The organism is Streptomyces sp. NBC_00122, assembly GCF_045160845.1.
GTDB lineage: Bacteria > Actinomycetota > Actinomycetes > Streptomycetales > Streptomycetaceae > Streptomyces.
The window spans coordinates 5970610-6028280 of the sequence record NZ_CP108191.1; the positions used below are offsets into that span (position 1 = coordinate 5970610).

Here is a 57671-nt window from a genome sequence, read left to right on the forward strand (position 1 = left end):
GACCTCGAAGGCTCCCCGCGGGTCGAGATCGAGCGGCCGGACGCCTTCTTCGAGAAGGCCCACGCCGAGTACCCGGACGCGCCCGTCTGGGCGGGCGAGCTCTACCTGGAGCTGCACCGCGGCACCTACACCTCCCAGGCCAAGACCAAGCAGGGCAACCGGCACAGCGAATCGCTGCTGCGGGAGGCCGAGCTGTGGGCCGCCACCGCCGCGGTGAAGGTGCCGGGGTACGGGTACCCGTACGAGGACCTGGAGCGGATCTGGAAGACAGTGCTGCTGCACCAGTTCCACGACATCCTGCCCGGCTCCTCCATCGCCTGGGTGCACCGCGAGGCGCGCGAGACGTACCGGGCACTGCGCGAGGAGCTCCAGGGCATCACCCTGGCCGCGCAGCAGGCACTCGCGGGGGAGGGCACGCAGGAACTGGTCTTCAACTGCGCCCCGCACACCCGGCGCGGCATCCCGGCCGGCGGCGCGGGCCACCCCGCCGAGGCGGGAGCGCCCGTCACCGTGGAGGAGCGGCACGGCGGCGGGCACGTCCTGGCCAACGGGCGGCTGCTGGTGGAGATCGACGGCCGCGGGCTGGTCGTCTCCGCCTACGACCTGGAGGCGCGCCGCGAGTCGGTCGCGCCCGGGGCCGCCGCGAACCTGCTCCAGATCCATCCCGACTTCCCGAACATGTGGGATGCCTGGGACGTCGACGCGTTCTACCGCAACAAGGTCACGGACCTCGTGGAGCTGGACGCGCTGGAGGTCGCCGGGAGCGGCCCCTCGTCCGTCACCGTCCGGGTCACCCGCTCCTTCGGCCGCTCGAAGGCGGTCCAGTCCCTCACGCTGCGGGCCGGAGCCAAGACGCTCGACATCGTCACGGACGTGGACTGGCACGAGACCGAGAAGTTCCTCAAGGCCGCCTTCCCGCTGGACGTGAAGGCCGAACGGACCGCCTCCGAAACCCAGTTCGGGCACGTCTACCGGCCCACCCACACCAACACCTCGTGGGAGGCGGCCAAGTTCGAGATCTGCGCCCACCGCTGGATCCACGCCGAGGAGCCCGGCTGGGGCGTCGCGCTGCTCAACGAATCCACGTACGGGCACGACGTGACCCGCGACGTGCGGGCCGACGGCGGGCAGACCACCACCATCCGGCTCTCGCTCCTGCGCGCTCCGCGCTACCCCGACCCGGAGACCGACCAGGGCTCCCACACGCTGCGGTTCGCGCTCGCGCCCGGCGCGGAGATCGGGGACGCGGTCCGCGAGGGCCACGCGCTGAACCTGCCCGAGCGCGTGGTGCCGGGCGCGGGCCCGGTCGCCCCGCTGGTGGCGGTGGACGACGACGCGGTGGTCGTCGAGGCGGTCAAGCTCGCCGAGGACCGCGGCGGCGACGTGATCGTCCGCCTCTACGAATCCCGGGGCGGCCGCGCCACGGCCACGCTCGCTGCGGACTTCCCGATCACGGCGGCCGTCGAGAGCGACCTCCTCGAACGCCCCCTGGAGGGCACGGCGGTGGGCTCTCCCGCACCGGACGGCACGGTCGCCCTGACCCTGCGTCCCTTCCAGATCCTCACGATCCGCCTGCGCCGCTGATGTCGCGGTAGGCGTGCCGCCGCCCGGCCCGCAGCGCGTCGCGCAGTGCGGCCAGGTGCTCGGTGTCCGCAGGGATCCGCAGCCGTTCCAACAGGGCCAGCGCGGGGGCCGGTTCGAGATCCCCGTACAGATCGTGGTGGCTCGCCAGCAGGGCCCGGAAGAGGGCCGGGTGCAGTACGGGGACCAGGGCCGCCGTCTCGTAGGCGGCGGCCTTGACCGGCCAGGGCACCGGGCCGGAGACCTCCAGCACCCGCCGGGCGCGGCGCACCAGCGGATCCCGGACGGGATCCGCCGGCAGCTGCCGTCCGGGCAGTCGGCCGATGTCGTCGCCGAGTACCTCGGCGAAGGCCGTCCCCGCGGTCCGGCGGTCCTCGAACCAGTCGAGCCACAGGCAGTCGCCGACGGCCGCGGACTCCGCTTGCGCCTCCAGCCGCCGCCGGAAGCCGTTCCACAGGACCGCGGCGGGGAGCGGTCCGTCCTCCCCGAGGTGGGACAGGTGGAGCTGGCCGGTCACCCGTGTGTCGCTGCCGAGCAGGTCCATCAGGCCGAAGGCGACCCGCAGCCGGTCGGCCAGGGGGAGCCGTTCGTCCCGGAACACCTGCCATCCCCAGTCATCGGCCATGTCGGCCGCCGTCCGCGGCGCGCCCGGGGAGTCGTGGTCGCTCCACAGGCCGGGACCGGTCTGCGTGATGCCGTCCTCGGCCAGCCAGCGGCGGGCGAGCTCGCCGTCGGCCCGGTCTTCGAGGAAGGCCGACACGGTTTCGGTGAACTCCCGCGGCGCCGCGGCGTGGACCAGGTGGCCGACCGGGATCGTCGCCATCCGGGCGTCGGGGAGCCGGCGGACCAGTTCGGCGATGCCTTCCTGCGGGACATGGCTGGTGGGGCCGCCCGCCACGACCAGGGTCGGGGCCGTGATCCGGCCGAGAAGCGCCGGCCAGGCGGGATCCGGCCGGTCCAGCTGGGCCCGTACCGCGAGGACCATGGCCCAGTCGAAGTCGAGTTCGCCGTCCGGCCGCACGGGCCGGACCGCCTCGCGCGGGAAGGGGGCCGGGACGTCCTCCAGGACGAGCCGGACCACCCGGTGCGGCTGCTCCTGCGCGGCCAGGTACGCCACGACGCCGCCCATCGAGTGCCCGGCCAGGTCCACCCGGTCGAGTCCGAGCGCGTCCAGGAAGGCCAGTACGTCGTCCCGCATCAGCTCCAGCGAGTACCGCGCCGTCCATTCGCTGCGCCCGTGCCCGCGCAGGTCCAGGGCGTACACCCGGCGCTCCCGCGCGAGTTCGTCGCGTACGGGAGCCCAGTGCCCGGCGTTCTCGCCGAGTGCGGGCAGCAGGACCAGGGGTTCGCCGTCCTCGGGCCCGGCCGCCTCGTACGCCAGCCGGACGCCGTTCGCCGTCAGGGTGTGGTGCTCCGTCATCCGGCAGACAGTACGGGCACGGTACGGGTCGCGGGGGCGCTGCGCCGGCACCGGCATGGACCGTACTCGCGCCGTTGCCGTATGTTCCTGCCTGCCCGCCCCCGTCGGCGGGTTTCTTCATGTCACCGTGCACCCATGGGGGGTCCCTCGTCATGTCCTTCGCCACCGGTTCGCTGCCTCCGCTCGGCGCGCCCCCGCTGCGCCCGCTCGTCCGCTCGCCGAAGGGCCTGGCCACGGCGCTGACCGTGCTGCTCGGCCTGTGCGCCGCGACCCGGCTGCTCGCCGTGGCCGCCGGGCTCAACCGGTACCTGGAGCTGGACGCGCTCGGGGCGGGCCCGTTGCTGGGCGCCGGGCCGGGCTGGGGGCCGTACTCGGGGTCGGTGAGCCTGGTCCTGCTGGCCATGGCCCCCACGGCCGTGGTGTTCATCGTCTGGTTCCACCGGGTCCGGGTGAACGCGGCGGTGTGGGCTCCCGGGACGTTCCGGCGGGGCGCCGGTTGGGCGATCGGGGTCTGGTTCATCCCCGCCGTCGGGTGGACCGTCCTGCCGTTCCTGATCGCCATGAAGGTGTGGGTGGCCAGTGCGTCGAGGCTGCCCGGCAGCGCCGCGTCGCCCGTGTCGGCCCTCCCCGTCACCGCCTGGGCCGGCGGGATCGGCGCGGCGATGGTGGTGTCGCTGTCCGGGAACCGGCTGGCGGCCGCCGCCACGACCGCGGACGGGATGGCCGGCGCCACGCTGGTGGCCATGGCCGCGGACCTGCTCTTCGCCGTCGCGGCGGGACTGGCCGTCGTCTTCGTGCGCCGTCTCTCGGCGATGCAGTCGGGGGCGTGAACTCCGCCACAGGTGGCGGCGGGCCGGGCCGCCGGGCCCGGTAATCCCGGGCCGGCAGGGCCTCACCCGGTTTTGCACCTAGTTGCAAAACCGGGCTCCCCTCGCTAGAACAGGGACATCACCCCCGCGCGAGGAGGCGCCCCCCATGTCCCAGAGCCGGTACCCGCACCTGCTGAGCCCCCTGGACCTCGGTTTCACCACCCTGCCGAACCGCGTGATCATGGGCTCGATGCACACCGGCCTCGAAGAGCACGAGGGCGGCTTCGAGCGCCTCGCCGCCTTCTACGCCGAGCGCGCCCGCGGCGGCGCCGGCCTGATCGTCACCGGCGGCATCGCGCCCAACGACGCCGGCCGGCCCTTCGAGGGCGGCTCCCGCCTCACCACCGAGGACGAGGCCGCCGAGCACCGGGTGATCACCGAGGCGGTGCACGCCGAGGGCGGGAAGATCGCGATGCAGATCCTCCACTTCGGCCGCTACGCCTACCACAAGGACCTGGTCGCCCCCAGCCCCCTCCAGGCCCCGATCAGCCCGTTCGTCCCGAACGAGCTCACCGACATCGAGGTCGAGCGGACGGTGGAGGACTTCGTCCGCGCCGCCCGCCTCGCCAAGCTCGCGGGCTACGACGGCGTCGAGATCATGGGCTCCGAGGGCTACCTGATCAACGAGTTCATCGCCGCCGCCACCAACAAGCGCACCGACCGCTGGGGCGGCGCGTACGAGAACCGCGTCCGCTTCCCGCTGGAGATCGTCCGCCGCACCCGCGCGGCCGTCGGCGAGGACTTCATCCTCATCTACCGCCTCTCCATGCTCGACCTGATCCCCGGCGGTTCCACCCTCGACGAGGTCGTCCACCTCGCCAAGGAGATCGAGGCGGCCGGCGCCACCATCATCAACACCGGCATCGGCTGGCACGAGGCCCGCATCCCCACCATCGCCACCTCCGTCCCGCGCGGCGCCTACACCTGGGTCACCAAGCGGCTGATGGGCGCGGTGAGCGTCCCCCTCGTCACCAGCAACCGCATCAACACCCCCGAGATCGCCGAGGAACTGCTCGCCGACGGGCGCGCCGACCTGGTCTCCCTGGCCCGCCCCTTCCTCGCCGACGCCGACTTCGTCGCCAAGGCCGCGGCCGGCCGCTCCGAGACCATCAACACCTGCATCGGCTGCAACCAGGCCTGCCTCGACCACACCTTCAGCGGCAAGATCACCAGCTGCCTGGTCAACCCGCGCGCCTGCCACGAGACCGAACTCGTCCTGTCGCCGACGCAGTTGAAGAAGCGCATCGCCGTCGTCGGCGCCGGCCCGGCCGGCCTCGCCTGCGCCGTCTCCGCGGCCGGGCGCGGCCACGCCGTCACCCTCTTCGAGGCCTCCGGCCACATCGGCGGCCAGCTCGACATCGCCCGCCGCATCCCGGGCAAGGAGGAGTTCGAGGAGACCATCCGCTACTACGGCACCCAGCTCGCCGCCCACGACATCGACGTCCGGCTGAACACCCGCGCCGACGTGGAGACGCTCCAGGGCTATGACGAGGTCGTCGTCGCCACCGGTGTCACCCCCCGCACCCCCGACATCGAGGGCGTCCACGGGGAGAACGTCGTCACCTACCTCGACGTGCTGCGCGACGGCGCCCCCGTCGGCGAGCGCGTCGCCGTCGTCGGCGCCGGCGGCATCGGCTTCGACGTCGCCGAGTTCCTCACCGACAGCGGCGAGGGCGCCTCCCAGGACCCCGAGGTGTACTTCCGCCACTGGGGCGTGGACACCACGTACACCGGGCCCGGCGGGCTCGCCAAGCCCGAGCGCCCCGCTCCGCCGCGCCAGGTCCACCTGCTCCAGCGCAAGACCACCAAGGTCGGCGCCGGTCTCGGCACCACCACCGGTTGGATCCACCGCGCGGAGCTCAAGCACCGCGGGGTCGTCTCCGTCGCGGGGGCGACGTACGACCGGATCGACGACGAGGGCCTGCACATCACCGTCGGCGGCGAGCAGCGCCTCGTGCCCGCCGACACGGTGGTCCTGTGCACCGGCCAGGAGCCGCGCCGCGACCTGTACGAGGCGCTGCTCGCGGCCGGCACCCGGGCGCACCTGATCGGCGGCGCCGACGTCGCCGCCGAACTCGACGCCAAGCGGGCCATCCGCCAGGGCACCGAGCTGGCCGCCACTCTCTGACATCCGCCCGCCGAAGGGGATTGTGGCGGTCCGGCCGGGCCGCCACAATCTCCCGGGTGACGTTCTCCCCCGCAGACGCGGACAAGGTCCTCGCCGACAACTTCGCCCCCTGGGTGCTCGCCCTCGGCCTCACCGTCCAGGAGACCGGCGACCGGCACGCCGTCCTGCGGCTGCCGTGGTCCGACACCCTGGCCCGGGACGGCGGCGGCCTCTCCGGGCAGGCCCTGATGGCGGCCGCCGACACCGCCACCGTCATCGCGATCTCCGCCGCGCGCGGGGCGTACGGGCCGATGACCACCGTTCAGCAGTCGACGAGCTTCCAGCGGCCGGTCACCGGTGCCGACGTGCTGATCCACGTACGGGTCACCAAGCTCGGCCGGAGGATGGCCTTCGCCGACGTCACCATGACCCCCGAGGGCGCCGCCGAGCCGTCCGCCACGGCCTCCACCGTGTACGCCCTGCTCGGCTGAGCCCCTCAGCCGCGGGCAGCGACCGGCAGCCGGACCACCAGCCGGGCCCCTCGCGCCGACTCCTCGGCGGTGAGGGTGCCGCCGTGGTGGGCGGTCAGGTCCCGGGCGATGGCGAGACCGAGGCCCGCTCCGCCGTGGTCGCGGCTGCGGGCGTCGTCGAGCCGGGTGAAACGCTCGAAGACGCGCTCCCGGTCACCGGGCGGGATGCCGGGCCCGTCGTCGACGACCTCCAGCACGGCGGTCCGTCCGTGCGGTCCGCCGGTGGTGCGCAGCACCACCTCCACCCGCCCGGCGGCGTAGCGCTGGGCGTTGTCGAGCAGATTGGTGACGACCCGGGCCAGCCACAGCTCGGTGCCCGTCACCTCGACGCCGGACGCCAGGTCGGCGAGCACGGGAACGCGGTCCCCCAGGCGTGACTCCACCGCGCCGCGGACCACGTCGCCCAGGTCCAGCCGGACCGCCAGGGCGGGCTGGGCGGCGTCGATGCGGGCGAGCAGCAGGAGGTCGGAGGCGAGCTGCTGAAGCCGCTCGATGTCCTCCAGCGCTCCGCTGATCAGCTCCGGCCACAGCTCGGGGTCCCGGACCGCGAGGGCCACCTCCAGCTGCGTGCGCAGCACCGTGATCGGGCTGCGCAGTTCGTGGGAGGCGTCGGCGATGAACTCGCGCTGGCGGTTCCCGGCGGACTCCAGCCGGTCCAGGGTGGTGTTCATGGTCTGTGCGAGCCGGGCGACCTCGTCACGGGTGGGCGGTACGGGGACCCGGCGGTGCAGGTCCCGGTCGGTGATCTCGGCGACCTCGGCGCGGATCGCCTCGACCGGACCGAGCGCCCGGCCGGTGACCCGCCAGGTGACGAGGGCGACGGTGGCGAGCAGCAACGGGCCACCGACCGCCAGGGCGGCGGTGGTGGTGTCGTCGGCGGCGTCCACGTCGCGCAGGGAGGTCCCCACGAAGACGGTGACCATGCCCTGCGGGGTGTCGGTGGTGACCTGGACGACGCGCTGGCGGTGCTCGCCGCCGAGCGTGCCGATCCGCCAGGTGTGGAATGCCGTGCCGGGCCGCATCGGTTTGACGGGGGCGATGGAGGGGGCCGCGGCCAGGTTCGGGGTCGCGCGCAGCACCCGGCCGCGGGCGTTCACCACCTGGACGAAGTCGGCGCCGTGCAGCGGCGGCCGCATCCGTTCGAGATCTCCGGCGGCCGCGAGCTGGGCGACCGTCTCGGCCTGCCGCTCCGCGTCGCGCTCGGCATTGCGGAGCAGTTCGGCCTCCAGCAGCCCGAGCAGGGCGAAGGAGGCCAGGGCCAGGGCAGCGGCGACGACCACCACGGCGCCCACGGTGGCGCGGGCGCGGACGGTCGTGGGCCACAGCCGCCGCAGCGGCGGCCACCGCAGGCCGTCGTGCGGAAGTCGCCGACGGGCCGGGCGGGGGAGCGCGGTATCAGCCACCGTCGGCCGCCAGTCGGTAGCCGGCACCGCGTACGGTCTCCAGGGCGGTGCGGCCGAACGGCGTGTCGATCTTGCGGCGTACGGCGCTGACGTGGACCTCGACCACGTTCGGATCCCCGGCGAAGGCGCTGTCCCACACCTGCTCCAGGATCTCCCGCTTGGGTATCACCTCGCCCGGGCGCCGGGCCAGGTACTCCAGGACCGCGAACTCCCGCGCGGTCAGCCGTATCTCGGTGTCGCCGCGGGCACAGGAGTGCCGGGCGGGGTCGAGCGTCAGGTCGCCGAACCGCATGGTCTGGGGGCCCCGTCGGCCCGTACGCCGCCCCAGGGCGCGCAGCCGGGCGACCAGGACGAGGTAGGAGAAGGGCTTGGACAGGAAGTCGTCGGCGCCGGTGTCCAGCGCCTCGGCCTCGTCGTACTCGCCGTCCTTGGCCGTGAGCATCAGGATCCCCGACTCGTTGCCGGCGGCGCGCAGCCGCGCGCACACCCGGTAGCCGTTCAGGCCCGGCAGCATGATGTCGAGCACGATCAGGTCGTAGTCGTGCTCGGTGGCCATCCACAGCCCTTGCAGCCCGTCGTGGGCCACGTCCACCGAGAACCCCTCGGATTGAAGTCCCCGCTGCAGGGCCACGGCCAGTCGCCGTTCGTCCTCCACCACCAGTACGCGCATGCGGACAGGGTCTCAGGCCCGGTCGGCGGCCGGCTGAAGAGGTCTTCAGCTGGCTTCAGGTGGGCTTCAGCATCCGCTCGGCATGCTCGGGAACGATCCGGGTGTGGTGCCCGGTTGTGCATGAGGAGTGCCGGTATGTCTGAGTCCGTCCCGCCGTCCGAGCAGCCCGAGAACGCCCCGGAACCCGGAGTTCGCAAGCGCGTGCCCCTGGGTCGCCTGGTGCCCAGGAGCAACGGCGCCCGCTGGGTGGCCCTGGGCGCGGCCGTGGTCATCGTCGGCGGCGGAGCGGCGGCCGTGGCCGTGGCCGGGCACCACGACGGCCGGGCGAGGGCGTACGAGGGCCCGCACACGGCCTGGGCCGGGCCCGGTCACGAGGGCGAGGGCAAGCGTGGACCCGGGGACGCCCGCGAGAAGCGTGAGCGGATGCGCCTCGAACTGAAGGGGATGGGCCCGCAGGGGCCCGGCGCTCTCAAGGGGCACGGTCCGGGGGGCGGCCCCGGCGGCCCCGGTGCCCACGCGAAGGCGGCGCCGCTGCCGCTGCCGTCGCTGGCCATCGGCCAGGCCGCCGAGAAGGCGGCCGCCGCGGTGGAGGGCGGCAAGGTCGAGAGCCTGCGGGCGGTCGCCCAGGAGGGCGGCGGCAGCGCGTGGCGAGCGGTGGTCATCGGACCGGACGGAGTCCGGCACGCGGTGACCGTTTCCGGCACCGACGGCACCGTCACGGGCAACACCGTCCTCACCGGCCACGGCCGGTAGGGGAGCGCCGCCGGAGAGCCGGCGGAAAAACCGCGAGACACACCGGGGCGGCGTCGCATAGCGTCCCGGTGTCGACGTCCTTGCCGTCGCACAGCACACACGCGAAGTGCGGAACGGGAGTTCGTCCGGATTGACTGATCAAACCCTCGCACGCGAACAGCCCGCGCTGGGACGGAACAGGGACTTCAACGTCTTCTGGCTCGGCCAGGCCCTGTCCGTCCTCGGCGGCTCCATCTCGCTGCTCGCGCTCCCGCTGCTCGTCCTCGAAGCCACCGGGTCCGTCGTGCAGCTGGGCCTGATCACCGTCGTCGCCGGGGCCACCGCCATCGGCACGGGGCTGTTCGCCGGATACGTGGTCGACCGGGTGGACCGCCGTCGGCTGATGATCGTCTGCGATCTGACGCGGGCAGTGCTGCTCGGCGCGGTGCCGGTCGTGTGGTGGGCCGGCGGGCCGCGGATCTGGCTGCTGTACGTCATGACCGCACTGGCCACCGTACTGAAGACGCTGTTCGACGTGGCCTACGTGACGGCCGTGCCGAACCTGGTCCGGAGACAGGACCTCATCGCCGCCAACGGACGGCTGATGGGCACCTTCGCCATCGGGACCCTCCTCGGACCGGTGGCGGCCGGGTTCATCACGGCCGCGGTGGGCGCGGACTGGGCACTGGGCGTGGACGGGGCGACCTTCCTCGTCTCCGCGGCCAGCCTGGGCTGGGTGAGGTTCCGGCGGCCCGCCGACAGCGGCGCGGACCCGGCGGAGCCGCGGACGGGCACGCTGCGCGACGTGTTCCTCGTGGGCTTCCGCTTCCTGTGGACGCATCCGCTGCTGCGCCCGCTCACCGTGCTGCTCACCCTGCTGACCTTCGTCACCATGGGCGCCGTCGACCTGCTGATCTACCACGTCCGGAGCGACCTGGACCGGGACGCCGCCACCCTCGGCTACGTGATCGCCGTAAGCGGGGTCGGCGTGGTCGCCGGGGCCCTCGGCGCCGCGAGGCTGCGCCGGCTCCTCGGCTTCGGGCCCTGCTGGCTCGCATCCGTCACGTTGATCGGCATCGCGGTGGCGGGGATGGGAGTCAGCCGCAGTGTGCCGGTGATCGCCGTGCTCGCCGCCGTGTTCATGTTCGGGATGACCCTGGGCGGGGTGACCAGCATGACCCTGCGCCAGGAGGTGACCCCCGGCCACCTGCTCGGCCGGGTCACCTCCGCCTTCTGGACGGTGCACAACGCCTCGGGACCGGTGGGCGCGGCCGTGCTCACGGCGCTGGCCGACGGCCACGGGGTTCCGGCGGTCAGCCTGGCCGGCGGAGCGTTCTGCCTGCTGATCCTCGGCGCCGGGCTGCTGACGCCGCTGCGCACCGCCCGCGACGGCGCCGCCGGTGCGGTGCCACCGGCCACCTGGAAGCCGGACGTGAGGTGCGACCCGGAAGAGCGTCTGGGATCGTGAAGGACAGGCCGTCGCAGCGAGGAGCGGATATGTCCGGACAGTTCGAGGCGAGCGTCGAGATCGACCGGCCGGTCGAGGAGGTCTTCGCCTACCTCGCCGACGGGCGCCACGACCCCGAGTTCAGCCCGCGCGTCCAGGAGATCGCCAAGACCCCCGACGGCCCCACCGCGCTCGGCACGGTCTTCCGCAGCACCGTCAAGGACGCCGGGATGAAGACCGGCCGCGAGTTCCGCATCGTCGGCTTCGACCCGCCGCACCGGATCCGCTGGTCGGAGCAGAGCCGCAACCTGGTCACCGCGGAGGGCGGCTACGATCTCGAAGCCCTCCCCGGCGGGCGCACCCGGGTCCGTATCTTCAACACCCTCGAAGGCCACGGCTTCGGCAGACTGCTCGTCGGCTTCGCGGCGAGCGCGGCCCGCAAGGACGCCCCCGCCTTCGGTCGCCGCATCAAGGCGGCGGCGGAGGCGTCCCTCAGGCGATAGGGATCAGAACCGTGCCGGGCCGACCGGGAACGGCAGCGGCTTCGGCGGGGTCGGGGACACCCGCTGCCCGGCAGCGGCCGGCGGGTTCTGGCAGGTCACGTCCTCGGCGGGCAGCCGGCCGGTGGTGAGGTAGGTGTTGACGGGCTCGTTGGCGCAGGAGTTCGGGTCGGCGAGGTACACGCCGTGCCCCTCGCCGCCCATCGCCAGAACCATCCGCGAGCCCTTCAGCGCCCGGTGCAGACCCTGGCCGCTGGCGAGCGGGGTCTGCGAGTCCCACTCGTTCTGCACCGTCAGCACGTTCGCCTGCTTCTTCATCGGCGTGGCCGCCTCGGCCGGCCGGTCCCAGAAGGCGCACGGCTTGATGTTCGACGCGAAGTCCCCGTACAGGGGGTACTTCACCTTGTCCTTCGCCGCGTCCCGCTCGTACTGCTCGGTGTAGCGGGGCCAGCTGCCGGTGTCCCCGCACGCCACGGCCCAGAAGACGGCGGTGCCGTTGTCCGAGGCGGGTTCGGCCGCAGGGCCTGCCGGAAGCAGCCGCTTCAGCTCTGCCGTGTCCGAGCCCGCGGGCTGCGGCTTGCCCTCGGCCGCGGCCTTGAGGGCCACGACCAGGGGAGTGGCCTGCGCCGGGTAGAAGAACACCGCGCGCGCGGTACGGATGACGTCTCCGGTGACCTTCTGCCCGTCGAAGTCGATCGGCTCCCGGTCGGCGCGCGCCACCAGCGCCCAGAAGGTGTCGGACACCGCCTTCGGGGTGTCGCCGAGCCCGTACTGGGCCGACCGCTCGGCCGCCCAGCCCGTCCACCGCGCGTAGGCGGGCTCGGCCTCGGTCGCCCAGATCTGGAGCATGCCGCGCCAGATCCGCTGCGGGTCGACGCCGCTGTCCAGCACGAAGCGGTCGGTCCGCTCCGGGAACATCTGCGAGTACACCGCGCCGAGGTAGGTCCCGTAGGAGTAGCCCAGGTACGAGAGCTTGCGCTCGCCCAGCACCGCACGGATCGCGTCCATGTCGCGCGCCGTGTTGCGGGTGGTGATGTACGGGAGCACGTCCCCGGCCTTCTCGCGGCACTTGTCCGCGACCGTACGCGCCCACGTCACGTCGGAGGAGAAGGTCTCGGGCCGGTACGGCCGGTTGAAGTCCTGCTCGGTGTCGGTCAGTCCGCAGGTGATCGGACTGCTGGCGCCGACGCCGCGCGGATCGAAGCCGATGAGGTCGTACTGGTCGCGTACGTCCTTGGGCATCGACTCGGCCGCCATCAGTGGCAGATCGAGTCCGGAGCCGCCCGGGCCGCCGGGGTTGAGGAGCATCACGCCGTGCCGCTGGGCGGGGTTCTCGCTCTTGATCCGGGATATCGCGAGGTCGACCGTGCGGCCTTGGGGGCGCTTGTAGTCGAGCGGGACCTTCAGGGTGGCGCATTCGTACGAGGCCGGCTGGCTGTCGGCGCAACGGTGCCAGGCGGGCTTCTGCTTGAGGTACTCCGCCTCCGGGGCTGCGGAGGCCTGGGTGGCGGCCAGCAGCGGCACGGTGGTGGCGATGAGACCGGCGGTGGCGAGCATCGGTGCGAGGCGTTTCAGGCGCACGGTGGCCGTCCTTGCGTTCGGTGAAGTCGCTTACCCGCTCACCCTGTTGCATGCGGAGGCGGGGCGAGTCATCCCGAAGGGTCGGCCCTTGTGCTCCTCACGAATGAGCTGATATCCGGACAACTGGCCGACACGCCGGGCTCGTTGCGCGCCCGGCGCACCTGGTCACTCGTGGCCGGTGTGCGCGGCGCCGGCTTCCACGGTGCCCCCGATGTGGCCGCGCAGGGCCGCCAGGGCCTCCTCCGACGGGCCGGTGACCACCCAGCGGCTGCCCACCAGATAGGTGCCGCCGTACATCCGCGCCTCGTCCAGCCAGGAACGCTGCCCCTGTTCGGCGGCGAAGGTGGCCATGCGGTAGGCGCCCTGCCCGGTCTCGCAGCCGCCCTCGCGCAACTCGTCCGCCTGGATGTCGACGTGGGCGGTGCAGCCGACGGCCGCGGCTATCTCCTCGATCGACGAGGACGGCGCGGACTGCGCCCCGGTCTCCTTCTGGGGGGTGACGTGGGCGGCGCCGTGCGTGCCGTGTGCGCCCTGCGCCGCCGGGCTTCCGCCGCAGCCCCCGGTCAGCAGCACGGCGCACAGGGTGGCGCAGGCCGGCGCGAGCGCGCGGAGGACCCTGCGGTGCGTGCGGGCGGTGGACGGCAACATGCTTCTTCCTTACTGGCTCAACGGCTCAACGGTTCACGTGTGCACTTGGCCCACCGATTGATCGGGGCCGGCGTGGCGCCCGGGCGGGGGAGGCGCCCGGGCACCACGGGTCTTCGCGGGCCGGGGCTAGCTCGCCATCTTCGCCTTCTTTCCCTTGTCGGTCACGGCGAACCAGAGGCCCTGCTTGCCTTGTCCGAGAACATCGCCGGGCGCCTTGTCGCCGGTGAACGTATAAACCGGCCAGCAGTCGATCGTCAATTGTTCCGAACCATCGGGACGCTTTACCGAGCCGATCAGCTCGGCCGCAATTCCCGTTACCTTCGTCTTGTCGACGGGCTTGGCGGGCTTCCACGTGTCCAGGCAGGCATCGAGGCAACCGATTTTCATCGGCCAGGCGCTGTCCTTGTCGAATCGGTAAAGCGTCTGGCCCGCGCCGTCCGCGATGATGTCGCCGAGCATGACGTTCTTCGTGATGGACAGTTCGGAGCTCTGCGCCTGCGCCTGCGCCGGTGCCTTCTTTGCGGCCGCGGCCGGCTTCCCGTCGGCCCCCAGCGCGTGCCAGGTGCCGCCGACGCCCTCACCGAGCGTGTCGCCCGCCTTGGTGTCCTTCGCGTAGCGGTACACCGGCCAGCCCGCGAGGGTCAGCTGCCGGGTGCCGTCGGCGCGTTCGACCGAGCCGAGCAGGCCCGCTTCGATCCCCGCGCCCGCTGTCGCGTCGTCCGCCGCCACGGCCGGCCACGCCTTGGCGCAGTCCCCCTCGCAGTTGGACTTCGGGGGCTTCGGCGTGTCCTTGTCGAACCGGTAGAGCGTGAAGCCCTCACCGTCGGTGACCGCGCTGCCCACGTTCCCGACCTCCGCCACCTTCAGCTGCCCGGCCGGGCTGTTCTTTCCGGCTTCGCCCGCCGGATTGGCGCCGGAGCCGCTCCCGTACCCCGAATCCGCTCCGGAACCGGCATCCGCTCCGTACGAGCCGTCGGCGCCGTAAGCGGACCCGATCTTCTTGCTGTCGCCCACCGGCTGTACCGAATTTCCCTGCCCCTGAGGCTTCTCGGCGAGGCCGCATCCGGCCGTGAGCAGCAGTACCGCGACCGCCGACCCGGCGAATATCTCACGACGCATTCTCTTCACGATCTCTCCTTCAGGTTCGGTCCCGCGTTTCCGTGCGTCCCTGGGTAATTGATACGGGGCCCGGGACGGTCGAAACGGATATCCCTTGGAATTTGTCAGATCGCGCCAACATTGAACCCGCGAGCGATCCGCATTCGTGCACCCCTCATTCCTGGATGCGCATGGCGAGGGCCGGGCAGCGCCGCACCGCGCGCAGGGCCTTCGGCCGCAGCCGGGCCGGCACCGGCATGGACGCCTTCGCCGGGTAACCGTCCGCGTCGAGCTGTACGACCTCGGGAAGGACGTCCACGCACAGGCCGTGCCCCTTGCACAGGGTCCAGTCCACGATCAGCCGCTCCGGACTCTCGTCCCGCACCCGCTCCGGACTCTCCTCCCGCGGCACCGGGAGCGCGCCCAACACCCGTCGGCCGCACCCCGAGCCGAAGGCATGGTCCTGGAACTCGTCGGGGAAGGCGGCGAGTGCAGAGGACACGAAGTGCGAGGTGCCGTCGGGATGGCTGCACGCACCCCGCTTCCGGACGGCCATGAGCCGCGCCTCCACCGCCTCCAGGGCGGCGCCGCCGCCTCCCCGGACGGCGTCGTCCAGTACGTCGGCGAGCCCGGGCAGCCCGCGTACGCACGGCCCGCACTGGCCCGCCGTCTCGTCCGCCATCCACCGGGTCACCCGCGCCACTTCGCCGGCCGGGCAGGTGTCCTCGGGCAGCGGCAGTACCGCCCCCGCCCCCAGCACCGCGCCGAAGGACGCCAGGGACTGCCGGGACAGCTGCGCGGAGCGCGCGGACACCGGGTCCAGCCATCTGCCGTGGTAGCCGCCGACCAGGACGCCCTGGCCGGGATCGAGATTGCACAGCTCCAGGACGTACGGCAAGGATGTGCCGGTCGGCGCTTCGACCACCGTGGATCCGGCGACGGTCAGCAGCACGGTGCCCGGCTCGGTCAGCAGGCCGGTCGCACAGTACTCCCGTGCGCCCAGCCGTGCGGCCAGGCCGAGTTGGGCGTAGGTCTCGGTGTTCGACAGCAGGGTGGGCACGCCACCCAGGCCTCTCTCGCTGGTCCGAACCTTTTGTCCGGACGGCAGCGTGGCACCGCCGTTGAGTCCGTTGACCATGGCGGTCCCCTCCCCGGTCACGAAGCGCTCGGGAAGTCGTGCCACTCGCACCCGGCGGCCGGCCGGACCGCGTTCGGAGACGGCGGCGCGTACCGACTGCTCCACGTCCCCCCGGGTGACGGCCACCACGATGTCCTCCGCGCCGAGCGCGGCGGCGGCCAGCAGGGCTCCGTCGAGCACCAGGTGCGGGGCGTGCAGCAATAGCGCCTTGTCCTTGAGGCAACTCGGCTCGCCCTCACTGCCGTTGACCACGACCGCGGTGGGCGTGTCGCGCCCCCGGGCCGACCGGGTGACCGCCTGCAGTTTCCGCGCGAACGGAAAGCCCGCTCCGCCGCGGCCCCGCAGGTCGATGTCCTCCGCGAGGGCGATGAGGTCGTCCGGGCGGTACCGGGGCAGCGTGCCGTGCGTGGCCAGATGGGCCGAGCGGTCGAGCCGCGGGAGCTGGTCGAGTCCGGCCAGCAGTCTGGGGGCGCCCACACAGCCGAGGCTGGGGCGCGGCCAGCCGGTCACAGCCACCGCTCCGCGCCGGCGGGCTGCTCACCGTACAACTGCCGCCCCCCTCCGGCCCTCCCGGGTGTGGACGCCGTGGCGTACGCCCGGGAGGGGGAGGAAGGCCGGGACAGCGGGGCGGGCCCGGTGGACGCGAGCGGACGCGCCTCGCGCACCGTGGCCGCACGCGGGCCCGGTCGCGGACGCACGCGCGGGCCCGGCGCGGCGGCCGGACTGGAAGGCTCCCCGCTCGCCCTCGACTTGACGCGGAGCAGGAGGACGCCGGCGACACCGATCAGGCAGAGCCCGTACGAGACCGTCACCCAGGTGCCGCCAGGGCGGCCCGACTTCAGCCCGTGCACGAGGGACGCGCCCCAGGCCGGATAGGCACCGAAGTGCAGGGCCCGCCACCACAGCGAGCGGGCCTTGGTCGCGAACACGCTGCGCACCGCGCCCGAGACGGCGACGGACACGAAGAGGTACCCGGCGAGCGTGCCGAATCCGATGAGGACGGGCTGTTCTTCATCCGCGAACGGCACCACCGCCGCGGCCGCCGATGCCTGCTGCTCGGCGACCTTGACCCAGATGTGCAGGGCAAGGAAGGACAGCCCGGCCACGGCCAGGCCGCGGTGGGCGCCTTGGGCGAGCAGCCGGTGGCCCGGCCCGAGTAGCGCCCGGTCGGTGGCCAGCAGTCCCCATAGGACGGTGGCGGTGAGCGAGACGAGCGAGAGTACGCCCGCCCCGAAGTCGAGGAAGTCCCATATATGGGACAGGGCGCCCGCACGGGCCACCACGATGAAGGAGACGACCGCCGCGGCGACGGCCGGGACCGTCGCCGGGGGCCGACTCCTGCGGCGCGCCCGGTGTGAGCGGCGTATGTGCGGCTGGGGCAGGGGCATCCAGATCTCCTGTGCGCCTGGGATCCGAGCACGTCACCTGGCGCTCGGCACCCGGGGGTTGTTGTCGGTCGCCCGGCAGCGCTGTGAATTCCTGCGCCGGCCGAGGAGCGTGGGGCCGGAGTGCAGAAGCATCGTGGAGCTACACGGCACCTCCACGGGATTTATCGAAACGTGATAATTTCTCGCAGCGCGTCTACAGCGCATCGAACAACCCCGGAAGATTCCCCTCCAGCGGAGGTTTCAACAGGCCACCGCACCGCCCGCCACCTACGCGTCCCCAACGGCAAAATTACGGTAAAGCCGCGGGACCGGAGGTGGCCGGACCCCTCCAGGAGGGAGTACGAGGACAGCAACTCTCTTGCTTGACAGTGCTGTTGGCGAGAGAGGCAACCTCGGCGGGCTTGTCGCGCAAGCACCGGACAAGCCTCACCCCGGCACGAACGAGGAAAACGATGTGCGAACTTCTGAACCGCATCTGGTCCCGCCCCCGAGGCGAGTGGACGCGCGTCCTGCGCAGGGAACTCCCCGCGCTGGCCGCCGAGATAGTGGAGGAGCTTCTGCATGGAATTCCGGGATTTTCCACCCTTACCGATGACAACGATGCCATCGACGACGAATTGCTCAGACAGTGCGTGGAAGAGGCCCTCCTCAGCGCTCTCGGCTACCGCGACGCGCGTAGCGGCAACTTGTGCAAGGAGCAGGAACAACACCGGCAGCAGGTAATGGACATGGAGCCGGAGCCCGACGAGAGCGTGTGCGCGGACGAAGTGCAGCACGAGCGCGCGGGCGAGCTCCGGGTCGAGGCCAGGCAACACGGCGGGCAGCAGGACGCCGGCCGGCACGACGAGAAACAAGGCGGGCACCACGATGAGCCGCAAGGCGGGCACCACACCGGGCACCACGGAGGGCTGCCCGGGCTGCCCCGGCAGCCCGGGCGCCGAGGCGGCGACCGGGCACGCCAGGACCTGTTCAAAGCCCTCACCGATGACCGGGCCCCCTCGGAGAGTTCCCTCACCGAGCTCGCGGAGGCGGCCAACTGGCCCCTCCCGGTGGCCGTACGGGCCATCGTGCCGGCCACGCCCGGCGAGGCCCAGCAGCTGGCGACCGTGCTCGACGACGCACTCGTCGGCATGTTCGCGGGCCGCCCGTGCCTGCTGGTCCCGAGCCCCGATCCCGACACCCGGGCCCCTCTCGAACTTTCGCTGCGCGGCCGCTTCACAGCCGTCGGGCACGCGGTCCCGCTCCGGGACACCGCGTCCTCGCTCCGCTGGGCGCTGCGCCTGCTCGCCCTGACACCCACCCGCGCCGGTCTGGACGCCCGCGCGATCTTCGTCGACGACCACCTCTCGACCCTGCTGCTGCTCCAGGACGAGCCCCTCGCCCACGCGCTGGCCGCCCGCTGGCTCCGGCCGCTGGCTGATCTGACCCCGCGCCAGAGCGAGCGGCTGGAGGTGACCCTGCTCGCCTGGCTGGAGGGCGGCGGCGCCCCCGAGGCGGCGAAGGCCCTGAGCGTGCATCCGCAGACCGTGCGCTACCGCATGCGGCAGCTGGAGAAGCTCTTCGGACCCGGTCTGCGTGACCCCCGTACCCGGTTCGAACTGGAGATGGCGCTCCGCAGCCGTCGCCTGATGGCCCAGGTGCGGCGTCAGGCCTCGCGGGTGGGACGACGCACGGCACGCGTGGTCACGGCGGACTTCAGGCCCGTGGTCGTCGGGCGGATGGCTCGCGTCAACGGTCTGTGAGCAACCACGGCAAACCGGCCCGGCCCCGTCCGCACGGGGGCCGGGCCGGCTGCATGTGCGCCGGGCCAGGTGTTCACATGGCGGCCGGCGCGGCGGAAACCGCACCGTGCATCGTGGAGTTGATGTCCATCAGTTCCTCGTACGCCTGGGCACAGGGCCCGCACGCCGCCAGATGACGGGCCAGGCCGCGGGGCTGCTGCGTGCGGCTGCGCCGGACCGCCGAGCCGAGCATGTGGCTGTAGTGATCGCACCGGGCGTCGGCCGCGGTGTCCAGATGGGCGAGGAGAAACGCCTCGCGCAGTCCTTCCCTGGCCCGGAACGCCAGCGAGGTCACCGCGCTGGGGCTGATGCCCAGCAGCGCGGCGACCTCGTGCGGCGAGTCCTCCTCGACGAGCGTGTGCCATAAGACGGCCTGCCAGCGTGCGGGCAGGGTGTGGAAGGACCGGGCGAGGAGCCTGCGGTCCTCGCCGGCCAGCAGCCGGCGCTGCGGGTCGCCGCCGGCGGCCGCCTGCTGGCACCAGGAGTCGAACTCCGCTGTCAGCAGAGTCCTTTCGGCACCGTCGCTCCACTGCATTGCCGTGTGCCGGACGACGGCCAGCAGGTAAGCGCGCCAGGGCCCCCGCGGCCCGGCGCCGGAGCGGACGGCCTGCAAGGTCCGCAGGAAGGCCTCCGAGACGAGGTCTTCGGCGTCCTGCGGGGTACGGCAGCAGGTGCGCGCGTACGCGAGGGCGGCCCGCCGGTGGCGCCGGTAGAGGAGATCGCACACGGCCGCGTCCGCGGCCCCCGAGCCGAATCCCCTCCTGAGCCGGCGGGTGAGTTCCCCGTCGGAGGGCGGCGGCTTGCCCTCGCCCGGATGGTGCGGACCGTCCGCGGATTCACGAGAGCCGGACGTGGAGCCGGAGATGGAGCCGGACATGGCACTCCTCGTGTTCAGGACCCGGCTGGGCACAAGTGTGCGGTGTTGGCCCGAAGTCGGCTTCGGGCCAACACCTGTCCCGGGCGTGGCGCGGGGCGCGAGAGGGAGGAGCGCCTCGTCCGGGAGCTGGGGAGGTGATCCGCGGCGTCAGCGGCAGGCGCGCCCGCTGTTGATGCAGTTCACCGCGTTGGCCATCAGCCCGTCCGGCATCACGTTGATGAAGTCGTTGTGGTCGGTCACCGGCTTGTGGAGCTGCTCGGGGAAGCTGTCCACGGCGAATCGGGCCCCCGGGGCGACCCCGTACGTGAGCCGCTGCACCAGCTGCGGAATGGCGGTGAAGCCCTTCGGGCAGCGGCCGGCCTTGTCCGGGAAGGCCACGTGGGTGCGGTGGTTGGCGCTGTCGGCGTTGCGGCCGTCCCAGCAGCTCTGGAAGGTGAAGGTGCGCACCACGTCGCTGCCCTTGGGGCAGACCGGGTACTTGTCCTTCAGCTGGCGGTTCTCGAAGCCGGTGCAGCTCCACGAGGCGTTGGCGTTCGCGTTGCCGTTGGCGAACGCCTTGGCGTCACCGGTGATGATCCGCAGGAAGCGGGGCATGGCCTTCACCTTGCCCACGGGACTGCCCTTGAAGGTGATGCTCACCTGCTTCGGGCGCAGGATCGTGCCGACGTTCGCGTCCTGTCCGCCGCCGGGTGCCTTCGCGTCCTTCTCCGCCTTGCCGTCGCGCAGCCGCAGCACCGGCCAGTAGTAGCTGGACAGGTCGCCGTTGCTGCAGGTGGTGCCCGACTTGGCGAGGCTGTCGTTGGTGGAGAAGGCATCGGTGGTCTTGTTGCCCACGTAGTCGTGCATGTGGTGGGCGCCGTTGGAGACGCCGGGGGCGACGATCACGTTGTCGGGGTTGGAGTGGCCGTTCTCGTTGCGTCCGCAGCTCGAACTGAACGACCCGGTCGAGGCCCCGGCGGCCGCACCGGGCGCGCGCACGTTCGGCCGGACCTTGGTGATGTCGGTGAAGTCGCTCCGCGCCGGGCCGCCCTTCCCGCCGATGGTCCGGGCGGCGGCGGCGCCCGCATCCGTGGAGGCGGCAGCCGGGGCGGCGGCCGGGTCCTCCTGGGCGGAGGCCTGCTTCATCTGGCACTCGCTCATGGACTTGAGCTCCTGCGGCGGGGCCGCGGAGCGGGCTATCGCGTCGGACACGCGGGTGATGGTTCCCTCGCGCTGCTTCTTCAGTTCCCCGAGGAGGGAGTTGCCCTGCGCCTCTCCGGCGGCGAGGCGTCGGTAGGCGTCGGCCACCTGCACGTCCAGCTGGGCGAGGTTCTCGTCGACCTCGGTCTTGGCCTGCTCGGGTACGGCGGTGAGTTTGTCACCCACGTCGGGGCAGTCGATGGTGGCGATCACCTGCGCCGCGCGGTCCCCGTTGCGGCTCCCGTCCTGGCCGGCGTTGGCGTTGCCGGCCACCACGGCGACCGCGCCGCCGCCCAGTACCAGGGCGGAGACCACGGCGAGGAGCTTGTTCGACAGCCGGGGGCGTTTATGGCCCTTTTCACTCATGCGATCACTTCACTTCACTTCGTCGGTCGGACATCGGACGGAGCAGGGGTCTTGCTGTCGGTGACGTTCAGCGCGTCGAAATCGACCAGCCCGCTGTCCTCAAGGACCGTGATGTGGTCCAGGACCGTGGTGTTGGCGGACGTGGCGAGGGCGCGGACCTTGGAGTTCTTGGTCTGCGCCCGGATCTGGGCGAGGAGCGCGAACACTTTTCCGTGCGCTCGGCGCAACAGCTGGACGAACAGTCGTTCGTACTCGTCCCCCTGAGCGCGGGTCAGCTGGTCGAGCCATCCCCGCTGCTGCTCGGAGGGCTGATTGGGCAGGTCGATCCCGAGGGCCTGACCGACCTGGATGACCTGCCGGTCCAGGTCGGTGTGGCCCGTCACCAGGTGCTCTCCGGCGGTCCGTATCGCAGGCCGCGTTCCGCGCTGCTGGGCCTGTCGCCCGGCGGGCAGCTCCCACAGGCCGGCGAGCCGTACCTTGCGTACGAAGTCCCGGTCCGCGGGGGTCAGCGGTCCGTACGCCGTACTCAGGATCCCCAGACCGTCGTCGTCGCCGGCCGGCACTCCCGACGCGGCCGCCGCTCGCCCGCTGAACTTGTCGACGGGGATGAGCAGCGCGACCAGCGTGAGGACGAGAGCGGTGATGACGAAGCCGGTTCCGACCGTGTACTTCGTGGCCACCGACAAGCTGCTGAGGGGCCGTCGGAATGACAGCACAGGGCCTCCTTGGTCCTAGGGCCGGGAGGGGTAGCGGGGCCGGAGGTTCCGCACGTGCTGTGCGGTGCACACCCGCATTCCCGGGGTGTGACGGGACGCTAGTGCCACGTGTGGTGCCCCGACGGGAGGACCATCACTATTGGATAAACATCCGGGCAAGCCCCCGGAGGGCTGATATCTTGCCGCGTTCGCAGGTGTCGTCACGCTTGCCCCCCGCGTCCCCGGCCTGCCGGGCCGATCTACGGCGAAGTCACCGATAACCGCCCCGAGTTGAGCGGTCGCTGACAGGATCGGCGCACCGATCCAGGGGGGTCCCATGCGTATCCGTGTGCTCTTGCACGCCGGTGTCACCGTTACCACCGTCATCGCCGTGCTGCTCACCGGCTGCGGCTCGACTCCGGCCGAGGAACTGGAGGACTGGTACTCCTCCGGAGGCGAAGCCCAGATCAGAACGCTCGCCGACGCCTCGGCCAGGGTCAACGAAGTGAGCATGCGCACGATCGACGTCCAGGGGACGGCGTGCCAGGAACTCCTGACCCATGTGGCCAAGGCCGAAAAGTTCGACCCCGTGCCGGACGAGGTCGCCCAGAGTTCCTGGAAGAAGGCCCTCGCTGCCTTCAGGCACGGGTCCTCCGAATGCACCGCCGGAGCCGGGAAGCAGGACGAGACCCAGGTCGGCCAGGGCGTCCGGGAGGTCCAGACCGATGGCATCCGCAGCCTCGCGGACACCACCTCGCGGATCAGGGCCGCCATCAAGGCCAAGTAACAAAGGCCAAGTGGTGCCGGTATCACCGCCGATGCCCCCGGGGCTCCTCCAGGGGCCGGCCGACCGAGGGCCTCTTCCCCGTCGCCGGCAGGTTCGCCGCCTACGGCTGGCTGGGCGCCCCCCACGTCGACGACGTGCTGACGCTCCATGGATCATCCACCGGCTCGTGGAACGCCCGCTGAGCCGCGTGCTGCGCGGCAGCCTGCGCCGCGGACTCCAGGACATCCGGTCGGACACCCCGGCCCGACCGGCTCTCTCCCGGCTCCCCGCCCGGCCCTCCGCGCCCGAAGCGGAACGCATTCCCTCCCTCCGCTGACTCGCGGCTGGTGCCCGTGGAGGAACTTGCCGCTTGACGGCAGGCCCTGAGCCGGCCGGAGGAGGCCTGTCTCCCTCGCCCGGGGGAGCGGGTCCCTCCGTGCGGAGGATGCTGCGGACCGGGACGAGCTGGAAGTTTGAAGGCAGCGGGCGAACGCCCGACTCCCTTCTCTCTGTGGAGGATTGACCATGCGCAAGCGCACCACCTGCGTCGCACTCGTCACCGCGGCCGTGGCGCTGGTAGTCGGAACCGCCGGCGGCGCCGCGGCGGCGCCCGTACCCGTGCCCGCCGAGCAACTCGCCCTGCGCAGCTGGACCCTGCTCAACGAGCACGGCCCGGGCGCCAACCCCGGCGAGCGGCTCACCGCCTGGGTTGACGCCCGGACCGTCGACGGCCGCACCCGCGGGCACGCCGTCGTCCAGCACGTGTTCATCGGGAAGGGCACCGTTCGGGTCGAGTTCGACGTCGATTGCCTGACCTCCGACGGTGGCGCCGTCACCGTTACCGGGCCGGTCGCCACGGCCACCGCCACCCCGGCCGACGGCCGGCCGCCGACCACCGGGCCGGCCGGCTGGCACCCCGAGACCGGGCTCACCTTCTACCCGGCCGACGAGCACGGCGAGCGCCGGGTCGGCTGGGCCGGCGCCGACCTGCTGGACCCGAGCAAGCCCGCCCGGGCCACCAAGTGCACCCCGCTCCCGGCCGACCTCTGGGTCATCGAAGGCCGGACCGTCGTCCACGAGTGACGCCCAGGACCTCCGTACGCCGCATGGAGGTCAGCCGACCGACGCCATCAGGGACGTACGGGCGCGGGCCACGCGCGAGCGGACGGTGCCGATCGGGCAGCCGATGGCCGTGGCCGCCTCCGCGTACGGGAGGCCGAGGAGCTGGGTGAGGACGAAGGCCTCCCGGCGTTCGGACGGTATCGCCTCCAGCAGCTCCGCCAGGGCGATGCCGTCCTCGAAGCCGGGGACGCCGTACGGCTGGGCCTGCTCGGCGGCCGTCTGCCAGTCGTGCCGGTCCGAGAGTCTGGGCCGCGCGGCGGCGTGCCGCAGGCTGTCCACGACGGTGCGCCGGGCGATGGACAGGAGCCAGGTGCGTGCCGAGGACCGGCCTTCGAACCGGTGGAGGCCGGCGAGCGCGCGGAGGAACACGTCCTGGGTGAGGTCGTCGGCGGCCTGGGTGTCGGCGCTGAGGTAGGCCACGTACCGCCAGACGTCGCGGTGGAGCGCGCGGACGAAGCGGTCGGCCTTCGCGGGGTCGCCGTCGCGGGCGGCGAGTGCCAGTCGGGTCACCGCCGCGTCCGAGCCGGGAGTGTGCCGGGACGGCCTTTCGCCGACGGGACGGTTCTGGGTGGTCAGGGCAGGAGTCATCGCCAAAGGTCCTTACGGGCAAGGGGTGTCCGGCGCCGCCGAAGCGGGGCCGGTGAGGGGGTTACGGCCTGCCGGAGGGCATGGCCGATGCCCGAGGCGCGAAGTGCGTGCGAGAGCGCAGCCGCCGACGCGTGCTCGGGGAACCGGCTGTCAGAGGACAGCGGTTCCCTTCGGCGGACCCCGTGAAGTGATGGCGTGTACGAGGAAGAGCCGCTGCGGCGCGCGGCGTCGGCGCGGGCGGCGTACGCGGACGCGCGGCCGGAGCCCGGCCGCGGGCGGGCACAGGAGCAGGCGCAGCGGAGTCCAGAGCCATCCGGCGACGGCGCGCACGACGCGGAAGACGGCCCGCTCTCCGTGCGCGAGCCACAGACCGCACAGCACGGCGGCCAGCAGGTGGGCGGTCAGCATCCCGCCGGTTGACATGCCGGCCGCCCCATGGCCGACATCCGCCAGGGGTCCGGCACTTGGAACGCCCGGGACGGTGTGCGCCATCTCGTGCGCGGCGTGGTGTACGTGGGCAGCCGCCTCCGGTACGGGGGAAACGGGCGGCAGGAACGGAAGGGACGGCTGGACGAGGGACTGGGCCAGGGAGAAACCTGCGTGCAGCGCGGCCTGGACGGCGACGGCCGCGGCGGTGACGGCGAGCAGCCCGCGCTCCCGGCCGGACAGCGCCCAGGCCGTTGCCGCCGTGGCGGCGAACGCGGCGGACAGCGCCCACCAAGGCACCGGCGTACCCGACATGAGGATGTGGCCGGTGGCCGTGAGCAGCACGCACACGGCTGCGAACATCGCAGCCCGTACGGCTCGGAACAGGAGGCCTGGCGTCATTGCGGGCTCATCCTCGCACCAGCTTTCCGAGCCGCGCACCAGGGTGCGCACTTCCGGACAACTTCCCGTGTGGTGCAGGGCACAACGGAGCCGGGGAACCGATCCGCCGCGCCTCCCGACTGCCTACCCGGCCCGTCGAAGGGTTCAACATCCGGGGAACGGAGACTTCTGTGGCGGCGGAGAGGACGGCGACCGTGTCGCCTGCGGGGAGGGCGGACGGCGAGCCGGGCCGCCCGCTGACGGCGCTGCTCACCTGCGCCATGGCGTTCTCGATGCTGCAGTTGTTCCTGCTCGGTGCGCTGGGGCCGCGCCTGGTCGGCGAGTCGGTGGTGTCGCCCGCGGTGCTGGGGCTGACGACCACGGTCGGTTTCGGGACCGCCGCGGTACTGTCCCCGGCGGGCGGCCGGATCGTGGACCGCATCGGTCCGCGCCGCTCCCTGGTGGTCCTGCTGCTGCTCTCCGCCGTGGCGCTCGCCCTCATCGGCGCCGCGCCCGGCCCCGGGGTGCTGCTGGCCGCCGTCGCGCTGGGTGGCGTACCGCAGGCGTTGGCCAACCCCGCCACGAACAAAGCCGTCCTGCGCGCGGTCGCGCCCTCGCGGCGCGGCGCGGTGACGGGACTCAAGCAGTCCGGTGTCCAACTCGGCGCCTTCGCCGCCGGATTGCCGCTGGCCGCGCTCGCGGGCGGGATCGGCTGGCGGGGCGCCCTGTGGACGGGGGCGGGTGCGGCCGCGCTCGCCGGGCTGTGGGCGCTGCGCGCACTGCCGGCCGACCCTCCGCCGCCCGCCGCGGGCCCCCGTACCTCGCTCGTGCCGCGGGGCATGGTGGCCTGGCTCGCGGTCTTCTCGCTGTTCCTCGGTGCCGGGATCGCCTCCGTCAACACCTATCTCGCCCTGTTCGGCGCGCAGCGCCTCGGTATGGGCCCGACGGCGGCAGGCGCTCTGGTCGCCGTCCTGGGGGTGGCGGGGATCGCGGGCCGGGTGGGGTGGTCGAGGGCGGCCCGGCCCGGGCGCGCCGAGTGGCTGCCGGGATGGCTCGCGTGCGGTGCGCTGGGTGCGGCGGCTCTGCTGGGAGGCGCTCTCGTCGCGAGTCCGCTGGTGTGGGCCGGCGCGGTCGCCGTCGGCGTGTTCGCCGTGTCCGGCAACGCCGTCTCGATGGTGCTCGTCATGCAGCGGGCCCTGCCCGGCCGGGCCGGACAGGACTCGGCGCTGGTCGCGGCCGGTTTCTTCGCCGGATTCGCGGTGGGGCCGCCCCTGTTCGGCCTGCTCGCGCAGAGCGGACGGTACGGGCCGGGCTGGCTGCTGGTGGCGGCGGAGTTCGCGGCGGCGGGAGCCGTCGCGTTCTTCTGGGCCGTACGGGACGGGCAGGACGGGCAGGACGAGAGCGACGGGCGGGCGGGGCACGACGGGCACCGTCGGCGGGAAGAGGCGTCGTGAGCGCCACGAGGTCCGAGGACTGGGCCGGCCGCGCGCTGGCCGCCGTCATCGAACGGGTCGCGGTGACCGCGGCGGAAGTGGGCACGCGCTTCCCCCTGTACGCCGAGCCCGCCGACGGGCGGTGGACGACCACCGGCCGTGGTTCGTGGACCGGCGGGTTCTGGGCCGGTCTGCTGTGGCTGCGCGCGCGGTACACCGGTGAAGCCGCCGACCGGCGCGCCGCCGCCGCGTGCACGGCCCGGCTCGCGCCGTGGGCGGACGCCGACACCGCCACCCGCGGGCTGATCCTCTGGTACGGGACCTCCCCGGCCGGGGACGACGCCGAAGCCGCCGCCCTGCGCGAGCGGGCGGCCCGGGCCTGCCTGTCGGCCTACGACCCCGGACTAGGGCTGCTGCCCTGGGGGAACGCGCTGGGCGGGCCGCGCCTGCTGGCCCGCGTGGACGGCGTGCCCGGTACGGTGCCCCTCCTGGCCGGCGCCGGGCCGCACGGCGCGGCGGCGGCAGCTGCCCATCTCCACCGACACCTGGAACTCTGCCTCGGCGCGGGCGGTGCGCGGCGGCCGTGGCTGCGGCCCGCCTGGCGCTTCGACGAGGCCGCGGGCTGGCAGCCCTGCGAGGATCCGCCGCCAGGCTGGAGCCGCGGGGCGGCCTGGCTGCTCCTCGCGGTGGCCGACGCCCTGCTGCTCCCGGACATGGCGAGGACCGGTTCCGCCCGGCTCGACGGGGCGGCCCGGCAACTCCTGTCGCGCGGAGGGGGCCTGGCCGGACCGCTCGTACCTCCCGCCGACGCGTCCCGGCCGGACGGGCCCCTCGACACCTCGGCCGCCGCGATCACCGCGGTCGCCCTGCTGAAGCTCGCGCGCGTGCCCGGCCCGAGGTCGGCGGCGTACTCGGACCGGGCCGAGGCGATCCTGCGCCGCCTCGCGCGGGACCATCTCACGGGCCCCGGCCCCGGCCGCCCGGCCGGGATGCTGCTGGACGGCTGCTACGACGCCGGGAAGGAGCCGGGCGTCCGGCACGAACTCGTCTGGGGCGACTTCTTCCTGGCGCTCGGGCTGGCCGCGCTGGCCGGAGTCGTCGACATCACCCGCGTGTAGGACCTGGCCCGGAGGGTTCCCCGCCTCCGTATCCGCGCAGGACGCGCCGGGCCACGGAGGTGATGTGGAGCTCGTCCGGGCCGTCGAGGATGCGGGCCGCCCGGCCGGTACGCAAGAGCGCCGGCAGCGGGGTGTCCGGACCGAGCCCGGCGGCGCCGTGCACCTGGATGGCGCAGTCCGCGACCTGCTGGAGCATGCGGGCGGCGGCGACCTTGGCCAGCCCCACCTCCGTGCGGGCGTCCTGCCCCGAGCCGACCAGGGCCACCGCCTCGTGCACCAGCGGCCGGGTGGTCCGCAGCGCGAGCAGGGCGTCGAAGACGTGCTGCTGGACCAGTTGGTGGTCGGCGAGCGGTCCCCGCGATCCGCGCCGGGTGGCGGCCCGTTCACACATGAGGTCGAAGGCGCGCTGGGCCTGGCCGAGCCAGCGCAGACACCGCAGCGTACGGCCGAGCTGGAGCCGCTCGCCCGCGATGGTGAGGGCGCTGCCGGGCTCGCCGAGCAGGTGGTCCGCGGGCACCGGGACCCGGTCGAGCGCGATCTCGTACTGGCCCGCCGCGCCGAGCACGGGAAGCTCGCGGACCACCCGGAAGCCGGGGGAGCGGGTGGGCACCAGCAGCAGGGACAGCCCCCCGCGGTCTCCTGCGGTCCCCTCCGTACGGGCCATGACGGTCACCAGGTCGGCGCCCGCGGCGCCCGAGGTGAACCATTTGCGGCCGGTGACGACCCAGCTGCCGTCCGGCCGGCGCTCCGCCCGGGTGCCCGTCAGGAAGGGGTCGGTGCCCGGGACGTCCGGCTCGGTCATGGCATAGCAGGTACGCAACTCCCCGGCGACCAGGGGCTTCAGGTACTCCTCGCGGACCCGCGTCCCCCCGTGCCGCGCCAGCATCGTCACATCGAGCAGGGGCGCGGACCCCAGCGCGGCGGGCCCGTGATCACTGGCGCCCTCGGCCTCGGCCAGCTCGGCGTACGCCCCGAAGGACAGCCCGCCACCGCCCAGTTCCACGGGGAGCGGCAGCGCCCAGAGCTCCTCGTCCCGGGCGCGGCGGCGCAGTCCGGCCAGCGCCGCGGCCGCCTCGGGGCCGCCCGCGTCCAGTACGGACTCCAGCGGGATCACCCGGGTACGGACGAACCGGTCGATCCTCGCTCTCAACTCAACTTCCTCGATGGCGCGTTGCGCGCGGGGGGAGTGGTGGGCCGGGTCCGGTGCTGTCACTGCTCTCTCCTCGTTCCCGCTCATTCCCGGGAACTCATGGGAACGGCTGTCCGACTGTCTGTCCGTGGAACTGGTCGGGTGCGGACGCTCCCGGGTTCCCCGCGATCCGTAAGACCCGGGCGACGGCCACCGCCGCGCCAGGAGAGGAGAGGCATGGCGTCACCAGCCACCACGCAGACGGTCCGGCCGCTCGACACACTGCGCTTCGACACCTCGGGGCCGCCGCAGATCACGAGCGTCGCCGCCGACCACCTGCGCCTGCTCGGCGCGCGAACGGACCACCCCGGCGGGGGACACGGCGCCGCCGGCATCACGCTCACCGGCGGGGACTTCGCGCCGGCCCGCGCGCTCGCCACCTGGGCGCGTCCCGCGAGCGGACTCGCCGACGAGGCCATGGTGCAGGCCGCCACCGGCATCATGGCCGTGCACGGCCGCAGGGACGGCGGCCCGCGCGGCCTGGCCGTCGACTTCGCCGCCACGGCCACCGCCGTCCTGGCGGTGCAGGGGCTGCTCGCGGGCCTGGTGGGCCAGGCCCGAGGCGGCCCGGCCGCCCAGGTGACCACCAGCGCGGACCGGGCGGGGCTGCTCGCGGTGTCCCAGTACCTCGCCGCCGCCGGGGCCGACGAAGGGGAGGCCTGCGAACTCGCGCCGGGAGGACCCCCGTTCACCTCCGCCGAGGGCCTCGTCTTCGAGCTGGAGACGCTCGACCCCGGTGCCTGGGCCGCGTTCTGGCGGGACCTGAAGGCACCCGCCGATGCGATGCGGGCGGGCTGGCGGCCCTTCCAGTTCCGGTACGCGACCGCCTGCGCCCCCTTCCCGCAGGCCCTGCACGCGGTGACGCGGGCCCACGGCTGGGCACGGATCCGTCAGGCCGCGGCCCTCTCCGGTGCCGAGGTGTGCGTCCTCGGCAGCCTCGCGGAACGGGCCGGCGAACACGACGGCGCCGCGCCCTGGTCCCTGGTCCCGCTGGGTTCCGGGCCCCTGATCAGCAGGCCGGGTCCGTTCTCCCCCGGCCGGCCACTGGCCGGACTCACCGTGCTGGAGGCCGGCCGCCGCATCCAGGCACCGCTCGCCGCCCACCTGCTCGGACTGCTCGGCGCCGAGGTGATCCGGATCGAGCCGCCGGGCGGGGACCCGCTGCGCGGCATGCCCCCGGCCTGCTCCGGAACCTCGGCCCGCTGGCTCGCCCTCAACCGCGGCAAGCAGGCCGTCGAGATCGACATCAAGGCGGAGGCGGACCGGGACCGGCTGCGGGAGCTCGCGGCGACGGCCGATGTGTTCCTGCACAACTGGGCGCCGGGCAAGGCCGCCGAACTCGGCCTCGACGCGGACGACCTCGCACGGGTCAATCCGGCGCTGGTGTACGCGTACACCAGCGGATGGGCCGACCGGCTCCGGGACGCCCCGATGGGCACCGACTTCATGGTCCAGGCCCGCACCGGCGTCGGCGAAGCCGTCCGCCCCGAAGACGAGCCCGCGGCCCCTTCGCTGATGACCCTGCTCGACGTACTCGGCGGGCTGCACGGCGCCGAGGCCGTACTCGCCGGGCTCCTGCTGCGCGAGCGCACCGGCCGCGGCGCACGGGTGGACTCCTCCCTGCTCGGCGCCGCCGACACGCTGACCGCCCCCGCCCTGCGCCGGGCGGCCCGGGGTGAGAACCCCCGTGGCCCGGCCGGATTCCGCCGACCGCTGCCGACGGCCGACGGCTGGATCGCCCCCGCCGACGTCTGTGCCCCCGCGGCCGCCGCGTACGACCTGCGCGCGCTGGCGACCGACGAAGCCCTGCGGCAGCTGCGCGACCACGGACTGACGGCGACCGCCGTCACCACCGACCTGTCCGAACTGCACCACGACCCGCGTTTCGCCGGCTCGATCAGCCGCGACGCGCACGGTGCCCCCGCAGTTCCCGACCCCTGGAGCTTCGCGTGACTGTCGCACTGCACGACCTGCTGCCCGCCGCACTGCGCCGGTCCTGGGTGGTCGACGGCACCTGCCCGGACCTCGATCTCTACAGCCTCTTCCGGGCCCGCCAGATCGCCGACCTGCACCGGACCGCCGTCCTCGACGCCAAGGGCGCACTCTGCTACACCGCGCTGGACCGCAAGGCGCGATGTCTGGCCGCCGGCCTCGAAGAACTCGGCATCGGCCCGGGCGACGTGGTCGGCGTACAGCTCCCCAACGACCGCGGCGCCGTCATCGCCGATCTGGCGCTGGCCGCCCTCGGGGCGGTCGCGCTCCCGTTCCCCGTCGGCCGCAGTGCCCTGGAGGCCGAGTGCCTGCTGCGCCGGGCCGAGGCGGTCGCCGTCATCGCCGCGACCGAGCACCGTGGTTCCCGGCACGCGGCGGATCTGGCGGTCCTCGCGGGAGCGCTGCCGTCTCTCCGCCATGTCGTCGCCGCGGGCCCCGGTACCGCACCTGAAGAAACGATTCCGCTGGCGCGGCTGATGCGCTCCGACCCCAGCGGATTCGTCCCCGCCCGGCCCGACCCCGACAGCGCGGCCCGCATCCTCGTCTCGTCCGGCTCGGAAGCCGAGCCGAAGATGATCGCGTACTCGCACAATGCGCTGGCCGGCGGGCGGGGGAACTTCCTCGCCTCCCTCATCCCCGACCGGATCCCGCCGCGCTGCCTCTTCCTCGTACCGCTGGCCTCCGCCTTCGGGTCCAACGGCACCGCCGTCACGCTCGCCCGGCACGGCGGGACCCTCGTCCTGCTCGACCACTTCAGCGCGGAGGCGGCGATCGCGGCGGTACGCGAACACGAGCCGACCCACGTCCTGGGCGTTCCCACCATGGTCCGCATGATGCTCGAACGCCTCGACGAGACGGGCGAGGAGCTGCCCGCGCCCACCGCGCTGATCCTCGGCGGGGCCCCGCTCGACGAGACCACGGCCGCCGCCGCGGCGCAGGCGTTCGGCTGTCCCGTCGTGAACCTCTACGGTTCCGCCGACGGGGTCAACTGCCATACGGGGCTGGGCCGCATGGTCCCGCCCACCGACGGCTCGGGCGTGGTCGCGGGCCACCCCGACCCCCGGGTCGCCACGATCCGCATCGCCGACCCCGACACCCACGAGCCGCTGGCCGAGGGAGACATCGGGGAGATCATCTCGCGCGGCCCGATGACCCCGCTCTGCTACGTGGGCGCCCCCGACCTGGACGCCCGGTACCGGACGCCCGACGGCTGGGTCCGCACCGGCGACCTCGGCTATCTCGACGCGGACAGCGTCCTGCACGTCGTCGGCCGGCTCAAGGACATCGTGATCCGCGGCGGCGCCAACATCAGCCCCGCCGAGGTGGAGCGCGAGCTCACGGCGCACCCCCAGGTCCGGGACGTGGTCTGCGTCGGCGTCCCCGACCCGCTGATGGGGGAGCGGCTGGCGGCCTGCGTGGTGGCGCGGGGCGGGCGGCCCCCCACCCTCGCCTCGCTCGGCGACCACCTGACAGGGCGCGGGCTGGAGCGGCGCAAACACCCCGAGCGGCTCCTCGTACTCGACGAGCTGCCTCTGACGGCGGCCGGCAAGCCGGACCGGGCGGCGCTGCGCGAGCGCCTGGCGGAAAGCCTGACGGAGAACTTGACGGAGCGCCTGACCGAGGTCCCGGCCGCGCGCCTGACCGAGAGTCTGCCGCAGCATCGCAAGGGCGCGGGCGCCTCGGCCCCGCTCGCACAGGCGGGATGACAGCGGGGCCCGGCGGCTTCATGCCGCCGGGCCCCTTCCCGCCCTGCCGTCCGCTCAGGAGGCGGCCATGGCCTTCTTCAGCTCGGCAGCCGCGTTGCGGTAGACCGGCAGCAGGTCGAGGTCCTCACCCGGGTAGTTGACGATCTTCACCTGCCTGGCGCCCGAATCGGGCAGGACCGTGCCGGTGGACATGTGCGCGTTGTCCAGTACGAGCGCCGGCTTCTTCGCGGAGAGCTCGGCGAGCTGCGCCGGGGTCACGGCCTCGGGCCCGTACGTGCCCACCACGGTGGCGCCCGAGAGCTTCGCCGACCACGCGGTGAAGACCTGGGCCACCACGGAGGGGCTCTTGCCGCCGGGCCAGGCGGCCTGGAGTTCCTGGTTCAGCTTCGCGTATTCGGTGTCGAAGCCGGACTTCCACGTGGCGGCCGCGTTCTCGGTGCCGAACAGCTTGCCCAGTTTGTCGACCTCGGCGTTCACCTTGCCGGGGTCGTTGTCCAGGTTCACCTCGACCAGCTTCGCCTTGGAACCGGCCGCCTCCTTGATCTTCGCGGCGTACGGCTCGAAGGGCGCGTACAGCACGAAGTCGGCCTCGGCCACGGCGGCGAGGTCGGAGGGCTTCGGGTCGTAGTCCGGCGCGTGATGCACGGACTGCGGCACGATGACCTTGATGTCCTCGGCTCCGGCCGCCTTCGCGAGGGCGCCCTCCCAGGTGGTGGTGACGACCACGACCGGCTTCCCGTCGTGCTGCTGCTTGCCGTCCTTGGACGAGGCGTCACTCCCGCAGCCGGCGGCCAGGAAGAGTGCCGTGCTCAGTGCGAGGAGGGAAGGGATACGGACGCGGGTGCGCGCCATGAGCTGATTCTCCGTTCGGGTATGAGATGGACGGCGAGGACCAGTACCCCCGCCGTCAGGACGAGGACCGGCCCCGGCGGCCAGTCCAGCCACAGGGCCAGGAGGAACCCCGTCAGGTTCACCGCGACACCGATGCCGACCGCCCACAGGGTGATCGACCTCAGCGAGCTGCCGAGGCGGCGCGCGGCGAGTGCGGGCAGCAGGGTCAGGGCGTCGACGAGCAGAGCGCCGGTGAGTTTGATCGCCCCGGCGACCGCGACGGCGACCAGTACCAGGAGCGCCGCGGTCAGTGCCCGCACCGGGACCCCGGAGCACTGCGCGAGCTCACGGTCGTACAGCAGCAGGGCGATCTCGCGCCGCCGCCACCAGAACAGGGCGGGTACGACGACGGCCAGTACGCCCAGCACCACGAGGTCGGCCGTGCCCACCGACAGGATCGAACCCCACAACAGGGCGAAGGCGCCGGAGGCGTTGACCCCCGACACGGCCAGGACGAGCAGCGCGGCGGCGATGGCCAGGCTCATCAGCAAGCCCATCGCCCCCGACAGCCCGTCCGGAGTGCGGGCGAGCGGCGCCACGCCCGCACCGGCCAGGGCGCAGGCCACCAGCGCGCACAGCATGGGATCGAGTCCGGTGAGCAGGCCGACGGCGATGCCCAGCAGCGCGACGTGCATCATCGCGAACCGGACCGGCATGATGTCGAGCCCGACGATGACCACTCCGATGACCGGCAGGCCGATCGCGGCCAGCAGCAGGGCCAAGCCGGCCCGCTGCACGGACAGCAGGTGGAGGAGCGTGCCGAGATCGGCGGTGGCGAGGGTCACCGGACCTCCCGCAGCCGGCCCGCGGCCATCTCCACTACGCGGTCGCAGCGTTCGGCCAGCGCGCGGTCGTGCGTCACCACGACGAGCGTCACCGGCAGGGAGGCCAGGACGTCCGCGGCCTCCGACTGGCCGTCGAAGTCGAGGGCGGCGGTGGGCTCGTCGGCCAGGAGCACCTGGGCGCCGGCGGCCACGCAGCCGATCGCCCGGGCCAGGTACATGCGCTGCAACTGCCCGCCGGACAGGGTGTGCAGGGGCCGCTCGGTCAGCGGACCCACCCCCAGCCGGCCCGCGGCCTCGGCCGCCTCCGCCGGAGCGCCGCCGGCGGCCAGCAGTTCGGCGCCGAGGAGGGGGAAGCGGCCGGCGGCGGGTTTCTGCGGGATCCAGGCGCAGGCCCGGCGCCGCCACGCCCACTCGGCGGGCGAGCGGGCGTCCCGGCCGCCGACCAGGATCGAGCCCGTCACCTGGCGGTGCAGGCCGAGGACGGCGCGCAGGAGCGTGGTCTTGCCCGAGCCGTTGGTCCCGGTCAGTGCCACGCGTTCACCGGCTGCGATCTCCAGATCCACGTCGGCGACGGCCTCCACCCGGCCGTGCCGGCAGGCGACCTCCCGCATGCGTACATCCAGCCCGCCCATCACACGCCTCTCGATCGTCCGCCGCCGCGTGGGAAGACGACGTTCCGTCTCCCACGCGGCAGTAGTCGGATGCCGGGGGGCTGGGGTTCCCGCCGAGCGGAAACCGTTTCCGTACGGGTTGCAGCCGGACGGCCTGCTCGACCACTCGCAGGAGGTGGTACGGCCGCGTGCGGAGCCCGGAGGACAGGCCCTAAGCGGCCTCGGGGAAGTAGGGCACGTCCCCGCGTCGTCCGGCCCCGAGGCCGCTTAGCGCTCCATCAGGCACACGTGCGGCGTGAGCGGTCTCGCTTCGGGGTGGTGGTTCTCGACCAGGCACGGCATCCCGGTGGTACTGCTCACCGACAAGCGCGGTTTCTGCCGTGCCATCCCGGACTGGAGTTCCCGGTAGATGTCCAGGGCGTTCAGATGGGCAGGTGCGTCGGGCACTCCTTCGCGCAGCACCTTGAGCAGGGTCTCGGTGAAGCCGCTGTGCAGGAACGCGGCCTCACGAGGCCCGCAGGAGGAGATGACGGTGCAGTCTTCGAGCCTCGAAGCGCCGATCATCACCGACCCTGCGTAGGAGCAGTCGAGGAAGAGGACCACGTGTGCCGCGGTGCGCCTGAGGGACCCGAGCAGGTCGGAGATGTAGACCTGCGACCACGGCTCGGACGCTATCGAGTCCCTGGCGGGAAAGTAGAGATCGTCGGTCTCGCTCAACTCGCCGAGCCCCGAAAGGTGGACGAGGAGGAGATCCTCCGCCTCCGATGCCGCCCGGACGACCGTCCGCATGATCTGGTCTCGGCCGGCGTTCTGGAGGGCGTAACGGTGCTCCTCCGCGAAACCTGCTCCGGACGGGTGCACCAGTGCCTGATCGAGTCCGGCGATGAAGCTCTCGTGGAGATCGTGAAAATCGGGGTCGTCGAAACGGAACGACTCCACGACGACGGCCCGGGACCGGGACATGTCCAGTCTCCGCGGATGGCCCGGAGACCCGGTGCCGGATCCGTGCGCGACGTTCCTGACGATCACTGTCCGGTTGGCGCTGTGCGTGTTGTACTGCTCGGGCAGCGGCCAATTGCTGCGGCGCATGCGCTGCCGGGTCTCCTGGTAGAGGGACTCCATGGAAAGTCCCGCGCCGGCTCCGGGAATCCCCTCGCAGATCACCTCCAGCAACGCCCCTGTGAAGGCCGTGTGCTCGGCGCCGATCGGCGCCTTGGCCTTCTTCGTACCGGAAGTCGCCGTGAGGACGTAGACCCCCTCCGCCTTCAACTGGTCGGAGATCTCCGAAGCCTCGTCGCCCATGAGGTCTTTCGCGCCGCGGCCGCTGAAGCAGCAGTCCAGAACGATGATCTTGACCGGCGCCGCCGCCGACTTGACCACATCGGCGACGTACGAGAACGGGAGGGTCGTCCAGGCCCTCCCCGGATCGCTGTCACGGAACGTCAGGTGCAGTTCGGACTGGCTTCCCACGAGCACGCCGTGGCCGGAGTAGTAGAAGAGGAGGACGTCCTCCGCGCCCTTCGCCGACTTCTCCAGGGTGGCCATCGCCTCGGCGGGCCGGGCATCGGCGCCCACCACGTCCACGCGCTCCGTGGGAAAACCGACCATCGTGGGGTCCGAGAGGATCGACTGGAGGCGGTGGACGTTGTTCGGAACGGCAGGCAGGTCCGGGAGCCTGTCGTGCTCGAACGAATCGATCCCCACGAGCACGGCGCCCGACTGCGACAGGTCCGGGAAGTCGTTCGGGATCACTTCTCCTGGATCTCCCGGAGGATCGACTCGGCGACCGCCTCGGGGTCGTCCACGTCGGCACTGTCGATCTCCACCTCGGTGTCCCCCTGCCGCACGCGAATGCGCGTGCGGCGGCCACGGGACTCCAGCCAGACGCCCACGGCGGTCACGACCGCGACGAGAACCCCGTCCGGCTCCAGCAGGACCTGCACGGCGTCCGCCAAGGGGCCCATTTCGTCAGGCCGTTGCTCGGACTCCAGCACGGTGACGGTGGCCTTGGCCGCGCGTACGTCCGCGTCCCGCGCCAGCCAGTCGGCCAGGCTTCGGATGTCCGCCCCCGTCGGATCGGATTCCACCCGAACCTCGAACTCCATGACCGCTCCTCCGCGTTCGTTTCCGCACGTAGGCGCGACGGTACCTCCGCCGGAGCGAGGAGGCGGCCGGTTTTCCCGAAACCCGGTCTTCTCCTCCGATCTTGGAGGGCGCAGGCTCAGTGCTGCTCGCCCGCGACGAGGAGCTCGCCCACCGTGTCCGCGAGGACGGCGCGGGCCGCGGGGGGCATCGCGGCGTCGGTGACGAACCAGTCGGCCTGGTCCAGCGCCGCGAATCCGCTGAGTCCGACCACTCCCCACTTGCTGTGGTCGGCCACGACGGCGACCCGCCGTGCCGAGGCGACCAGTGCCCGGTTGGTCTGTGCCTCCATGAGATTGGGGGTGGTCAGCCCGGCCTCCTCCGTCACCCCGTGCGCGCCGAGGACGAGCAGATCCACGTGGAGGGAACCGATCGCCAGGTCGGCGAGCGGTCCGACCAGCGCGGCCGAGGGGGTGGGGGAGCCGCCGGTGAGCAGCAGGGCCGGGGCACCGGCCGCCGGATCCCCGCCGGCCGCCCGCACCAGCTCCGCCACCGGAAGGGAGTTGGTGACGATCGTGAGCCGCGGGACGCCGAGCAGCCGTGCGGCGACCGCGTGCGCGGTCGTGCCGCCCGAGACCGCGACCACGCTCCCCGGTTCCACCAGGGCCGCGGCCGTCTCCGCGATGGCGGCCTTGGCGGCGCCCTCCAGGTCGGCCTTGGCGTCGAATCCCGGCTCGTGGCCACTGGTCCCGGCCGCGGCGACGGCCCCGCCGTAGACCTTCTCCACGGCGCCGCGCCGGGCGAGGGCATCCAGGTCCCGGCGGATGGTCATGTCCGAGACGCCGAGCTGCCCGACCAGGTCCGCCACGCGGACCGCGCCGTCGCGGCGGACCGCGTCCAGGATGAGCGCACGTCGCTGGTGGGCCAGCTGAGCAGCCTGCTCGGCCACGGTCACTCCCGCGTGTCGGCGAATCCGGTCAGAAGGCAGCAAGATAGCACAGCAATGTTGTTGAAGTATGGGGGAGTCCGGGACATGTTGGCCGCCTCACTGGTGATTGGTGTTGAGGTCTGTTTATTCTTGCCAGGTGAAGAAAACACTCGCGAAACTCGCGGACGGTCGCGAACTGATCTACTTCGACACCGACGAGAGCGCCGTACGCGAGGCGCCCGACCGGCGCCCCCTGGACCGTGTGCAGAGCCGCCCGGAACTGCGGCAGGACGAGGCGACCGGCGACTGGATCACGATCGCCTCCCACCGGCAGGGCCGCACCTACCACCCGCCGGCCGGCGAATGCCCGCTCTGCCCCTCCCGGGACGGCAGGCTCGGAGAGATCCCCGCCGCCGACTACGAGGTGGCCGTCTTCGAGAACCGCTTCCCCTCCCTCGCGGGCGCGGCCGGCCGCTGCGAGGTCGTGTGCTTCACCCCGGACCACGAGGCCCGCTTCGCCGACCTCACCCCGGCCGCCGCTCGCCTGGTCCTGGACACGTGGACCGACCGCACCGCGGAGCTCTCCGCCCTCCCGGGCGTCGAGCAGGTGTACTGCTTCGAGAACCGGGGCGTCGAGATCGGGGTGACGCTCCCTCACCCGCACGGCCAGATCTACGCCTTCCCCTTCACCACGCCGCGCACCGTCAAGATGGCCGCCGCCGCGGCCGCCCACCGCGCCGCCACCGGCCGCAACCTGTTCGAGGACCTGCTGGCAGGCGCGCGCGCCGCCACCGAGCGCGTGGTGACGGCCGGGGAGCACTGGACGGCCTTCGTGCCGTACGCCGCCCGCTGGCCCTACGAGGTGCACCTCTACCCGCACCGCCGCGTCCCCGACCTGACCCGTCTCACCGAGGCCGAGCGGGCCGAGTTCCCCGGCATCTACCTGGACCTGCTGCGCCGCTTCGACCGGCTCTTCCCCGTCCCCGGGCAGCCGGAGGGCGCGGCTCCCACGCCGTACGTCTCCGCCTGGCACCAGGCTCCGCGCACCGGAGGCGCTGAACTGGCCCTGCACCTGGAGCTGTTCACCGTCCGCCGGACCGCCGACAAGCTGAAGTTCCTCGCCGGGACGGAGTCCGGGACGGAAGCCTTCATCAACGACGTGGCCCCCGAGGCGGCCGCGCAGCGACTTCGGGAGGCCCTCTCGTGAACCGTACGGACCAGTCGGACCAGTCGGACCAACCGGACCGGTGGGACGAGTCCGACGACGACAGCCGTGCCGACCGGGTGGCGGACGCCTTCCGACGGCTCTTCGGCGACTCTCCGGACGGGGTCTGGGCGGCACCGGGCCGGGTCAACCTGATCGGCGAACACACCGACTACAACGACGGGTTCGCCCTCCCGATGGCCCTCCCCCAGAGCACCCTGCTCGCCGCCCGCGGCCGTACGGACGGGCGGCTGCGGCTGCACAGCGCACAAGGTGACGGCCGGATCACCGAACTGGCCGTGGCCGCGCTGGCCCCCGGCACCGTGACCGGCTGGGCAGGCTACCCGGCCGGCGTGGTCTGGGCACTCGCCGAGGCGGGACACCCGGTCGGGGGCGCGGACCTCCACTTCGACAGCACGGTGCCCACCGGCGCCGGACTCTCCTCCTCCGCCGCGCTGGAGTGCGCGGTGGCCGTCGCGTACGACGAGCTGTACGGGCTGCGCCTGTCCGGGCCCGAACTGGCCCGGATCGCCCAGCGCGCGGAGAACGCGTTCGTCGGGGTCCCCTGCGGAATCATGGACCAGATGGCCTCCGTCTGCTGCACCGCCGGGGCGGCCCTCCACCTCGACGCCCGGAGCCCGGAGCGCCACCAGCACGTGCCCTTCGACCTGCGGGGCCAAGGGCTGAGGCTGCTGGTGATCGACACCAGGGTCAGCCACGACCTCGGCGACGGGGCGTACGCCGCCCTGCGGGCGGGCTGCGAACGCGCGGCCGCGCTGCTCGGCCTGCCGGCCCTGCGCGACCTGCCCGCCGGGGAACTCCCGCGGGCCCTGGACGCCCTGCCGGCGGAGCTCGCCCCCCTGGTGCGCCACGTGGTGACCGAGAACGCCCGGGTCGCCGAAGCGGTCTCCCGGCTGCGGGAGGGCAACGCGGCGGCGCTCGGTCCGATCCTCGACCAAGGCCACGCCTCGCTCCGTGACGACTACCGCGTCTCCTGCCCGGAGACCGATCTCGCCGTGACCGCCGCGGTCGGTGCCGGGGCGCTCGGCGCCCGGATGACGGGTGGCGGCTTCGGAGGCTCCGTCATCGCCCTGGTGCGGGCCGGCGAGGAGAGCGCGGTGGGCGGCGCCGTCACGGCCGCCTTCGCCGCCGCCGGGCACCGTTCCCCGCGCGTCCTCGCCGCCACCCCCGCCGCGGGCGCCCGGCGCCTCACGCCCGAAAGCCGTCAGCAGCCGCCGCAGTTGTAGTAGAGGACGTCCCAGTGGCTGCCTTCGTCGGCGTAGACGTTCCCCGAGCCGGACCGCCACATCGGCGCACCGTCGCCGCGTACGCCGATGTAGGTGAAGGTGTTCTTGATGTAGTTGGTGACGCACGTGCCCTTCGCGAAGTCGAGCTTGTACCCGTTCCAGTGCGAGTACGTGCCGCTCGCGTGCCCGGTCTCGGTCCCGCCGGTGATGTTGAGGGCGCACCCGGTGGCGCGCTTGAGGGTCTGGGCTCCTTGCGCGGTGGCGAGGTTGACCTGCTCGAAGGACGTGCAGGTCGGGTTGTTCCGGTCGGAGCAGTTGCCGGACGACGACCACGTGATGCCGACCTGGCGGAACATCGAGGTCGCGGTCGCATGGCTGATCTTGGTGGCGGCGGCGTGGGCGCCGGTCGTGGCGACCAGTACCCCGAAGCCGGGCGCGAAGAGCGCGCCGAGGACGAGGGCGAGAGAGGTGAGGACGGAGCGGGTCTTCACTGGAGGCCTCCTGCGGGGTGACCGTCGGCTCGGGGACCGGGATGGGACGGTGCAGGTGGTGCGTCGAGCGGATCGAGCACAGTGATGGTGCCCGACGTCTACCAGGGAAGACCAGGGGGCCGCCCCCGGTCGTCGAGGGGCGCGGCGTGCGTCGTCCTGTGGACCGGTGTCAGCAGCCGGACGCCGGAGAGGCTGGGGGCCTCTCCGGCGTCTGCTGTGTCGTGCCGCAGCCCCCGGGACGGAATCCCGGGGGCCGCGGGGCTGTCGGTGTCGTCACTTACCGAGCTTCTGCTTCAGGTCCTGCTTGAGCTGGTTCTTGATGACCTGCTTGTTGACCTTGTTCACGGTGCCGCCGGTGCCGGTGCCGTCACCGCCGACGGCCGTGGCGTCGCCCAGGTTGGTGGCGTCGGCGCTGGCGTTGCCGCCTGTGGCGTTACCAGTGGTGATTTCGCACTTGCCCTTGCAGTTGCCGACACCTGAGTTCGCGGCGCCGCCGGTGGCCTCACCGCCGACCGTGGTGTTCTCGGCGTTGGCGTCGCCGCCGGTACCGATGCCGTCGGCGCTGTCGTCGCTATGGGCGAGGGTGACGGCCTGCTGCGGGGCGGCGGCCGGGGCGGCCATCGCGGTCGCCGGAAGGGCGATACCGCCACCCACCAGCGCCAGGGAAGCTCCGGCCAGAACGACACGACGGGTCGAGAAGAGCTCGAACATGGGAATTCTCCATTCGGTATAAAAAAGAGGGGTTCTGTACCGCCCCGGGGAAACGGGCCGGGATGATATTTCGACCTCATTTCCTCCGGGGATTCCCCGGTGAGGGCGTACTTCAAATAAACCCTGCCGGGGGACGTGCGTCACGCCACTCGAACACGTGGCTTGACGCCGAAAATCAATCTTGGTAAAAGCTGGGAGTCATGCCGGATGACGTGCTGAACGGGCACTCGTGTGGATCCTGGATAGACTTTCAGAGAAGGAAAGGCGGCCTGTCGCGTCGACCGCGTGTCCGAGTCGGCGCCATCGCGTCGAAGCGGTTCCGCGTGCGGGGGCCGGCCGCGGACCATAGAGGACGGGGTCGGCATGATCGGCACCTTTGCCCAGGGGCACGGCAGCGGCGCCGAGGTGTCGCCGGGCCGGCCGGGTGAGGGGGGTGCCTGATGACGGCATCGAACCTGAGCGCGTACACGGGCCGGGCCTCCGGCCTGATCGGGAAGCAGATCGCCGGCTACCGGGTCGAGCGGCTGCTGGGCCGCGGTGGCATGGCCGTCGTCTACTGCGCGAAGGACCTGCGCCTGGACCGTACGGTCGCGCTGAAGCTGATCGCCCCCGAGCGCGCCCGCGACGACACCTTCCGACGCCGCTTCACCCACGAATCGCGGGTGGCCGCTTCGATCGACCACCCGCACATCGTGCCGATCTTCGAAGCGGGTGAGACCGAAGGCGTCCTGTACATCGCCATGCGCTACGTCCCCGGTCCGGACCTGCGGGTCCTGCTGGACCGGGAGGGGCCGCTCCCCGTTCCGACCGCCCTGCGTATCGCCGCCCAGGTGGCATCGGCACTCGACGCGGCCCATGAGCACGATCTGGTGCACCGCGACGTCAAGCCCGGCAACATCCTGGTCGCCGCGGGAACCGACAGCGAGCACCCCGAGCACGTCTATCTCACGGACTTCGGACTGACGAAGAAGTCGCTGTCGCTGAGCGGGTTCACCACCGCGGGGGAATTCGTCGGCACGCTCGACTACATGGCGCCGGAACAGATCTCCGGCAGGCCGGTGGACGGCAGGTGCGATCTCTACAGCCTCGCCTGTGTCGTGTACGAAACACTGGCCGGCGGGCCGCCCTTCGAGCGTGACGGGGACGCTGCGGCTCTGCTGTGGGCGCATCAGTACGACCCGCCGCCGCCCCTGACCGAGAAGCGACCGGAGATCGAACCCGCCGCCTCCGAGGTCCTGGCGAAGGCCCTGGCGAAGGTCCCCGAGGACCGGTACGGATCCTGCCTGGAATTCGTGGCGGCCCTGCGCGCCGCCACCGGGGGCGGCGTCGGCGAGCGTGCTGATCAGCCGGCCCGGGTGGATCCCCGGCCTCCCGGGGCATCGGAGACCCTCGTACCGCCACCGGAGCCTCCGGCCTGGGCCCTGCCGGTCTTCCGCGGCCCGTCCGGCGGGCCGTAGGGCACCGCGCTCACAGGCCCAGGGAGACGGCCAGCCGGGTCAGTTCCGCCGTGTTGTTGATGCCCAGCTTGGCCCGGATGCGGCGGAGGTAGGCGTCGACCGTGTGCTTGGAGAGCCCCATCTGGCGGGCCGTCTGCAGGTAGGTGCACCCGGCGGCGATGTGGCGCAGTGCCTCCTGCTCGCGCGGGGCGAGTGAGGGGGTGGGCGCAGGGGCTTCGGTGTGCGGCGTGGCGAGTGCGAGGCTCATGAGATTCCCTCCGACGGGTCGGATCGGTCATCACTGCTCGCACCCTTGAAAGCAGGGGGGCATGTGCCTAAATGTCGGTTTTGCCCTTGTTGAAAAGCTTGGCCGCGCGACTTCATGACCGTGTCCGCCGACTGTCACAGGCGCGTCACAGGGAACGTCTTCCTGCAACCGGAGCCTCAGTACCCGACGAGGGACTGCTCGGCCCAGATGGTCTTGCCGATGGGGGCGTGCCGGGTGCCCCAGCGCTGGGCGAGCTGGGCGACCAGCAGCAGCCCCCGCCCTCCCTCGTCGAAGATCCGCGCACGCCGCATGTGCGGGGCGGAATTGCTCGCGTCGGAGACTTCGCAGATCAGGGTGGATTTCTCGTGGATCAGCCGCAGCTGGATGGGCGGCTGGCCGTACCGGATGGCATTGGTGACCAGTTCGCTGACCAGGAGCTCGGTGACGAACGAGGCCTCTTCGAGCCCCCACGCCGTCAGCTGGTCGCTCGCGTGCCGACGGGCTTGGGCGACGACGGAGGGGTCGGAGGACAGGTCCAGGACGACGACCCGGTCGGAATGGAGGGCCCGCGTCCGGGCGACGAGGAGGGCGACGTCGTCGTCGGGAGGGTGGCTCAGCAGAGCTGTCAGCACACGGTCGCAGACCGTCTCCAGCGTGGAGGCGGGCTGGCTGAGGGCTACGAACATGCTGTCCAGGGCGTCGTCGATGTCGTGGTCGCGGAGTTGGAGCAGGCCATCGGTGTACAGGGCGAGGACGCTGCCCTCGGGAAGCTCGACGTCGACGGTCTCGAAGGGCAGGCCCCCCAGGCCCAGCGGCGGGCCTGCCGGGACGTCGAGGAGGTAGACGGAACCTTCCGGGGAGACCACGGCGGGCGGGGGGTGGCCGGCCCGGGCGACGGTGCAGCGGCGGGTGACCGGGTCGTAGACCACGTACAGGCAGGTGGTGCCGATGCCCAAGGCGGCGGCTTCCCCGGCTGCTTCCTGGTCCGCCTCGTCGGCGGAGAGGTGGATGACGAGGTCGTCGAGGTGGGTGAGCAGCTCGTCGGGCGGCAGGTCGACGTCGGCCAGGGTACGGACCGCGGTGCGCAGCCGGCCCATGGTGGCGGCGGCACGGATGCCGTGGCCGACGACATCGCCCACGACCAGGGCCACCCGCGCGCCGGACAGCGGGATCACGTCGAACCAGTCGCCGCCCACGCCGGCCTGGCCACCGGCGGGCAGGTAGCGGGAGGCGATCTCGAGTGCCGCATGATCGGGCAGCGTCTGCGGGAGCAGGCTGCGCTGCAGCGTCATGGTGTTGGTGTGCTCCCGGTTGTACCGGTACGCGGTGTGCATGCCGCCGGCGGCTCTGGTGGCGATCTCCTCGGCCAGCCGCAGGTCCTCCGGCTGGAAGGGCTCCGGGCGCTCGTGACGGCCGAAGACGGCCAGGCCGAGAGTGGCACCCCCGGCACGCAGCGGCACCACGACGATCGAGTGGGTGCCGTTCTCGCCGATCCAGGCAGCCCCGGGGTCCTCGCTCAGCCACCGGGCGACGGCCGCGTCGGCCGTCCCGTACACGGCGCCACGGCCTGCGGCCAGACACTCGGCGGGAGGCGACAGCGGCGGATAGACAACCGTCCCTCCGACCGGGACCGGGGATTCCGCGCCTCCCACGAGGACCGGCCGCACAGCGGTACGGCGCACGGTTACCGGACCGGCCACCGGACCGGATGACGGCGCGTCGCCGCGCGGGGGAGGTTCCAGCAGGTCCACGACCGCGAAGTCGGCGAGCCGGGGGACGGCGGCGTCCGCCAGCTCCTGCGCGGTGCGGGCGCTGTCGATGGTGGTGCCGATGGCGCCGACGGCGCCGACGGCGTCCGGCAGGAGCATCTGCTGCCGGTCGACCTCGATCCCGGTCCTGTCGTGCGCGGCCAGGCACACGGCGCGTACCCGGCCGTCCGGGTCCCGCAAAGGGGCCAGCGACGTCGTCCAGCTGCGCTCCGCGCCCGCACCCGTGGGGCGGACGAAGGCGTCCACGGACTGGGGCTCACCGGTCTCCAGCACCAGGCGCATCTTCCGTTCGGTCTCGTCGCTGGTGGGATCCGGCGCGATCTCCGGCAGGCGCAGCCCGCGCATCCCGGCCTCGGTGAGGGACAGCGTGCGCTCCACGCCAGCATTCGCCCGCACCAGCCGCAGGTCCTCGTCGAAGACCGCCAGGAAGCAGGGGGACTGGGTGAACGCCCACTCGTTCAGCGGATCCTCCCAGGACGTGCGGGACTCCCCACCGGTCACGGCGGACACCACGAACCACTTGGCGCTCCCGCCGGTGGACGTCCAGCGGTGCGCGAGCAGTCCCAGTTCCAGCCGACGTCCGTCCCGGTGCCGCAGCGCCACGGTCCCGCTCCACCGTTGCTGCTCGGGCGGGATCCGCCGCGCCGTATCGCCGACGTCATCGGCGAGCAGCTGGGCGGCGGACAGCCCCACGACCTCGGAGGGTACGTAGCCGAGCAGTCGACGGGCTTCCTCGCTCCACTCGGTCACGACACCCTGCTCGCTGATGGTGGCCGTGGCCGTGTACGCCGACCCGTGGGAGGCGCTCGACTGCGCCGGCCGCTCACCAGGAGAGGTGGGAAGTCGCTCCATCGCCGCTCATCTCGCCCTCGCTAGTTCCTTGCCCGCTGTCCCACGGGAACCTGTACGGCCAGGGGCTCCACTGACAAGCATGATCCGGCGGGGCAAGGAGCACCAACGCAGTCCGGTCACGGGGCGCACAGCCGGCCGGACCCGAGGAGGAGGCTGCCGGGACGCCCGGTGGCGTGGCCGGATGCGCCAGGACGAGGGCGAGGACCGTGTCCCCCGCCCGCCACACCATCGCGCGGCGCCGGCCGCTGAGTGCGGGCGGCCGAAGGCCGAGGATCACGATGCGGCGCGGAGCGGCGCTGAAGATGCCGGTCCGGTCGGCCTTGACCGCGGCTTCCTTCAGGGCCCAGGCACCGGCCATGGCCTCGGGCCGGTCCGTGCCGATGAGGGAGAGCTCCTCGGGGGACAGGACGCGGTCCGCGACGCGGCGTACCGCGGCGGCCGAGCCGGTCTCGCACAGGTCCACACCGGCCGGTTCCGGTGCGAGGGCCGCGGCGACATGGCGGGCGGTGTGGCTGACGGAGACGTGCAGGGCGGGCATCGGGCTGCCGCCGACGACGACGTACGGGCTGCCGTCGGCACGCGGAAGGACCTCGACTTCGTTCCCCGGCGCTCCGACGACCTCGCCGACCAGGCGCTTGGCGAGCAGGCGGCCGGCCAGCCACTCGGCCTGCCGCCAGGCCGGCAGCGCGCGGACCACGCGCTGTTCGGCCCGCGTGAGAGGCGGTGCCCCGTGGAGGTCCGCGCGCCGGGCCACGACGAGGCCGGCTCCGCCCCATCGGTGGATCCGACCCGGCGCGATCGACCGGAATGTGGTGGGCATGGCGGCGGGGGTCAGGCGACGGCGGCCGTGGCCGGCTGCCGCAGTTCGTGCTCCAGCGCGGTCACCGCCTGACGGATCTGGTCGGGCGTGTGGTCGCAGGTGACGAAGAAGCGCAGCCGGGCCAGCTCCTCCGGTACGGCCGGGTAGAGGATGGGGTTGACGCTGATGCCCTGCTGGAACAGGGCCTCCGCCAGCCGGAGGGTCCGCAGCGAGTCCCCGACGATGCACGGGACGATCGGCGTGTCGTGACTGTCGCCGATGTCGATGTCCGCGTCCCGCGCGAGGCGGACGAACAGTGCGGCGTTCTCCGAAAGACGGGCCACGCGCTGCGGCTCGGCCCGCAGCAGCCGCAGGGCGGCCAGCGATGCGGCCGTGTCGGCCGGGGTCATGCCGGCGCTGTAGACGAAGGCCGGAACGGTGTAGCGCAGGTACTGGACGACCGAGCGCGTCCCGGCGACGTAGCCACCGCAGCTCGCCAGCGCCTTGGACAGGGTGCCCGACCACAGGTCGACGGCTGCCCGGTCGACGCCGAAGTGCTCGCCGATTCCGCGCCCCGTCGCGCCGATGGTTCCGATGCTGTGCGCCTCGTCGATCATCAGCAGCGCGCCGTGCCGGCGCTTGACCTCTACGAGGGCGGGCAGATCGGCGATCCCGCCGTCCATGCTGTACACGCCTTCGATGACGACGAGCACGCGCCGGTACTGGTCGCGGACCTGCCCGAGGACGGCGTCGAGGGCGGCCGCGTCGTTGTGGGGGAACGGCCGCCGGGTCGCGCCGGAGAGCTTGCAGCCTTGCAGGATGCTGTCGTGGGCGAGGGAGTCGTGGATGACGAGGTCCCCCGCTCCGACGAGGTGCCCGATCACGCTGACGTTGGTGGCGTGCCCGTTGGTCAGAGTGATCGCGTCTTCGCATCCGAGCAGGGCGGCGAGTTCCGTCTCCAGTTCCAGGTGGAGCGGACGGCTGCCGGACAGCAGCCGGCTGGCGGACACCGAGGTGCCGCAGCGTTCGATCGCCTCCTTGGCGGCCTCGCTCACCCGGGGGTGCGTGGCCATGCCCAGGTAGTTGTAGCTGGAGAAGGAGAGCAGCTCCCGGCCGTCGATGACCGTCTTGTCCGTCATGCCGCCCTCGTGGACGAGGAAGTACGGATTGGGCAGCCCCGTCCGGGCGAACGCGGCGATGCGCTCGTCGTGGGCGGTGACCTCCGGGAAGCGGTCGATCCGCGTGTGCTCCTCGGGGAGCGGGGCGGTGGCGGTGGCGGTGGCGGAGGCGTCGGGCGCGGACCGGTCCGTGGGCGGGTCGGCGGGCGGCGCCGGCGGGGCTTCGCCGCCGTGCACGGCGCGCTGGCCGGGGAACGCCGCCGGTGCCGTGCCCGCGTAGGCGCTCGCGATCATCGCGGCGATGCTCCCGACGGTCGGCCGGTCAGCGGCCCTTTCGTCGAACGTCCACCGCGGCCACTGCCGCGTGAGGGAGGTGAACAGGTCGGTCAGCATCAGCGAGTCGAAACCGAGATCGTCGATCAGCAGCTGGTCGTCGCGCAGATGACTCACGGGAAACGCGCTGATCCGGGCTACCCGCGCCAGCACCGTGTCGGTGACCTCGTCCGTGACCCCGTCCGTGACCTGGTCCGTGACCTCGTCGATGCCCCCGGTCGGCGAAAGCGCCTCGGCGGCCGGGGCCGGGGCCGGAGGAGCGGGCGGGCCGACGTCGGCGGCAGGCTGTGCGGTGAGCGCCCTGCCGAGGTGGGTGAGCAGGCTGACCTGCTGCTGAACCAGCTGGAGCAGTTCGCTCATGGCGTCGTTCACCGGGTCGGCCGTCCGTTCGTTCGTCGGGTGGTCCATCGGGGTCTCCTGATGCGGTACGGGCTGGGGCTGGGGCGGGAGGTCGGCGGCGGGGGCGTCCTGCTTCGCGGGGCGCCCGGCCCGCACCCAGTAGGACTGGGCGTCGAGCCTCGCCACCGGCAGGTCGATCAGACGTCGGTCTTCCTCGGGAACCAGAGCGCGCGGGTCGACCGGGGCGCCCAGGACCGCGAGCCGTGCGAGCGCGCGGACGAAACCGTGTCCGTCGTCCGGCGCCACCCCCGCGGCGGCGACGACGTGGACGTCGTCGTGACCGGCGAGGTTGCGGCGGACCGAGGTGAGGAGCGAGTTGCCGCCGGTCACCTGGAGGAAGACGCGGGCCCCCTCGTCGTAGGCGGTACGGACGGCACCGTCGAAGTGGACCGGCGTGGACGCGTGACGGGCCCACAGCCGGCGAAGCCGTTCGGGGTCGGTGCAGACCGCCGCGTTCACGGACGAGACGAACGGCAGGACGGGGCTGCGGACGGGGAGGTCGGCGAGGTCCGCGCGCATGGCTTCGTCGGCGGAGGCCAGGCGCGGCGAGTGGAAGGCGTTCGACACCTCCAGCGCCACCGTGACGATCCCGGCCTCGGCGCAGGCCTGCCGCATGGCGGCGAGTCCTCGCGGCGTGCCGCTCACCACGACCTGGCGCGGCTGGTTGAAGCAGGCGAGCCACACGTCGTCGATGCCGTTGCTGAGCCTGCGGCAGGTCTCCTTGTCGCTCTGTACGGCGAGCATCCCGCCCCGCAGGCCCGTCTCGGCCTGCCGGAGGGCCGCGCCCCGGTGGACGAGCAGCCGGACGGTGTCCTCGGCGGTGAGCGCTCCGGCCGCCGCGGCCGCGGCGAACTCTCCGAGACTGTGGCCGAGGGTGAGGTCGGCGGTGACTCCGCAGTCGGCGAGGAGACGGGTGGCGGCCAGCTGGACGGTACCGAGCAGGGGCTGGCACACATCGGTGGCGGCGAGCCGCTCCCTCAGCTCCTCGGCGTCGCCGCGGGTGGTCGCGGCCTCGCCGTACAGCAGATCGGTGAGGTCGAAGCCGGCCTCCCGCCGGGCCACGGCGCCCAGGGCGTCGACGGTTGCCCGGAAGCCGGTGGACCTCTCGTACAGGTCCCGCATCATGCCCGGCCGCTGACTGCCCTGACCGGGGAAGAGGAAGGTGATGCGGCGCTGCGCGGCCGGCAGGGGGGTGTCGGCGGCGAAGGCGCCGTCACCGAGATCGCCCCTGGCACCGTCGGCGAGCTGTCGGCGGGCGCGGCGCAGCCGCTGGATGAACTCGTCGGTGCCGGTGGCCACGATCGCGAGCCGGGTCGTCAGCGGCACGCGCGCGCCCAGCGTATGGGCCAGTGCCGCGAGCGGCGGGCGGGGTGCGACGTCCACGGTGTCGAGTACGTCGCCCATGTACCGGTCCAGCAGCTGAGGGTTGCCGGCGGAGAGCAGGACGAGCTGAGGCCCGGCGCCCTGGGGGCGTACCGGGATGCCGGCGGGGGCCGGGGCGGCGGGCCGCTCCTCCAGAACCACGTGGACGTTCGTGCCGCCGAACCCGAACGAGCTGACGGCGGCACGCCGCGGGGCGCTCCCGCTCGGCCAGGGCCGCGCGGTGTCGGCGAACCGCAGGCCCGCGGCGCAGACGCCCAGGTCCGCATGCGGGGTCGTTTCCGGCTGCGGCACGATCGTGTCGTGGTGGACGACCAGGGCCGTCTTGATCAGTCCCGCGATGCCCGCCGCGGACAGGGAGTGCCCGATGAGGGCCTTGCCGGCGGCGAGGTAGCACAGAGAGGGGTCGTCGTCGGGGTACTCGGTGCGCAGTCGGCGCAGCGCCTCCACCTCGGCGCGGTCGCCGACGGTGGTGCCGGTGCCGTGGGCCTCCAGGAAGGCCACGGAGGAAGGGGCGACACCGGCGTTGTCGTACGCGCGGCGCATGGCGCGCAGCTGGCCTTCGGCAGTGGGTGCCAGCGGTCCGGGAGACGCGCCGTCGTTGGCCGAGCCGATGCCCTTGATCACCGCGTAGACGCGGTCGCCGTCGGCGAGTGCGTCGGCGAGCGGCCGTATGACGACGGCACCGGCGCCTTCGCCGAGGACGAAGCCGTCGGCCCCTTCGTCGAACGGACGGCACACCCCGGTGGCGGACAGCGCGCGGAGCCTGGAGAAGCCGACCAGGCTGTCGGGGGTGAGGTTGAGGTACACGCCGCCCACGACGGCGATCCGGCAGGTGCCTTGGCGCAACTGTGCGATCGCCTGGTCGAGGGCGACCAGGGAGCCGGAACAGGCGGCGTCGACGGCGAAGCTGGGGCCGCCGAGGTCGAACTGGCGGCTGACGGTGCCGGACGCCATGTTGAGGAGGCTCCCGGGCAGGCTGAAGGCATGGAGGGGGCCGAACCGCTCCGCCTGCTCCTTGACGGCGTCCAGGCTGCCGGGGTGGTCCGCCGCCTGCGACTCCTCGGCCAGGGCCATGGCCCGGAGGGGGGCCGCCATGAGGTCCTTGTAGTCGGACACCGAAATCCCGAGGAAGACCCCGGTGTTCTCCCGGTCGAAGTCGCCGCGGCCCAGCCCCGCGTCGTCGAGGGCCTCGCGGGCGACGTCGAGCATCAGCCGGTGCTGCGGGTCCATGGCCTGGGCGCGGGAGGGCGGCACCCCGTAGTGCACGGCGTCGAAGCGGTCCACGTCGTCCAGGAAGGCGACCTGGTCGGTGTACGAGGCATGGGGGGCCGACGTGTTGCCGGGCTCGTGGAAGGGCTCGTGGTTCCAGCGTGCCGCCGGGACGGAGGAGAACTGCCGTTCTCCGCTCAGCAGGAGGTTCCAGTAGGCGCGGATGTCGGGGGCGCCGGGGAAGCGGCAGCCGAGTCCGGTGATGGCGATGTCGGTCATGAGGAGTCTTCCTTGGTCGCGATGGCCCGGGCGGGAAGCAGCCGGGGCGCGGGGACGGGGCAGGCGCCCTGGTGGTCGGCGGCGCGCGGGGTCGGGGGATGGAAATAGGTGGGGACGGAGGGGTGCTGCCGGGGGTCTCTCCGGACGGGGTCCGGAGGGACGGCCGGGGGAGGACGGGTCGCCGGGCGCGGCACCTTGAGCCTCGGCAGCCGCGGCGCCCACCAGTTCAGGCCACCCGCCAGGCGCATGAGCGCCGGTACGAGGACGCCCCGTACGAGCGTGGCGTCGAGGACGACTCCGAGGCCCGCGCCGATCCCGAAGAACTGCAGCAGGGAGACCTGGGAGGTGCCGAAGCTCAGGAGGGTGAACGCGAGCAGGGCACCGGCGGTCGAGACGATGCCGCCCGTGTGGGCGAGGCCCGAGACGATCGAGCGGGCGTTGTCCTGCCCGGCGTCGTGCGCCTCCTTGATCCGCGCGAGGACGAACACCTCGTAGTCCACCGAGAGCCCGAAGACGATGCAGAACAGCAGCACCGGCATCGTCGTACTGAGCGGTCCGGGCGTGAAATCGAGCAGGTGGTGCAGATGGCCCATCTGGAAGATCCACACCATGGCACCGAGGACGGCCGCGAGGCCCAGGGCGTTCAGCGCGATCGCCTTCAGCGGCAGGAGCAGGCTGCGCGTGAAGCCGAACAGCAGAACGAACGTGGTGACGGTGATCAGGGTGAGCGCCAGCGGGATCCGGTCTCCCACCGTGTCCTTGGCGTCCACCAGTACCGCGCTCTGTCCGCCGACGAGGACGTCGGTGCCCGCCGGGGCGGGAGTCGCCCGGATGTCGTGCACGAGCTGCTGGGCCGCGCGCGAGCGGGGGTCGGCCAGCGGCACCACGGAGAGCGGGACCTGGCCGGTGCCGGCGGGCCCGGCCATGGATCCGCCGCCGGAGAGCACTGCCTTCTCTCCGTTCCGGAAGCTGCTGCCGGGCCCCACGACCTGGGCGACCTGGGGGAGCGCGGACAGCCGGCGGGCGTAGTCCTCCTGCGCCGACGGGGACGCCGTCGTACCCGTGGTGACGACCGTGAGCGCGCTGGAACCCTTCATCTCGAACGCGTCGCGCAGCAGGTCGCCGGTCTGACGGCTGGACGCGCTCACCGGCAGCGCCCGGTCGTCGGGGGTGGCGAAGCCGGCGTGCGCGAAGGGCGCGGCGAGCACCAGCAGCAGGCCGATCACGGGCAGCGCCGCGATCAGCGGGCGGCGTACGACGAACCGCGCCAGCCCTTCCCACAGGCGCGACCGCGAGCCGGCGTGGGCCCGGCGGCGCCACGGCACGGGCCAGGCGTTGACCCGCTTTCCGAGCAGCGTGAGCAGGGCCGGCAGTACGGTCACGGCGCTCACCGCCGCGATCGCCACGACGGCGATGCCCGCGTAGGCGAAGGAGCGCAGGAAGTACGGCGGGAAGACGAGCAGCGTCGCGAGCGCGGCGCAGACCGTCGCGGCACTGAAGGCGATCGTGTGGCCCGCGCTGCGGACGGTCCGGATGGCGGCGTTGCGCGGCCTGCATCCCTTGGCGAGCTCCTCACGGAACCGCGAGACGATCAGCAGCCCGTAGTCGATGCCCAGCCCCAGGCCAAGCGCCGTCGTGAGGTTCAGCGCGAACACGGACACATCGGTGACGGCGCCGAGAACGCTCAGGACCAGCAGCGTTCCGGCGACGGCCAGAACCCCGATCAGCAGGGGCAGCGCGGCGGCCACCACACTGCCGAACACCAGGACCAGCAGGATCAGGGTTCCCGGCAGGACGACGGCCTCGGCCCGCTTCAGGTCGGACTCCGAGATGTCCTGGAGCTCGGCGTCGACGAGCGCCGCCCCTCCCACACGCACGGTCAGCTCCGTCGTGGCAGCCGTCGGGGTGGTCAGCTCCTCGCTCAGCTGCTTGACGCGCGTTCCGAGCTGCTCGCCCTCACCGTCCACGTGTGCGACCAGCATGGCCGCATGGCCGTCCCGGCTGCGCAGCTCCGCGGCGTCGGAGGTCCAGTACGAGGTCACGGCGCTCACATGCGGCTGGGCGGCGAGGCGTCTGGTCAGGTCCTCGCCCGCATCCCGGGCTGCCGGGCCGTCGACGGAACCGCTGCGGGCCTGTGCGACGACGACCAGGTTGGGGGACGCTCCCAGGTGCTCGGCCGCCACACGGGCGGCACGGCTGGACTCGGACCGCGGATCGTCGTATCCCTGCGTCTTCAGACGGCCGGTCGCGTCCGCACCGAACACGGCGGACAGCAGGAGGAAGACGAGCGCGGCGAGTAGCACGAGGCGGGGACGGCCGGTGACGAAGCGTCCCCGTGCACGACGGGACATCAGGGCCTCCGATGCGGATGGCGTATCGCTCCTGCTCTTGCGCAGGAAGGTCGATTGCCACCGTGGCCCGGAGGAGGGACGTAGCCCCAGTCCCGGCTACTCGTCACTTGACAGGAGCCGATGGGGCGGGTCGGGGCGCGGGCAGGGTGCACCGGCCTCCGCCGGTCGAAGAAGCCCAGCTTTTACCAAGATTCATTTTCTGCGTCAAGCCACGTGTTGAAGTGGCGTGACGCACGTCCCCCGGCAGGGTTTATTTGAAGTGCGCCCTCACCGGGGAATTCCCGGAGGAAATGAGGTCGAAATATCATCCCGACCCGTTTCCCCGGGCGGAATGCAACCCCTCTTTTTTACACCGAATGGAGAATTCCCATGTTCGAGCTCTTCTCGACCCGTCGTGTCGTTCTGGCCGGAGCTTCCCTGGCGCTGCTGGGTGGCGGTATCGCCCTGCCTGCGACCGCGATGGCCGCTCCGGCCGCCGCCCCGCAGCAGGCCGTCTCCCTCGCCCATGGCGACAGCGCCGACGGCATCGGTACCGGCGGTGACTCCAACGCCGAGAACACCACGGTCGGCGGTGAGGCCACCGGCGGCGCCGCGAACTCCGGTGTCGGCGAGTGCGGGGGCAAGTGCGATATCAGCACCGGTAGCGCCAAGGGCGGCAACGCCAGCGCCGATGCCACCAACCTGGGCGACGCCACGTCCGTGGGAGGTAACGGCACCGGCACGGGCGGCACCGTGAGCAAGGTCGACACGCAGGTCATCAAGAACCAGATCCTGCAGAACCTCAAGGCCAAGCTTGCCAATTGAGGGCCACTGACAGCCCCGCAGCCCCGGGAGCGCGTCCCGGTCCGCCGCACCGCACAGCAGACGCCGGAGAGGCCCACGGCCTCTCCGGCGTCCGTCACGTACTGGGGTGATCCAGGATTAGGAGCCCGTGGCCGTCGCGTCACCGCTCGAGGCGGTGGCGTCGCCGGTGTTGGTGGCGTCGGCGCTGGCATTGCCGCTCGTCGCGGCACCCGTGACGATCGTGCACCTGCCGATGCAGGTGCCGACGCCGCCGGAGGTGGCGGAGCCGCTGGTGGCGGTTCCTCCGACGGTGGTGTTCTCGGCGTTGGCGTTGCCGCTGACGGCGCTGGCGGAACCGCCGTTGCCCCTGTTCTTGGCGCCTCGGGCATGCGCGCCTTGTCCGACCGAGGTCACGGAGGCGGAGCGGCCGCCGCTCACGACGTCACCGCTCAGAACCTCGCCGCTCCAGGTGGTGTTGACGCTGTCGTGGCAAAGGCCGCTGCACGCGTTGAAGGCGCCGTCACCCACGGAGGTGTTGGTGCTGGTGTCGCAGAGGCCCGTGCACTCGTTGAACGCACCCGCCCCCACAGTGGTGTTGGTGCTGCCGCCGCACAGGCCCTCGCACGCGCCGGAGGCGCCGTCGCCCACCGCGGTGTTGGTGCTGTCGTGGCAGAGGCCCTTGCACGCGCCGGAGGCGCCGTCGCCCGTGCCGGTGTTGGTGGTGCCGTGGCAGAGGCCCTCGCACACGCCGGGGGCGCTGTACGCCGCGGCGCTGTTGATGCTGCCGTAGCCGTACTGCGGGGCCGCCGGTGCGGCCATCGCGGTCGTCGGCAGCGCCACGCCGCCGGCCAGTGCCACGGATGCCGCGGCCAGCACGATACGACGGGTCCAGGAACGCTCGTTCATCGGAATTCTCCGGGATTCGTGTATGAGGTCTCCGCCTGTGGCAAATCGGGCGGCTATGCGGGGCCCGACGTTATCGTGCGGATCATGTCGCGAGCAGGATCTGGCGAAGTGCGGCGTGTTCACGCGCCCTTCCCGGTCTTCACCGCTGCGGCGGCAGTCAACTACCAAGATCGATTCTCGACGTCAAGTCCCGTATTCAAGTGGCGTGACGTGCGTTCCCTCGCAGGGTTTATTTGAAGTACGCCCTCACCGGGGAACTCCCGGAGAACCCGAGGTCGAAGAAATTGTTCCCGGCTCGTTCCGCGGGGCGGTTTGCAGACTCTTTTTGATATTGAATGGAGAATTCCCATGTTCGAGCGTTTCTCGACCCGTCGTGTCGTTCTGGCCGGTGCTTCCCTGGCGCTGGTGGGTGGCGGTATCGCCCTGCCTGCGACCGCGATGGCCGCCCCGGCCGCCGTCCCGCAGCAGGCCGTCTCCCTCGCCCACGGCGACAGCGCCGACGGCGTCGGTACCGGCGGTGACTCCAACGCGGAGAACACCACGGTCGGTGGTACGGCCACTGGCGGCGCCGCGAACTCCGGTGTCGGCAGCTGCAAGGGCAAGTGCGTGATCACCACCGGCAACGCCACCGGCGGCAACGCCAGCGCCGACGCCACCAACCTGGGCGACGCCACGTCCGTGGGCGGTGACGGCACCGGCACCGGCGGCACCGTGAACAAGGTCAACAAGGGCCAGCTCAAGAAGCAGCTCAAGCAGGACCTGAAGGCGAAGCTCGGCAAGTGAGGGCTGACAGCCCCCTGCCTCCAGCCTCCGGGAGTCCGTCCCGGGGCGAGCCGCCACCCCATACCGCAGACGCCGGAGAGGCCCGCAGCCTCTCCGGCGTCCGCGGTGCGCGGCGGCGGCTCGCCCCGGGACATGGCCAGGTCAGAGCGCTACGCGTGCCGTTGGTCCGGGGCGGTGCGACGCTGAGGGAGGATGCGGCCGAGGGGGAGCGGGGTGCGCGGCCGGGGTGAGCGGGCGTCCTGCGAACCGTGAGGAGACCCCATGAAGGGCACAACACAAGGCCGCGTGGCCGGCGCCCCGACCCATTGGCTCGTGGCGGGCGCCGTGACGTGCGGCCTGTTGCTGGCAGCCGGTCCGGGAGCCGCGGCGCAGGAGACGGCCGGGCAACGGGCGCCCGCCGCCCCCTGTTCGAGCAAGCAGCTCATCGCGGACAGCGCGCAACGGATCGGCGTCAGCCAGGTGCGGATCACCGTCATCAACGACGGTCCGAAGGCGTGCGTCCTGAAGGGGTTTCCCACCGTGGCCCTCGCCGGTCAGGGATCGCCGGACCGCAACAAGCCCCTGAACGTGGTCCGTCGGGGCCAGGCGCGCGCCGTGCCGCTGGCCGTCGGCGGCCGTGCCTCGACGCAGCTCTCCTTCACCCCGGTGCTCGGTGAGGGCGAGGGGTACTGCGCGTCCGGCGCCGAGCCGACCGTCGCACCCTCGATCGTGCTGGGCGTGGGAGGGGGCGGGCTCCAGGTGGCGCCCGATGACGGTGGGGAGTTCGCGCTCTGCGGCAACACCGTGCGCGCCACGGCGTTCCGCGGCGGCGGCTCCTGAGTTCCTGACCCGGTTTCCCTTTCCCGTACATCCGGCTCCCCGTGACGTCGGGCCTCCGCCACCTCGGTCGTAGGGGGCGGAGGCCCGACGTTCGTGTTCAGGCTTCGCGCCCCGGCACCGGCTTCGGCACAGCGGAGCACCACGAAAGCACTCGCGCCTGTCAAGACACGAATTCCCGAGACATGACGTCCGGTCTCCCGATCATGCCTAGTGGAATCCGGTACCCCGCTCGGCCGACGTGAGGCCGACCGTCGGCCGGAAACGTTCTTGCGTCGAACTGCGGCACACCGACATGGGAGACGAGTGGCGATGACTTCCGAGAACAGCACGATTCGATGTCCCCGGGACGAATCACGTACGTCGACCCTTCGGGGATTCAAGCGCTGGACGCCCGCCGATCAGGTGCCGGTGGAATCCGACGGCATCTCCCTGGCCCGGTCCCTCACCGCACACGTGCGACGGACAGGAAAGCATTTCCTGCCGGAGCACATGCTGGTCCGGCT

At 72.6% G+C, this 57671-nt stretch carries 50 protein-coding genes (2 of these 50 only partly in view); 22 read left to right on the plus strand and 28 right to left on the minus strand.

The genetic code is table 11. The annotated features are described in order from the left end of the window. On the plus strand, positions 1-1584 hold the 3' portion of the coding sequence (locus tag OG737_RS27360; RefSeq protein WP_328928875.1) for a glycoside hydrolase family 38 C-terminal domain-containing protein. The gene continues 1437 nt to the left of window position 1, outside the view; only the last 1584 of its 3021 coding nucleotides appear in the window; its start codon lies beyond the left edge, outside the window; it ends in the stop codon at positions 1582-1584. Here the strand turns inward: OG737_RS27360 and OG737_RS27365 are convergent. Next, the gene (locus tag OG737_RS27365; protein WP_328928876.1) at positions 1562-3001 is read right to left on the minus strand and encodes an alpha/beta fold hydrolase; all 1440 of its coding nucleotides are present in this window, start codon (positions 2999-3001) and stop codon (positions 1562-1564) included. The genes OG737_RS27360 and OG737_RS27365 overlap by 23 nt on opposite strands. Positions 3002-3153: 152 nt before the next feature. On the opposite strand from OG737_RS27365, the gene OG737_RS27370 reads away from it, so the two are divergent. From OG737_RS27370 to OG737_RS27380, 3 genes are all read left to right on the plus strand, one after another. Beyond that, the gene (locus OG737_RS27370) at positions 3154-3831 is read left to right on the plus strand and encodes a DUF4328 domain-containing protein (protein ID WP_328928877.1); all 678 of its coding nucleotides are present in this window, start codon (positions 3154-3156) and stop codon (positions 3829-3831) included. 145 nt (positions 3832-3976) lie between these two features. Further along, positions 3977-5998, plus strand: a complete 2022-nt coding sequence (locus OG737_RS27375) for an NADPH-dependent 2,4-dienoyl-CoA reductase (RefSeq protein ID WP_328928878.1) — start codon at positions 3977-3979, stop codon at positions 5996-5998. A gap of 56 nt (positions 5999-6054) precedes the next feature. Next, on the plus strand, positions 6055-6468 hold the full coding sequence (locus OG737_RS27380) for a PaaI family thioesterase (RefSeq protein WP_328928879.1): 414 nt from the start codon (positions 6055-6057) through the stop codon (positions 6466-6468). 5 nt (positions 6469-6473) lie between these two features. Here the strand turns inward: OG737_RS27380 and OG737_RS27385 are convergent, their stop codons facing one another. Then, positions 6474-7910: an ATP-binding protein gene (locus OG737_RS27385; protein ID WP_328928880.1), complete on the minus strand. Its 1437-nt coding sequence runs from the start codon at positions 7908-7910 to the stop codon at positions 6474-6476. Beyond that, on the minus strand, positions 7903-8580 hold the full coding sequence (locus tag OG737_RS27390) for a response regulator transcription factor (protein ID WP_328928881.1): 678 nt from the start codon (positions 8578-8580) through the stop codon (positions 7903-7905). The genes OG737_RS27385 and OG737_RS27390 overlap by 8 nt, the downstream gene beginning before the upstream one ends. Positions 8581-8715: 135 nt before the next feature. Between OG737_RS27390 and OG737_RS27395 the strand changes: the two genes are divergently transcribed. The 3 genes from OG737_RS27395 (at position 8716) to OG737_RS27405 (ending at position 11262) form a co-directional block, all read left to right on the plus strand. After that, on the plus strand, positions 8716-9333 hold the full coding sequence (locus OG737_RS27395; RefSeq protein ID WP_328928882.1) for a hypothetical protein: 618 nt from the start codon (positions 8716-8718) through the stop codon (positions 9331-9333). A 130-nt stretch (positions 9334-9463) separates the two neighbouring features. Beyond that, positions 9464-10780 (plus strand): MFS transporter, encoded by a 1317-nt coding sequence (locus OG737_RS27400; RefSeq protein WP_328928883.1) that lies wholly within the window; start codon positions 9464-9466, stop codon positions 10778-10780. Between the two features lie 29 nt (positions 10781-10809). Further along, entirely contained in the window at positions 10810-11262 is a 453-nt protein-coding gene (locus OG737_RS27405) for an SRPBCC family protein (RefSeq protein ID WP_328928884.1), read from the plus strand. A gap of 3 nt (positions 11263-11265) precedes the next feature. On the opposite strand, the gene OG737_RS27410 is transcribed toward OG737_RS27405, so the two are convergent. The 5 genes from OG737_RS27410 to OG737_RS27430 all read right to left on the minus strand — a co-directional run bounded on the left by OG737_RS27410 (position 11266) and on the right by OG737_RS27430 (position 17112). Beyond that, positions 11266-12840 carry an alpha/beta hydrolase gene (locus tag OG737_RS27410; RefSeq protein WP_328928885.1) on the minus strand — a complete coding sequence of 525 codons (1575 nt, stop codon included), beginning with the start codon at positions 12838-12840 and terminating at the stop codon, positions 11266-11268. A gap of 165 nt (positions 12841-13005) precedes the next feature. After that, the gene (locus tag OG737_RS27415; protein WP_328928886.1) at positions 13006-13488 is read right to left on the minus strand and encodes a hypothetical protein; all 483 of its coding nucleotides are present in this window, start codon (positions 13486-13488) and stop codon (positions 13006-13008) included. 126 nt (positions 13489-13614) lie between these two features. After that, positions 13615-14607 (minus strand): SCO0930 family lipoprotein, encoded by a 993-nt coding sequence (locus OG737_RS27420; protein WP_328930489.1) that lies wholly within the window; start codon positions 14605-14607, stop codon positions 13615-13617. A gap of 154 nt (positions 14608-14761) precedes the next feature. Then, complete coding sequence (locus OG737_RS27425) at positions 14762-16201, minus strand: NADH-ubiquinone oxidoreductase-F iron-sulfur binding region domain-containing protein (protein WP_328928887.1); 1440 nt, start codon at positions 16199-16201, stop codon at positions 14762-14764. A 29-nt stretch (positions 16202-16230) separates the two neighbouring features. Further along, the gene (locus OG737_RS27430) at positions 16231-17112 is read right to left on the minus strand and encodes a hypothetical protein (protein ID WP_328928888.1); all 882 of its coding nucleotides are present in this window, start codon (positions 17110-17112) and stop codon (positions 16231-16233) included. Positions 17113-17564: 452 nt separating this feature from the next. On the opposite strand from OG737_RS27430, the gene OG737_RS27435 reads away from it, so the two are divergent. Beyond that, a complete protein-coding gene (locus tag OG737_RS27435) occupies positions 17565-18854 on the plus strand; it encodes a helix-turn-helix domain-containing protein (RefSeq protein ID WP_328928889.1) in 1290 nt (429 codons plus the stop codon). Positions 18855-18927: 73 nt separating this feature from the next. Here the strand turns inward: OG737_RS27435 and OG737_RS27440 are convergent, their stop codons facing one another. The 3 genes from OG737_RS27440 to OG737_RS27450 all read right to left on the minus strand — a co-directional run bounded on the left by OG737_RS27440 (position 18928) and on the right by OG737_RS27450 (position 21995). Next, a complete protein-coding gene (locus OG737_RS27440) occupies positions 18928-19770 on the minus strand; it encodes a sigma-70 family RNA polymerase sigma factor (RefSeq protein WP_328928890.1) in 843 nt (280 codons plus the stop codon). A gap of 147 nt (positions 19771-19917) precedes the next feature. Continuing rightward, positions 19918-21315, minus strand: a complete 1398-nt coding sequence (locus OG737_RS27445; protein ID WP_328928891.1) for a DUF1996 domain-containing protein — start codon at positions 21313-21315, stop codon at positions 19918-19920. Positions 21316-21329: 14 nt separating this feature from the next. Then, on the minus strand, positions 21330-21995 hold the full coding sequence (locus OG737_RS27450; RefSeq protein WP_405922100.1) for a DUF4142 domain-containing protein: 666 nt from the start codon (positions 21993-21995) through the stop codon (positions 21330-21332). A gap of 352 nt (positions 21996-22347) precedes the next feature. On the opposite strand from OG737_RS27450, the gene OG737_RS27455 reads away from it, so the two are divergent. The 3 genes from OG737_RS27455 to OG737_RS27465 all read left to right on the plus strand — a co-directional run bounded on the left by OG737_RS27455 (position 22348) and on the right by OG737_RS27465 (position 23859). After that, the gene (locus tag OG737_RS27455) at positions 22348-22797 is read left to right on the plus strand and encodes a hypothetical protein (protein ID WP_328928893.1); all 450 of its coding nucleotides are present in this window, start codon (positions 22348-22350) and stop codon (positions 22795-22797) included. Between the two features lie 166 nt (positions 22798-22963). After that, positions 22964-23113, plus strand: a complete 150-nt coding sequence (locus tag OG737_RS27460) for a hypothetical protein (RefSeq protein WP_405922101.1) — start codon at positions 22964-22966, stop codon at positions 23111-23113. A gap of 188 nt (positions 23114-23301) precedes the next feature. Then, positions 23302-23859: a hypothetical protein gene (locus OG737_RS27465; RefSeq protein ID WP_328928895.1), complete on the plus strand. Its 558-nt coding sequence runs from the start codon at positions 23302-23304 to the stop codon at positions 23857-23859. 30 nt (positions 23860-23889) lie between these two features. Here OG737_RS27465 and OG737_RS27470 read toward each other — a convergent pair whose 3' ends face one another. Both OG737_RS27470 and OG737_RS27475 read right to left on the minus strand, forming a co-directional pair. Continuing rightward, entirely contained in the window at positions 23890-24486 is a 597-nt protein-coding gene (locus OG737_RS27470; protein WP_328928896.1) for a sigma-70 family RNA polymerase sigma factor, read from the minus strand. 150 nt (positions 24487-24636) lie between these two features. After that, positions 24637-25314, minus strand: a complete 678-nt coding sequence (locus tag OG737_RS27475; RefSeq protein WP_328928897.1) for a hypothetical protein — start codon at positions 25312-25314, stop codon at positions 24637-24639. Positions 25315-25574: 260 nt separating this feature from the next. Here OG737_RS27475 and OG737_RS27480 point away from each other — a divergent pair, with 260 nt between their 5' ends. Continuing rightward, positions 25575-26747, plus strand: coding sequence for an MFS transporter (locus tag OG737_RS27480; RefSeq protein WP_405681315.1), 1173 nt, complete (start codon positions 25575-25577; stop codon positions 26745-26747). Further along, entirely contained in the window at positions 26744-27844 is a 1101-nt protein-coding gene (locus tag OG737_RS27485) for a sugar ABC transporter permease (protein WP_328928899.1), read from the plus strand. Before OG737_RS27480 ends, OG737_RS27485 begins: the two co-directional genes overlap by 4 nt. Here the strand turns inward: OG737_RS27485 and OG737_RS27490 are convergent. Then, on the minus strand, positions 27831-29009 hold the full coding sequence (locus OG737_RS27490; protein WP_328930490.1) for an acyl-CoA dehydrogenase family protein: 1179 nt from the start codon (positions 29007-29009) through the stop codon (positions 27831-27833). The two genes, OG737_RS27485 and OG737_RS27490, sit on opposite strands and share 14 nt — an antisense overlap. A gap of 201 nt (positions 29010-29210) precedes the next feature. On the opposite strand from OG737_RS27490, the gene OG737_RS27495 reads away from it, so the two are divergent. Together OG737_RS27495 and OG737_RS27500 are read left to right on the plus strand one after the other, a co-directional pair. After that, a complete protein-coding gene (locus OG737_RS27495; RefSeq protein ID WP_328928900.1) occupies positions 29211-30986 on the plus strand; it encodes a CoA transferase in 1776 nt (591 codons plus the stop codon). Beyond that, positions 30983-32731 (plus strand): class I adenylate-forming enzyme family protein, encoded by a 1749-nt coding sequence (locus OG737_RS27500; protein ID WP_328928901.1) that lies wholly within the window; start codon positions 30983-30985, stop codon positions 32729-32731. The genes OG737_RS27495 and OG737_RS27500 overlap by 4 nt, the downstream gene beginning before the upstream one ends. Before the next feature lie 54 nt (positions 32732-32785). On the opposite strand, the gene OG737_RS27505 is transcribed toward OG737_RS27500, so the two are convergent. From OG737_RS27505 to OG737_RS27530, 6 genes are all read right to left on the minus strand, one after another. Further along, entirely contained in the window at positions 32786-33583 is a 798-nt protein-coding gene (locus OG737_RS27505) for a metal ABC transporter solute-binding protein, Zn/Mn family (protein ID WP_328928902.1), read from the minus strand. After that, positions 33541-34407, minus strand: coding sequence for a metal ABC transporter permease (locus OG737_RS27510; RefSeq protein WP_328928903.1), 867 nt, complete (start codon positions 34405-34407; stop codon positions 33541-33543). The genes OG737_RS27505 and OG737_RS27510 overlap by 43 nt, the downstream gene beginning before the upstream one ends. Next, complete coding sequence (locus tag OG737_RS27515) at positions 34404-35039, minus strand: ATP-binding cassette domain-containing protein (RefSeq protein WP_328928904.1); 636 nt, start codon at positions 35037-35039, stop codon at positions 34404-34406. Before OG737_RS27515 ends, OG737_RS27510 begins: the two co-directional genes overlap by 4 nt. Positions 35040-35285: 246 nt before the next feature. Continuing rightward, complete coding sequence (locus OG737_RS27520; protein WP_328928905.1) at positions 35286-36770, minus strand: caspase, EACC1-associated type; 1485 nt, start codon at positions 36768-36770, stop codon at positions 35286-35288. Continuing rightward, a complete protein-coding gene (locus OG737_RS27525) occupies positions 36767-37123 on the minus strand; it encodes an effector-associated constant component EACC1 (protein ID WP_328928906.1) in 357 nt (118 codons plus the stop codon). The genes OG737_RS27520 and OG737_RS27525 overlap by 4 nt, the downstream gene beginning before the upstream one ends. A 116-nt stretch (positions 37124-37239) precedes the next feature. Continuing rightward, positions 37240-38049 (minus strand): DeoR/GlpR family DNA-binding transcription regulator, encoded by an 810-nt coding sequence (locus OG737_RS27530; RefSeq protein ID WP_328928907.1) that lies wholly within the window; start codon positions 38047-38049, stop codon positions 37240-37242. 136 nt (positions 38050-38185) lie between these two features. Between OG737_RS27530 and galT the strand changes: the two genes are divergently transcribed. Both galT and galK read left to right on the plus strand, forming a co-directional pair. Next, positions 38186-39235 (plus strand): galactose-1-phosphate uridylyltransferase, encoded by a 1050-nt coding sequence (galT, locus tag OG737_RS27535; protein ID WP_328928908.1) that lies wholly within the window; start codon positions 38186-38188, stop codon positions 39233-39235. After that, positions 39232-40479: a galactokinase gene (gene galK, locus OG737_RS27540; protein WP_405677405.1), complete on the plus strand. Its 1248-nt coding sequence runs from the start codon at positions 39232-39234 to the stop codon at positions 40477-40479. The genes galT and galK overlap by 4 nt, the downstream gene beginning before the upstream one ends. On the opposite strand, the gene OG737_RS27545 is transcribed toward galK, so the two are convergent. Both OG737_RS27545 and OG737_RS27550 read right to left on the minus strand, forming a co-directional pair. Further along, on the minus strand, positions 40458-40970 hold the full coding sequence (locus OG737_RS27545) for a hypothetical protein (protein ID WP_405922102.1): 513 nt from the start codon (positions 40968-40970) through the stop codon (positions 40458-40460). The genes galK and OG737_RS27545 overlap by 22 nt on opposite strands. Positions 40971-41243: 273 nt before the next feature. After that, the gene (locus OG737_RS27550; protein WP_328928910.1) at positions 41244-41681 is read right to left on the minus strand and encodes a hypothetical protein; all 438 of its coding nucleotides are present in this window, start codon (positions 41679-41681) and stop codon (positions 41244-41246) included. A gap of 440 nt (positions 41682-42121) precedes the next feature. On the opposite strand from OG737_RS27550, the gene OG737_RS27555 reads away from it, so the two are divergent. Continuing rightward, entirely contained in the window at positions 42122-43138 is a 1017-nt protein-coding gene (locus OG737_RS27555; protein WP_328928911.1) for a serine/threonine-protein kinase, read from the plus strand. Between the two features lie 10 nt (positions 43139-43148). Here the strand turns inward: OG737_RS27555 and OG737_RS27560 are convergent, their stop codons facing one another. The 5 genes from OG737_RS27560 to OG737_RS27580 form a co-directional block, all read right to left on the minus strand. After that, on the minus strand, positions 43149-43385 hold the full coding sequence (locus OG737_RS27560; RefSeq protein ID WP_405922103.1) for a response regulator transcription factor: 237 nt from the start codon (positions 43383-43385) through the stop codon (positions 43149-43151). 176 nt (positions 43386-43561) lie between these two features. Beyond that, complete coding sequence (locus OG737_RS27565; protein ID WP_328928913.1) at positions 43562-46006, minus strand: SpoIIE family protein phosphatase; 2445 nt, start codon at positions 46004-46006, stop codon at positions 43562-43564. Next, on the minus strand, positions 45978-46826 hold the full coding sequence (locus OG737_RS27570; RefSeq protein ID WP_328928914.1) for a 4'-phosphopantetheinyl transferase superfamily protein: 849 nt from the start codon (positions 46824-46826) through the stop codon (positions 45978-45980). Before OG737_RS27570 ends, OG737_RS27565 begins: the two co-directional genes overlap by 29 nt. Before the next feature lie 11 nt (positions 46827-46837). After that, entirely contained in the window at positions 46838-51526 is a 4689-nt protein-coding gene (locus OG737_RS27575; protein ID WP_405922104.1) for a type I polyketide synthase, read from the minus strand. Further along, positions 51523-53877 carry an MMPL family transporter gene (locus tag OG737_RS27580; RefSeq protein WP_405922105.1) on the minus strand — a complete coding sequence of 785 codons (2355 nt, stop codon included), beginning with the start codon at positions 53875-53877 and terminating at the stop codon, positions 51523-51525. The genes OG737_RS27575 and OG737_RS27580 overlap by 4 nt, the downstream gene beginning before the upstream one ends. 369 nt (positions 53878-54246) lie before the next feature. Between OG737_RS27580 and OG737_RS27585 the strand changes: the two genes are divergently transcribed. Beyond that, positions 54247-54681: a hypothetical protein gene (locus tag OG737_RS27585; RefSeq protein ID WP_328928915.1), complete on the plus strand. Its 435-nt coding sequence runs from the start codon at positions 54247-54249 to the stop codon at positions 54679-54681. A 117-nt stretch (positions 54682-54798) separates the two neighbouring features. Here the strand turns inward: OG737_RS27585 and OG737_RS27590 are convergent, their stop codons facing one another. After that, on the minus strand, positions 54799-55566 hold the full coding sequence (locus OG737_RS27590; protein ID WP_405922106.1) for a hypothetical protein: 768 nt from the start codon (positions 55564-55566) through the stop codon (positions 54799-54801). 348 nt (positions 55567-55914) lie between these two features. On the opposite strand from OG737_RS27590, the gene OG737_RS27595 reads away from it, so the two are divergent. The 3 genes from OG737_RS27595 to OG737_RS27605 all read left to right on the plus strand — a co-directional run. Then, the gene (locus OG737_RS27595; RefSeq protein ID WP_328928917.1) at positions 55915-56349 is read left to right on the plus strand and encodes a hypothetical protein; all 435 of its coding nucleotides are present in this window, start codon (positions 55915-55917) and stop codon (positions 56347-56349) included. 261 nt (positions 56350-56610) lie between these two features. Further along, entirely contained in the window at positions 56611-57168 is a 558-nt protein-coding gene (locus OG737_RS27600; RefSeq protein ID WP_328928918.1) for a DUF4232 domain-containing protein, read from the plus strand. Positions 57169-57378: 210 nt separating this feature from the next. Beyond that, on the plus strand, positions 57379-57671 hold the 5' portion of the coding sequence (locus tag OG737_RS27605) for a tryptophan 2,3-dioxygenase family protein (RefSeq protein ID WP_405922107.1). Its footprint extends 985 nt past the window's final position; the window shows 293 of its 1278 coding nt (coding positions 1-293); the start codon lies at positions 57379-57381; its stop codon lies off the right edge, out of view.

Coding starts and splice junctions, on each gene's coding strand:
- OG737_RS27565 (WP_328928913.1), bottom strand. CDS start 46,006: ATGGAGCGACTTCCCACCTCTCCTGGTGAGCGGCCGGCGCAGTCGAGC.
- OG737_RS27570 (WP_328928914.1), bottom strand. CDS start 46,826: ATGCCCACCACATTCCGGTCGATCGCGCCGGGTCGGATCCACCGATGG.
- OG737_RS27405 (WP_328928884.1), top strand. CDS start 10,810: ATGTCCGGACAGTTCGAGGCGAGCGTCGAGATCGACCGGCCGGTCGAG.
- OG737_RS27595 (WP_328928917.1), top strand. CDS start 55,915: ATGTTCGAGCGTTTCTCGACCCGTCGTGTCGTTCTGGCCGGTGCTTCC.
- OG737_RS27435 (WP_328928889.1), top strand. CDS start 17,565: ATGTGCGAACTTCTGAACCGCATCTGGTCCCGCCCCCGAGGCGAGTGG.
- OG737_RS27555 (WP_328928911.1), top strand. CDS start 42,122: ATGACGGCATCGAACCTGAGCGCGTACACGGGCCGGGCCTCCGGCCTG.
- OG737_RS27390 (WP_328928881.1), bottom strand. CDS start 8,580: ATGCGCGTACTGGTGGTGGAGGACGAACGGCGACTGGCCGTGGCCCTG.
- OG737_RS27375 (WP_328928878.1), top strand. CDS start 3,977: ATGTCCCAGAGCCGGTACCCGCACCTGCTGAGCCCCCTGGACCTCGGT.
- OG737_RS27395 (WP_328928882.1), top strand. CDS start 8,716: ATGTCTGAGTCCGTCCCGCCGTCCGAGCAGCCCGAGAACGCCCCGGAA.
- OG737_RS27430 (WP_328928888.1), bottom strand. CDS start 17,112: ATGCCCCTGCCCCAGCCGCACATACGCCGCTCACACCGGGCGCGCCGC.
- OG737_RS27445 (WP_328928891.1), bottom strand. CDS start 21,315: ATGAGTGAAAAGGGCCATAAACGCCCCCGGCTGTCGAACAAGCTCCTC.
- OG737_RS27440 (WP_328928890.1), bottom strand. CDS start 19,770: ATGTCCGGCTCCATCTCCGGCTCCACGTCCGGCTCTCGTGAATCCGCG.
- OG737_RS27590 (WP_405922106.1), bottom strand. CDS start 55,566: ATGAACGAGCGTTCCTGGACCCGTCGTATCGTGCTGGCCGCGGCATCC.
- OG737_RS27550 (WP_328928910.1), bottom strand. CDS start 41,681: ATGTTCGAGCTCTTCTCGACCCGTCGTGTCGTTCTGGCCGGAGCTTCC.
- OG737_RS27515 (WP_328928904.1), bottom strand. CDS start 35,039: ATGGGCGGGCTGGATGTACGCATGCGGGAGGTCGCCTGCCGGCACGGC.
- OG737_RS27525 (WP_328928906.1), bottom strand. CDS start 37,123: ATGGAGTTCGAGGTTCGGGTGGAATCCGATCCGACGGGGGCGGACATC.
- OG737_RS27480 (WP_405681315.1), top strand. CDS start 25,575: ATGGCGTTCTCGATGCTGCAGTTGTTCCTGCTCGGTGCGCTGGGGCCG.
- OG737_RS27560 (WP_405922103.1), bottom strand. CDS start 43,385: ATGAGCCTCGCACTCGCCACGCCGCACACCGAAGCCCCTGCGCCCACC.
- OG737_RS27365 (WP_328928876.1), bottom strand. CDS start 3,001: ATGACGGAGCACCACACCCTGACGGCGAACGGCGTCCGGCTGGCGTAC.
- OG737_RS27580 (WP_405922105.1), bottom strand. CDS start 53,877: ATGTCCCGTCGTGCACGGGGACGCTTCGTCACCGGCCGTCCCCGCCTC.
- OG737_RS27470 (WP_328928896.1), bottom strand. CDS start 24,486: ATGACTCCTGCCCTGACCACCCAGAACCGTCCCGTCGGCGAAAGGCCG.
- OG737_RS27495 (WP_328928900.1), top strand. CDS start 29,211: ATGGCGTCACCAGCCACCACGCAGACGGTCCGGCCGCTCGACACACTG.
- OG737_RS27475 (WP_328928897.1), bottom strand. CDS start 25,314: ATGACGCCAGGCCTCCTGTTCCGAGCCGTACGGGCTGCGATGTTCGCA.
- OG737_RS27585 (WP_328928915.1), top strand. CDS start 54,247: ATGTTCGAGCTCTTCTCGACCCGTCGTGTCGTTCTGGCCGGAGCTTCC.
- OG737_RS27600 (WP_328928918.1), top strand. CDS start 56,611: ATGAAGGGCACAACACAAGGCCGCGTGGCCGGCGCCCCGACCCATTGG.
- OG737_RS27455 (WP_328928893.1), top strand. CDS start 22,348: ATGCGTATCCGTGTGCTCTTGCACGCCGGTGTCACCGTTACCACCGTC.
- OG737_RS27575 (WP_405922104.1), bottom strand. CDS start 51,526: ATGACCGACATCGCCATCACCGGACTCGGCTGCCGCTTCCCCGGCGCC.
- OG737_RS27370 (WP_328928877.1), top strand. CDS start 3,154: ATGTCCTTCGCCACCGGTTCGCTGCCTCCGCTCGGCGCGCCCCCGCTG.
- OG737_RS27465 (WP_328928895.1), top strand. CDS start 23,302: ATGCGCAAGCGCACCACCTGCGTCGCACTCGTCACCGCGGCCGTGGCG.
- OG737_RS27415 (WP_328928886.1), bottom strand. CDS start 13,488: ATGTTGCCGTCCACCGCCCGCACGCACCGCAGGGTCCTCCGCGCGCTC.
- OG737_RS27505 (WP_328928902.1), bottom strand. CDS start 33,583: ATGGCGCGCACCCGCGTCCGTATCCCTTCCCTCCTCGCACTGAGCACG.
- OG737_RS27420 (WP_328930489.1), bottom strand. CDS start 14,607: ATGCGTCGTGAGATATTCGCCGGGTCGGCGGTCGCGGTACTGCTGCTC.